The following is a 57,671-nucleotide window of genomic DNA, read 5'->3' as shown; positions in this document are numbered from 1 at the left end:
GGCGACCGTTCAGAGCGTATTCGTACCTACAACTTCCCGCAAAGCCGGATTACCGATCACCGTATCGGTTTGACGTTGCACCGTTTGGAAACTGTGTTAAACGGCGATATGGCGGAAATTGTGTCAGCATTAACGATTGCTGCACAATCCGATGCCTTAGAGGCGATGTAATGACGACTGCGAACATGAGTGTGAGAGAAGCCTTTGTGAAGGCTTCTTCTTTTTTAGGGGAGCAAGGCGTCGCGGAGGCTTCGTCTTGCACGGAGCTATTGCTGCAGCATCTCTTAGGTGGCTGCAGTCGGACCGAGCTGCTGTTCCGATGGTGGCAAGAACCGATGCCTGAAGAGCTGGTCACCACATGGGACCAGCTAGTTGCAAGGAAGGCCGCGGGTGAGCCGGTGCAGTACATCACCGGCGAACAGGATTTCTTCGGCCTTCCTTTTGCGGTGGGGCCAGCCGTGCTCATCCCGCGGCCGGAGACCGAGCTGCTCGTGGAGGCGTTGCTCCACGAGGGCTCGCGTCTGTTCCCGCAAGGCGCTCCGCTGCTTGCGGATGTGGGCACCGGGAGTGGCATCATCCCGGTGACGATCGCGCACGCGCGCCCTGCGTGGCGCGTGGCGGCCAGCGACATCTCCGCGACAGCGCTGGAGATGGCTCGCTTGAATGCGCAGCGCCACGACGTGGCTGCGCGGATCGAGTGGCTCGAGGGTGACCTCCTCGAGCCTTATATTGAGCGCGGGCTCGCGCCGGATATCGTGGTGTCGAATCCACCCTATATCCCAGATGGCGACCTGCCGACGCTGATGCCCGAGGTGCGGCTATTTGAGCCGCACACAGCACTGTTCGGCGGTGTCGAGGGACTCGACCTGTACCGCCGTATGGTTTCGCAGCTGCACCGGCTGCCGCGAATCCCGACCGTGGTCGGGTTCGAGGTGGGCATCGGGCAGGCGGAGGCGGTTGCGGCGTTGCTGCGCGCCGCCGCAGACTGGACGGAGATCCGCTTCGTACAGGATCTCCAGGGGATCGATCGCCATGTAATCGCGATCCGCTCTCCAGAGCTGTAGCCGATGCTCCGAGATCGGCTAGTTCTTTCTATCAGATGCGGAAACTCTATCAACTCTATCATTTTGCAAAAAATCATAGATTACTAGGTTTAGCCCCGCCTACTCTTGTCCATACTGGCTAGTATGAAGACGGGAAAGGGGCTACTCTCCATGGTTAAGAGAACAGAGCGCCAATCATTTAAGAGTTTATTATTCATTTCTTTTGCACTTATTCTTATGATTATGTGTTGGGAATCCAATCGGACGAACGCGGCGGTTATTTCGCCTACAATACCAGAGGAGTCCATTCGTTTGCGTATTCTAGCAAATTCGGATTCTGCGCAGGACCAAGCACTGAAACGCGAGATTCGCGATGCAATTATTGCTCGTATGCAGGAGTGGGTTGTTGGACCACATTCCTTGGACGAGGCAAGAGCCGTCGTGAGCGCGCATTTACCTGAATTCGATAAACTCGTTGGAGAAATGATTGCGTCCCGCGGATATAACTATCCACATAAAGTTGATCTCGGAGTTGTCCCTTTTCCAACCAAAATGTACGGAAATGATGTATACCCAGCAGGGGACTATGAAGCTTTGCGTGTTGTGATTGGTTCTGGTGAAGGCCAGAATTGGTGGTGCGTGCTGTTTCCGCCGCTATGCTTTGTTGATTCCGTATCGGGCGAAGCCGTAGCATCTGCTGCAGTTGTCGTGGCCAAAACGACAGATGAGAATGGCAAGGAAAAAAAGCCAACCAAAGAAACTAAGATTAAAGCTAGCGAAACAGCGCCTGCCAAAAAGAAAGATGATGCTTCAGATAAAGATAAATCAGCCTCCACATCCACGGAGAAATCCGTGAAGAAAGAGAAGGACGCTGAGGTTGTGGTAGCAGCAGCAACGCCTTCCGACGAGCCAACTAAACCGAAAGTGAAATTCTTTATCTGGGAAATGTTTAAGGCGATTTTCTCATGGTTTAGCTAGTAGATTATACCTCTGCAGCTAGTTTAAGGCCGAGAACCATCTACCATGCATGCAAATGTGCATCAATTATTAATGATTCACGAGGATAGAGAGCTAGTTCCTGCGATAGTGCAGTAATTTACATAAATCTTAGGTTTCCATAGTAAATTTCCGCTAAAATCCTGCCTATTTGCAGCATACTCCTCTGGATGAGCGGTAGAGTGAGAAATTGCTGCACTTTTGCAGAATGTAAACGACGGAGTCTATAAGCGGCTTGTCCGCAGTACGAATGAGTGGTGCGAATGGGATATTCCCATTGAATTTCAACGAAGTAAGGATGAGAATGATCGTGACAACGTACTGGAACGTGGACCAAGGCGATGAGAACACCATCGCACAGCAACTCGCACAAGCAGCTCGGCTTCTACAAGAGGGGGAAACGGTCGCTTTTCCAACTGAAACGGTGTACGGGTTAGGTGCGGATGCGACGAATACGAAAGCCGTGGAACATATTTTTACGGCAAAAGGAAGGCCCTCTGACAATCCTTTAATTGTACATATAGCTGATGCGAAGCAGATCCCAAGCCTTGTTCAGCCAGACAGTCTCACCCCCGAGCATCAAGCTCTTATGAAGGCTTTCTGGCCCGGGCCCTTAACCATTGTGCTACCTGTTATTGCAGGTAGCCTTTCGCCGTTAGTCACAGCTGGTTTGCAAACGGTCGGTATCCGCATACCGGATCATCCGGTTGCCTTGCATCTGCTGCGAGAAGCGGGGCTGCCTATAGCAGCGCCAAGTGCCAATAGCTCGGGCAGACCGAGCCCGACACTAGCCTCGCATGTGCGTGATGATTTGGACGGCAAGATTGGCGGTATAGTTGACGGTGGTGCAACGGGTGTTGGCGTGGAGTCCACGGTTATTCAACTTGTAGATAGCGAGTTATATATACTGAGGCCGGGTGGCGTGACGGCTGAGCAGCTGCAAGCGGTTTTGCCAGATATGCGTATTCATGTGTCTGAGTCGATAGAGGTAGAAGCCTCGGACACCCCTCGCGCTCCAGGTATGAAGTACACGCATTATGCGCCGAAGGGCTTTATGCACATCGTTCAAGGAGATAACGAGCAGCAAGTCTCAGCATGGATTCAACGTGATATCGATGCCGCGAAGCTGCGGGGAGAGTCTACGGGAGTTCTCACTTTTGAAGAAAGAGTAGAGCACTATCGGGCGGATCTCGTTCTCGCGTGCGGCTCCTTATCACAGCCAGAAACGATAGCTCGGGAGCTTTATGCCGCTCTGCGGACTTTTGATCATAAAGGCATTAGCTATATTGTCGCAGAAGGTGTTCCGGATTCAGGTATTGGCCGTGCGATTATGAATCGACTGCTGAAAGCAGCGGGTCATGAGCGGATCCGTCTCTAACATATAAGATTTAATAAGTTTCACGCACTAAATTGTCTTATATTTCTGGATAAACGCTACCGACCAAGTAGGACGGAGTAGCCGTTTATTGTGACTAGCATGATTCCCAGTTTGTCCGCATATCTTGAGAAAGAATCGTGGACAAGGGGGATCGTGCTATGCTCGCATCTGGGGTACAAGTTGGGCAACTCATGACAATTGGGATAATGGCGATTGCTTTGGGCCTAGATGCTTTTTCGTTAGGAATTGGCATAGGAATGAAGGGCATTCGTCTGATCGATATTTTGAAAATTAGCATAGTCATCGGACTTTTTCATGTGCTCATGCCGTTGATGGGGATGTTTATGGGGCAGTATGTGTCCCTTCTTCTGGGTAACGTCGCTACGGCTGCAGGGGGCTGTTTACTTATTCTGCTCGGTGCGCATATGGTATACAGCTCGGTACGTGGGGAAGAAGCTACGGCATTCGATCATCGGACGCTTTGGGGACTTATCATTTTTGCCTTAAGTGTTAGTATAGATTCGTTCTCTGTAGGCGTTTCCCTTGGGATGTTTGCCACGGACATTGTACTTACAGTGCTCATTTTTGGTCTGTTTGGCGGATTGCTTTCGATAGCAGGCCTATTGCTAGGCAGACGCGTTAGCGGTTGGGTGGGGGAATACGGCGAGGCATTCGGCGGGCTCATCCTATTAGGGTTTGGGATCAAGTTTTTACTATGATACAATACGGATAATTACGAACGGTGCAGCCGTTCAGCTTATAGGAGGATTTCATGTTGCGAATTCTATTTGTCTGTACAGGAAATACGTGCCGCAGTCCGTTAGCTGAAGGTTTGCTGCGTATGAGGGTGCATCAAGAGGGGCTTGCGGCGGAGGTTCGTTCAGCAGGTGTGTCGGCCATGACAGGTGGTCCGATATCGAGAAACAGCCAATCGCTTCTTCATGAAGCGGGCTTTAAAGAATCTATCAGTTCTCTAGCGATTAGCGCGGCGGACGTCGATTGGGCGGATCTGATCCTGACGATGACGACAGGGCATAAACGTACAGTGATTGGGCGTTTTCCTGAAGCGATCGAGAAGACGTATACGCTCAAAGAATATGTAGAGGACGATGATCGTATTCTCAAGGCGATTGAAGAGCGGGAGCAGCTTGCGACAGAGCTTCAACTGAAACAGGCGCTGTCCCAAATGGTATCGGTCGAGGAAAGAAGTCGCCTGTACGCACTGCAAAATCTCATGCCAGATTACGATATTTCCGACCCGTACGGTGGGTCATTAGCTGATTATCGGTATACAGCCGAAGAAATTAGCCGGAGCTTGGATAAATTGGTGAAAAAACTGAGATAGGTCAATATAGCTTTACACATCGCAGGGAATGCGATAAAATACAAGTAACAAGCAAGACTCAATGTAACTGGCGACGAGTGGGATTAACCACAATGGAGCATTGAGCTATACGGCCGGTCGCCTGGGCAAAAGAGCAACGCGCGTTTTCTAGCGTGTGCGCTCTTTTTTCGTTTTTGGTGAGCTTTGGGATATAATAGGATGGTCGAATTCGAACAAGTCAAAAGGAGCGTTTAAGTTATGAAAATTGCTTTAGGTGCTGATCATGCAGGCTATCGTTTGAAAGATGTTATCATTCCTTTTATTGAATCATTAGGTCATCAAGTGATCGATTTCGGATGCAGCTGCGGCGACTCCGTCGATTATCCAGATTACGCACTTCAGGTTTGCGAAAAAGTTGTTTCAGGAGACGCAGATAAAGGTATCCTACTTTGTGGAACAGGTATTGGGATGTCCATCGCCGCGAATAAGGTTCCAGGGATCCGTTGTGCACTCGTGCATGATCTCTTCTCAGCGAAAGCGACGCGTGAACATAATGATACGAACGTGCTAGCGATGGGTGAGCGAGTTGTTGGGCCTGGCGTAGCGGAAGAAATCGTCAAAATCTGGTTGGAAACCGAGTTTTCGGAAGGTGTCCGCCACAAGAATCGTATTAACAAAGTGCAGAGCATCGAAGATCGTTTCACGGTACATCCCTAGAGATGAGGGATCCACAATGACAGATTCTATGTATGAACCTATAGCAGAAGCTTTGGAAGCAAATTTACGTGAGCTGGTTACAGTGGGTGGCCTGCGTCCTGGCAACATCTTGGTGATCGGCACGAGCACGAGTGAAATTCTCGGGCATCGGATCGGTACATCGGGTACGCTGGATGCGGCGAAGCCGATTTTTGAGACGGTTAAGCGCATATGCAGCGAGTTCGGGCTTCATGCGGCGTATCAATGCTGCGAGCATTTGAATCGTGCGCTGGTCGTGGAGGAAGCGTTGCTGGCGCTAGCGCCGCAGCTTGAGCCCGTCTCCGTGATTCCTGTGCCGAAGGCTGGGGGCTCGATGGCCTCCTACGCGTACAGACACTTCGCGAAGCCGGTCGTTGTCGAGACGATTCAGGCGCATGCGGGCATCGATATTGGCTCAACGCTGATCGGCATGCATCTGCGCAGAGTCGCTGTTCCCGCAAGGCCGCCGGTTCGCCATATTGGCCAGGCTTATGTCACGATGGCATTCGCTCGGCCGAAGCTGATCGGTGGTACTAGAGCTGTATACTCCGCTGATCAGGCGGATCAACTTTATCAACAAGCTGCACCTGATGCAGATTGCTAATTTACTTTTGATAATCATCCTTAGGAGGAATTCACTATGACAAACTTTTTGAGCAAGCAAGATCCGAAAATCGTAGAAGCCATGAACCTTGAGCTAGGCCGCCAACGCGACAAAATTGAATTGATCGCTTCCGAAAACATCGTGAGCGAAGCTGTTCTTGAAGCTATGGGCACTGTACTTACGAACAAATACGCGGAAGGCTACCCAGGCAAAAGATTCTACGGTGGCTGTGAGTACGTCGACATCGTGGAAGACATCGCTCGTGATCGTGCGAAAGAGCTTTTCGGTGCTGAGCACGCGAACGTTCAACCGCATTCCGGTGCACAAGCGAACATGGCTGTTTACTTGGCTGCGCTAAACCCTGGTGACACAGTTCTAGGTATGAACCTTGCGCATGGTGGTCACTTAACACACGGTAGCCCAGTGAATGCTTCAGGTATTCTTTACAACTTCGTGGCTTACGGCGTAAGCGAAAAAGATGCCCGCATCGACTACGACGAGGTTCGTAAAGCAGCTTTCAAACATAAGCCTCGTATGTTGGTTGCTGGCGCAAGTGCTTACCCGCGTACGATCGATTTCGAAGCAATGGCTTCCATTGCGAACGATGTAGGCGCATTGTTCTTCGTCGATATGGCGCATATAGCTGGTCTTGTTGCAGCTGGCTTGCACCCGAACCCAGTGCCTCACGCACATTTCGTAACAACAACAACACACAAAACGCTTCGCGGTCCTCGCGGCGGTATGATTCTTACAAAGAAAGCTTGGGCTGCAGCGATTGATAAAGCTGTATTCCCTGGTTCCCAAGGCGGACCTTTGATGCATACAATTGCAGCTAAAGCTGTTTCCTTCGGTGAAGCACTTCAACCGGATTTCAAAGTTTACGGTCAAAACGTGATCAACAATGCACAAGCATTGGCGACAGCTCTTACAGCTGAAGGCATCAACCTTGTTTCCGGCGGTACGGATAACCACTTGATGCTGGTTGACTTGCGTAACCTGGACATCACAGGTAAAGATGCAGAGCACGTACTTGATGAAATTGGTATTACAGCGAATAAAAACGCGATTCCTTTCGATCCAAAAAGCCCGTTCATCACAAGCGGTATTCGCTTGGGTACACCAGCTGTTACTTCCCGTGGTATGGACGAGGAAGCGATGAGAACAATCGCGAAGGTCATCGGTCTTACACTGAAAAATCCAAAAGACGAAGCTACGCTTGAGAAAGCTCGCGGCATGGTGAAGGATTTGACTGCACAATACCCGCTTTATCAAGGTTTGACTTACTAATCTGGATTAGCAGGGCCAGCTCATTGGAGCTGGTCTTTTTTTTGCACAAAATTCCTTGTTTACTGACCGTTCCAACACATTGTATCTAGCGCCGCTAACCTTGCAAAACGCTATATCCCCAAAACTTCAAACCAACTTACGAAAATATGAAACCTTTCACTCGCGTTGGCCTGAGAAGGCGGGATTTGAGGCCTGGGTCACGCATTCCGAAATCGCTTATGCGGTCGCCGACAATCCGCTGGGCCCTTTCCACCATGTGGCCACGGTTTGGACCTGTAGGGACGGTGCAGCGAGCTGGGACAGTGATGTGGTACACAATCCAGCGATTTTACGCCACGGTAATCGCTATTACCTTTATTACATGGGGACGCGTGGCCCCGATTTTGATCTCGACCAACCTGCCGATGAGGCCACATGGTGGACGTATCGGAATAATCAACGTATCGACGTTGCTATGGCTGATCATCCCGCGGGTCCTTGGACACGCGAAGAGGGTCGTGTTACCGCCGACAAAACCATTACCCTACCGGAGCATGTTCTGAAAAGTACGCGTGATGAAGGCAGCAGGCTCGTCCTACAATGGGATGCCATGCGTTGTCCAGCCTTGAACATCACGGTGAATGACGAATCCACCACTACGATTCTCTGGGGAGCCCACCAGCTTGACCTTATAGATGAAATAAAGGAAGGTCCGTTGCTGCTTCAAATTGAGCTGCTGAAAAGCGGTCGTAATACATTCGGACCTCATCATCATCTAAAAGGTGAAGTGACCTTCTTCGGCCTGACTAGCTTTACCGACAAAATTGGTTGGGTCGACGCCGGTGCCGACGAGATTTGGACCGATCGCTACTGCTTGGTCAGCTGCGGAGTGACGGGGCTGCAACTCGTGCTCGTTCGATGATAGAAACTTCGTTACCCCATTCTCAATGCAGAGTGGCGGTGACGAAGTTTTGTGTTTTATAGTTGTTGGTTCTATAGCAGATAAGTTGGATAACATATGATATAATGGACGAGGTTTGCCTGACCTACAAGCTTATATTAGGGAGGAACATATGGGTAAAGTACATATTTGCGATCATCCGCTTATCCAACATAAGCTTACTTATATTCGGGATGAGAACACGACAACGAAGGATTTCAGAGCACTTGTCGATGAAGTTGCTACATTAATGGTTTATGAAATTACAAGAGATCTTCCACTGCAGCAAGTGCAAGTGAAAACCCCGGTGACAACTGCAGATTGCCAAGTCATCTCAGGCAGAATGCTAGGGCTGATCCCTATTTTGCGTGCAGGATTGGGGATGGTTGACGGCGTGCTAAAGCTGATGCCAGCTGCAAAAGTAGGACATGTAGGTCTTTATCGCGATCCCGATACGCTTCAACCTGTTGAGTACTATGTGAAGCTGCCTACCGATGTATTGGAGCGGGATTTACTTGTTATTGATCCTATGCTCGCTACAGGGGGGTCCGCAAACGCAGCAATTGAAGTACTGAAACGCAGAGGCTGTTCGCGTATTAAGCTAATGTGTCTAATCGCAGCGCCAGAGGGCGTAGCTTCTGTTCAAAAAGAGCATCCTGACGTTGATATCTACGTCGCAGCCGTTGATGATCATTTGAATGATCATGGCTACATCGTACCAGGTCTCGGGGATGCTGGGGATCGTCTATACGGTACGGATTAATTTTTAAGGGGAGAAGAAACCGATGAAACGTCTAAAAGTGATTACGATCTTCGGAACAAGACCTGAAGCCATCAAAATGGCTCCGCTCATTCTCGAGCTGGAGAAGCATCCTGAGCACATTGAGTCCCTGGTTTGCGTAACCGCACAGCATCGTCAGATGTTGGACCAAGTGCTTGATATTTTCAAAATCACACCGAACTTTGATCTCAATGTCATGAAGGATCGCCAAACACTGAATGAAATCACAATGCGCGTGCTGCAAGGCTTGGAGCCTGTGTTCCAAGAAGCGAAGCCAGACTTGATCCTCGTACACGGAGATACATTGACTACATTCCTTGCTAGCTACGCAGCTTTCATGCAGCAGATCCAAGTGGGTCACGTGGAAGCGGGCCTTCGTACGTGGAACAAATTGTCCCCGTATCCAGAAGAGATGAACCGTCAATTAACGGGCGTTATCGCTGATCTTCACTTTGCACCCACACAGCAATCGGCAGATAATCTGCGCAAAGAAAATAAATCAGAGTCACAAATTTATGTGACGGGTAATACGGTGACTGATGTATTCAAATACACGGTACAGCAGAAATTTGATCATCCCGTGCTGGAATGGGCGGCTGGTCGTAAATTAATCCTGATGACAGCGCATCGTCGCGAAGCACAAGGTGAGCCACATCGCCAAATTTTCCGTGCGGTGAAGCGCATTGCCGATGAGTTCGAGGATATTGCTATCGTCTATCCGGTGCATCCAAGTCCAGCTGTCAAAGAACCTGCTCATGAGATTCTTGGTAATCACCCACGTATCAAGCTAGTAGAGCCATTTGATGTGTTTGAGTTCCATAACTTCTATCCGCATGCACATATGATCCTAACCGACTCAGGTGGCTTGCAAGAAGAAGCACCATCCTTCGGTGTGCCGGTTCTGGTTCTACGTGATACAACAGAGCGTCCAGAAGGTATCCAAGCAGGAACGTTGGAGCTAGTTGGAACGGATGAAGAAGTGGTCTATACGCGTGCTCGTGCGTTGCTTACAGATCCAGATTTATACAATAAAATGAGCCGAGCTGCGAACCCTTACGGAGATGGGAAAGCGTCTGAACGCATCGTTCAAGCGATTCTCCATCATTTCGGTAGGACTACTGAACGTCCTGAATCATTCTAACCGTGACAAAATCATGACAAACGCTACAGCGTACAGTTGGACTGTTCGGTTTGAAAATGCGCAAACCCTAGAGCCGCAAGGCTCTAGGGAGTTTTGTGAGATGTGACAAATGAAGTTCCGTCAATTGACAAAGTTAGCATGGCTTCGATACAATGAATGAGGATTCGTAGCAGATGAGCTACGAGACGCGTTTTCCCATGTGGAAAACACCCAGGAGGGTGCAATGAAACGGCCAAATTCCAATGATAATCCTTGGCGGGCAGTAGCGTTAACTAGTGCAATAGGCATAGACCTTGTCGTATGTTTGGCAGCCGGATATTTCTTCGGGGATTGGTTAAGTGGCGTACTAGGTGGACAGATCTGGTTGTTAGTCGGGTTTTTACTTGGGCTTGTAACCGGCATCATTAGCATTTACTTCATGATTAAGCAGTACGGAGGGCTATGATGGACGACTTTTCAGCCACTCTGAAAACGGTTCAAAATGTGTTTCTATTCTTTTTATCCTTTTGTTTGGCTGCATGGGCGCTTCTTGTCGATTACCGCATTTACTTTGCCGGCATTATGCTTGGCTCCATTGCAAGTATGGTGAATGCAAGGTTTTTGGCCTGGAAGATTAACAAGCTGGCAGCAGCTGCGATAGAGCAGTCAGGGCGCAAGGTAACCCTTGGTTTTCTGACAAGGGCAGCAATTGCTGGGTTTGTAGGTTTGGTTGCCGTCAGGTATCCCGAACATGTTGCATTAACCACAACAATTGTTGGATACTTTTTTGCGCAATTGGCAACACTCGTATTGGGTATTCTTTCTATTAGGAAGTCTAAAAAGTAATTCCACGATGTAACTTCAACGGATGAAAGGGGTGAAAATGGAAAATATGGAACATCACGCGCCAATATATACTTGGTTTGGCATTGATTTTGATGCATCAGCACTGATGATGATCGGAATCACAACGCTTGTCGTGCTCATTCTTGCCCTTGCAGGAACTAGCCGAGCATCCGTAACTAATCCTTCGAAATTACAAAACTTCATGGAATGGACCATTGAGTTTGTAGAAGGCATCATTGGAAGCACGATCGGTTCCAAGCATGGAAAAGGATTTATTGCACTTGGTCTTACGCTCATTATGTACATCTTTATCGGCAACATGCTCGGCCTTCCTTTCTCGATCGTGACATCAGATCACGTATCTTGGTGGAAATCACCGACAGCTGATATCGCAGTAACAGGAGCATTAACCGTTATCGTTATCGTACTAAGTCATTATTTAGGGATAACACGTAACACGAAGCATTACTTCGCGCATTACTTTGAGTTCAAAGGGGCAATGTTGATCCTTCATTTAATTGAAGTTGTATCGAAGCCACTTACGCTTGCGTTCCGTCTTTACGGTAACATTTATGCAGGTGAAATCATGATATCTGTCATTATTGGAGCTGGTTGGTTTGGTGTAGCGCCTCTCTTCGTATGGCAGGGCTTCAGCGTGTTCGTTGGTGCAATTCAAGCCTTCGTATTCACGATGCTAACCATGGTTTATATCTCGCAAACATTGATTCACGAAGAAAAGCACTAAGCATTAGACTTACCTCGGGAAGTCTCGAGTCACTTATACAACAACAAAAACTTAAGAGTTTAAGGGAGGATTTTATCAATGGGAGCAATAGCATTAGTAGCAGCAGGTATCGTATTCGGTTTGGGAGCACTAGGTGCAGGTATTGGTAACGGTTTGATCGTAGGTCGCGCTTTGGAAGGTATTTCCCGTCAACCAGAACTTCGTGGTACGCTTCAAACAACAATGTTTATCGGGGTAGGTCTAGTTGAGGCAATGCCGGTCGTAGCATTGGTTCTTGCGTTCATCTTTATGGGAAAAGCTTAAGAAACCGTTTGGCGGGGCTGGCATTAGCTACCACGCCTTCGTTTTGCCCATGTTATCAGAAGGGAGTGACGTTACTTGCATATTGAATGGTCCACATTTTGGATACAACTCGTCTCGTTCTTAATTTTATATTTGTTGCTTTCTAAATTTGCCTTCGGTCCACTGTTCGGCATGATGGAAAAACGCAGACAATTAGTTAAAGATCAAATCCAAACAGCTGAAGCAAGCCGCAAGCAAGCTGATCAACTGTTAGAGGAACAAAAGCAAGCGCTGCAACAAACTCGTAAGGAAGCTTACGATATCATTGAGCAAGCGAAGCATACTGGTTCCAAGCAAGCGGATGATATTATTCATGCTGCTAGTGCAGAAGCGAATCGTCTGAAAGACGAAGCGTTGAAGGATATCGAAAATGAGAAGAACAAAGCGGTTGCCGCTCTTCGCAGCCAAGTTGGCGCGATGTCCGTTCTGATCGCATCCAAAATTATTGAGAAACAAATCGACGAAAAGTCACAAGAAGAACTTGTTGAGCATTACCTCAAAGAGGTAGGAGGCAACGTATGAGTGACATCGTCGTAGCGAAGCGTTATGCCAAAGCTTTATTCGAAGTAGCGAAGGAAAAGAATCTTATTTCCCAAGTTGAAGATGAGCTTAAATCTGTAGCTAGTGCGATTAGGGATAATGCAGACTTGCAGAAGTTCCTGAACCATCCGAACATCGGGAATACCGCTAAAACGGACCTGCTGAAGCAGATTTTCGAAGGCAAAGTTTCCGAACCGGTGTGGAACACGCTGCTGGTCTTGATTGATAAAGGAAGACTATCCATTTTGGATGCCTTAGTGAGTGATTTTACGAAGGTTGCGAATGAAGCTCTTGGACAAGCGAGCGCTATCGTTTACTCAGCATTCGCATTGTCAGATGCACAGCAAGCGGAAATTGCTTCACATTTTAGTAAAGTAACAGGTAAAACGATTCGTGTTTCGTCCGTGGTTGAGCCTAAGCTGCTCGGCGGCGTACAAGTGCGTATCGGTGATCGTTTATATGATGGAAGCTTGGCAGGCAAGTTAGACCGCTTGTCCAAAGCATTAGTTTAACACAAGCACTGTAAGAATAGGGGTGAAGTTCGTTGAGTATCAAACCTGAAGAAATCAGCTCATTGATTAAACAACAGATAGCAAACTATAATTCCGATATCCAAGTGGTTGATGTAGGTACAGTCATTCAAGTTGGTGATGGTATCGCTCGTGCTCACGGCTTGGAAAGCGTAATGGCAGGCGAGCTGCTTGAGTTTCCAAGTGGCGTTCTAGGTTACGCGTTTAACCTGGAAGAAAGCAACGTAGGTATCGTTATTCTCGGACCTTACAAAGATATTCGTGAAGGCGACCAAGTTAAACGTACTGGCCGTATCATGGAAATCCCTGTAGGTGATGCTCTACTAGGCCGTGTTGTTAACCCATTGGGTCAACCAGTCGATGGTAGAGGTCCTATCGAAACAACTGGATTCCGTCCAATCGAATCCCCAGCACCAGGCGTTATGGCCCGTAAATCGGTACATGAGCCAATGCAAACAGGGATCAAAGCGATTGACGCGATGGTACCAGTTGGCCGTGGACAACGTGAGTTGCTCATCGGTGACCGTCAAACAGGTAAAACAGCGATCGCAATCGATTCGATCATCAACCAAAAAGGCAACGGCGTTAAATGTATCTACGTTGCTATCGGTCAAAAGCAATCAACTGTCGTAGGTGTTGTTGAAACACTTCGTCACGCTGGCGCTTTGGACTACACAATCGTTGTAACAGCTTCTGCTTCTGAGCCTTCACCAATGCTTTGGTTGGCTCCGTACGCAGGTTGCGCAATGGGTGAGTACTTCATGTACAAAGGCGAGCACGTGTTGATCGTCTATGATGACTTGTCCAAACAAGCAGCTGCTTACCGTGAGTTGTCCCTCTTGCTTCGTCGTCCACCGGGTCGTGAAGCTTATCCAGGGGATGTTTTCTACTTGCACTCCCGTCTTCTAGAGCGTGCTGCGAAATTGAATGATGAGCTAGGTGGCGGTTCCATGACGGCACTTCCATTCATTGAAACACAAGCAGGCGATATCTCGGCATATATTCCTACGAACGTAATTTCGATTACGGACGGACAAATCTTCTTAGAATCCGACTTGTTCTACTCAGGTCAGCGTCCAGCGGTTAACGTTGGTAACTCTGTATCCCGTGTAGGGGGCTCTGCACAAACGAAAGCGATGAAAAAAGTTGCCGGTACACTTCGTGTTGACTTGGCACAATATCGTGAGCTTGCTGCATTTGCTGCATTCGGATCTGACTTGGATAAAGCAACACAATCGCGTTTGGACCGTGGTGTTCGTACGCTTGAAATTTTGAAACAAGGTGTTCACCAACCGATGTCATTGGAGAAGCAAGTTGCTTCCCTTTACACAGTTGTTAAAGGACATGTGGATGATCTTCCAGTTCAAGACGTTACACGTTTTGAAGGTCAATTCTTGGCTTTCTTGGAATCGAACCGTCCAGAAATTCTACACAGCATTCGCGATACGAAGGACATCACTCCGGATAACGATAAAGCGCTAGTAGAAGCCATTGTTCAATTCAAAAAGAGCTTCGCAGCTTCTGTATAAATCATGATGGCAGAGCTTCATGTTGAAGTGAAGCTCTGCCTACCGTGTTAATCCTGGGCAGGCTGATCGCCTGAATTCAGGTCTTCGAATGAAGGCTTTTCTAAGCCTCAAAAGAGAGGTGAGCAGGTATGGCAAAAGGAATGCGCGAGATTAAGCGCCAAATCAAGTCCACACAAAGCACGAAACAAATTACGAGAGCGATGGAAATGGTCTCTGCAGCAAATTTGAGACGAGCACAACGTTCTGCGGAAGCAGCGCGTCCTTACTCAGACAAGTTGAAAGAAGTCGTTCAAAGCATCGCAGCTGGAAGCAAAGGGATCAAACACCCGATGCTACAGACACGCGAAGTGAAGAAGACAGGCTATTTAGTAATCACCTCGGATCGTGGATTGGCCGGAGGTTACAACGCTAACGTGTTGCGGAAGGTCATGACCGAGATTCGTGAAAACCATAAATCAACAGCTGAATATTCGATTTTTGTAATCGGACGTAAGGGCAGTAACTTCTTTCGCAAGCGCAACATGCCAATTGTAGAAGAAGTAACAGGTGTTCCGGATTCACCGAAATTCGCGGATATCAAGTCAGTCGCTTCAGCAGCAGTGAAGAACTTCGAAAATGGAACGTATGACCAGTTGTTCTTGGTATACAACCAATTCAAAAATGCGATTACCCAAGTTCCAACCATGATCCGCCTGCTTCCTATGGAAGAAGTTACTGGCGTGGCTGCTGCTAGTTATGAGTATGAGCCATCACCAGAAGGTGTTCTGGAAGTATTGCTGCCTAAATATGCAGAAACGCTTATTTACAGTGCTGTACTGGAAGGTAAAGCAAGTGAGTTTGGTGCGAGAATGACAGCGATGAACTCCGCTACGAAGAATGCAACGAAAATGATCAGCGGCTACACACTAGCTTACAACCGTGCGCGTCAAGCCTCGATTACCCAGGAAATATCGGAAATCGTTGCTGGAGCGAACGCGAACGCATAACAATAAAGCTTCTACGGAAGCAAAGCTTTTCTTAGGAGGGAAACCATGAGCAAAGGGCGCGTTGTAACAATTACAGGGCCAGTCGTCGACATTGAGTTCGAACGCGGACAACTCCCTGAAATCTTGAATGCCATCAAGATTGAAAGAAATGAAAATGGCGTACTATCCACAATGACAGTCGAAGCAGCTGTTCACCTTGGTGACAACCTGGTTCGTTGTATCGCAATGTCCTCAACTGACGGACTTGTGCGTGGAGCAGTAGCTGAAGATACAAAAGCTGCAATTACCGTTCCGGTTGGAGCAGCAACACTAGGTCGCGTGTTTAACGTATTGGGAGAGCCAATCGATGGTATCGAAGGCGTTGACCGTACATTTACAAGCGGCATCCACAAAGAAGCTCCAGCTTTCGACAACTTGTCGACAAAAGCAGAGATTCTTGAAACAGGAATCAAAGTTATTGACCTTATGGCTCCTTATGTTAAGGGTGGTAAAATTGGTCTCTTCGGCGGCGCGGGTGTAGGTAAAACCGTAACGATGCAAGAGTTGATTCACAACATTGCACAAGAGCATGGCGGTATCTCCGTTTTCGCAGGCGTTGGAGAGCGTACTCGTGAAGGTAATGACCTTTACCACGAGATGAAAGACTCCGGCGTTATCGCGAAAACAGCGATGGTATTCGGTCAAATGAACGAGCCTCCAGGCGCGCGTCTTCGCGTAGCATTGTCCGGTTTGACAATGGCTGAGTATTTCCGTGATGAAGAAGGTAAAGACGTTCTTCTTTTCATCGATAACATCTTCCGTTTCACACAAGCAGGTTCCGAGGTTTCCGCTTTGTTAGGCCGTATGCCTTCCGCGGTAGGTTACCAACCAACCCTAGCTACAGAAATGGGTCAATTGCAAGAGCGTATTACCTCCACGAAAAAAGGTTCCGTTACTTCCATTCAAGCGATTTACGTTCCTGCCGATGACTATACGGATCCGGCTCCTGCAACGGCTTTCGCTCACTTGGATGCAACAACGAACTTGGAGCGTAGTATTGCTGCAGCAGGTATCTTCCCTGCGGTAGATCCACTTGCTTCTTCTTCCCGTATCTTGACGCCAGAAACACTTGGCGAAGATCACTATAGAACAGCACAAGGCGTTAAAAAAATTCTTCAACGTTACAAAGAGCTTCTGGATATTATCGCGATCTTGGGTATGGATGAGTTGTCCGATGAGGACAAATTGACTGTACACCGTGCGCGTCGCCTCCGCTTGTTCTTGTCTCAGCCGCTTCACGTTGCTGAGCCGTTCAACGGTTTCCCAGGTCTTTATGTACCATTGAAAGAAACTGTGCGCAGCTTCAAAGAAATCCTTGAAGGTAAGCACGACAACCTTCCTGAAGTAGCTTTCCACAACGTTGGAACGATCGAGGACGCTATCGAGAAAGCAAAAACACTGTAAGCTTGGCATCTAGCCAACGACGGTTTTTGTTAAACTCTAAGGAAGGAGAATCCAAGTGAGTACATTCCTACTGGAAATTGTTACACCGGAGCGCAAAGTGTACGCTGAACAAGTGAACATGGTTAGCGTGAAGGGGTCTGAAGGGGAGCTTGGAATTCTGCCGAATCACATTCCATTGGTCACTCCACTGAGAATTGCACCGATTACTGTGAAGAAAACGGGCTCTAAAGACGAAGTCATTGCAGTGAACGGCGGTTTCATGGAAGTGCGCAAGGATAAGGTGGTTATTTTGGCGGAAAGCGCCGAGCTACCTGAACAAATTGATATTGATCGTGCGAAGGCAGCGAAAGACCGTGCGGAGAAACGTCTTGCGGATAACAAGCAAGATAACGTGGATTTCAAACGTGCTGAAGCTTCTTTACAAAGAGCAGTGACTCGTATCGAAGTGTCCGGGAAATAAATACATGGTTAAAAGCGGGGGGACTTCGGTTCTTCCGCTTTTTTTGCGTTTATGTGATAGAGAAAAAGCTGCCCCTCTCGAAGGAGAGGAGCAGCATAGGAGAATGCTTGATTTTAAGCGTGATGCCAAATGGTGGATTCTCCTGTTTTCGGGCAAGGAGGGAAGGATTCGCCTGCTGTCAGTTCAATGCTTTGTCCGTCGGCATCGCGATAACGCCCCGTTTCCGTAACTTTGTCATTTGTTCTATGTTGGTGGTTAGCATTGGATCCAGTTGCCATATGAATAATCAGTCCTTTCTTGTATCAAAATAGGGAATGTGGTAAGAACCGCATGTCCAATGAATAGTATTACCCATCTACGTGGTATGCTACTCTTAACGCAAAAGAATTAGTGTCGACGCCTAAACCCCTTTTTGTTATACTGATATAGGTGATTATTACCAAAATTCCTTATGAGGGTAAGGAACGCAAAAAAGAAATGGAGGCGGTTACATTCACATGATGTATACAAATAACTATGTAATCGTAGCGATCTTCCTTGGGTTGGGCATTGTTCTACCCATTGTAGCGCTGACGATTGGCAAATGGTTAAGACCGAGTAAACCCGTCGATGAGAAGTACACGACGTATGAGAGTGGTAATGAGCCTGTAGGTGAGGGGCAAATCCGGTTTAACATTCGTTATTATTTGTACGCTTTGATGTTTGTCATCTTTGATGTGGAGACCGTATTCCTCTATCCTTGGGCTGTTGCTTTCGATCAGCTTGGATTGTTTGCTTTAATCGAAATGTGTATTTTTGTAGCCTTGCTTGCCATAGGATTAATATACGCTTGGAAGAAGAAGGTGCTGCGATGGACTTCAGTTTAGAATCGATCTCTCCCGAGGAACGGGAAGAAATAAACCGTAATGTATTTATGACAACACTGGAGCAGGTAAAGGCATGGGCTCGCAGTAATTCGCTTTGGCCATTAACCTTTGGCTTGGCTTGTTGCGCGATCGAAATGATGGGAACAGGCGGATCTCACTATGATTTAGACCGATTCGGAGTCATCTTCCGTACATCACCTAGGCAATCAGATGTCATGATTGTTGCAGGTACAGTAACGAAGAAAATGGCTCCTTTGCTGCGCCGTCTTTACGAACAAATGCCTGAGCCGAAGTGGGTTATCGCGATGGGCTCCTGCGCGACAGCAGGCGGACCTTATGTGAAATCGTACTCGGTTGTTAAAGGTGTCGACCAAATCGTACCTGTGGACGTGTATATCCCAGGTTGCCCACCTAATCCGGCTGCACTTATCTATGGGATTAACAAGCTTCAGGAGAAGATTCGCTATGAAGCGAAGACTGGGAAGCAGGTGACCAATCGATGAGTGAGGAGAAAAAGCCGGAAGAAATGGTAGACAAGACTCCTGATGAAGATGATAAGAAAGTGAATGAATCGCCGTTAGAAGAGGCGATTGCAGAAATTGGCAAGCTTACACCGGAAGCGCGCATGAGTAAGACGCCGCTTAGCGCGGACGTACAAGCAGCCGTGGATCGCGCTGCGGAGATTCAGGCTGCGGATCCGGCGGTTCAGACGACGAGCGAACCGAGCGACGCGCCTGCGGCTGAACTCGCAGAGCGCGCACCGATCGCCGATGCAGGAGCATCGATGCCAGCTACGGACGCGGCGGCTGAGCGCGCCGCGGCAAGAGCCGCGCGGCTCGCAGCGCGCGCGGCCACAGAGACGGGCGAGCCTGCGCCCGCCGGGGCAACAACGCCAGCGTCAGCAGACGCTGGCAGCGAAGATCAGGCGGCCAAAGCCCAGGCCGCCGCAGAAGCCCGCGCCGCGCGTGCCGCAGCACGCGGCGCGAAGACCGAATCGGCGGAGCCAGCCGCGCCGAAGGAGCCTTCACCGAACCAGCCGCTGCTGGACCGGTTGGTGACAATCTTGAAAGCCGAGGCAGGCGAAGACGCCGTCGTCGACGCATTCATCAACGAAAGGGACGCGCATCGCCCTTACGTGGTCATTCACAGCTCGCGCTGGCCGCAGGCCGCGCTAACGCTCAGGGATCACCAGGAGCTGCGATGCGATTACATGCGCAATCTCTCCGGTGTGGACCAAGAAACGCACCTCGAGGTGGCGTATCATCTGCTTTCCCTCACATACAAGCATGAGTATTGTGTGAAAGTGAAGACAGATCGCGAGCAAGCAAGCATACCTTCGGTAGCTGATGTTTGGCCGACGGCCAACTGGAACGAGCGTGAAGCCTTTGACCTTTTTGGCATCGATTTCCCTGGCCACCCGAATTTAGTACGGATCATGATGCCTGATGATTGGGTGGGTCATCCACTGCGCAAAGACTACGAACCGCTTGACCCGGAGGTGTAGCACGTGTTACGGACAGAAGAACTCCTGTTAAATGTTGGTCCTCAGCATCCAAGTACGCACGGCGTTTTCCGCGTGATCGTCAAGCTGGATGGTGAAATCATTCGAGAAGCAATACCCGTTATGGGCTACTTACATAGAGGAACAGAGAAATTGGCTGAAAACCTCAGCTATACCCAAATCATCCCGTACACCGACCGAATGGACTATGTTTCGGCGATGACGACCAACTACGCACTAGTAAACGCCGTAGAGAGAATGATGGGGCTAGAAATTCCTGAACGGGCGGAATTCCTACGATTAATCGTGATGGAGCTGCAGCGCATTGCGTCCCACATGGTGTGGTGGGGAACATATCTGCTGGACATCGGAGCGATGAGTCCTTTCTTGTATGCGTTCCGTGACCGCGAAATTATTATCGATCTATTCAACGAATTGTGCGGTGCCCGTTTGACGTACAACTACATGCGTGTAGGCGGCGTGAAATGGGATGCACCAGAAGGTTGGATCGAGAAAGTGCGGAAATTCGTGCCGTATATGTATGGCAAATTAGAAGATTATCACACGCTTGTCACCGGAAATGAGATTTTCCTTTCACGGATTAAGGGTGTTGGTAAATATGACGCAGAGACAGCCATTGCATATGGCCTTAGCGGGGCGAACCTGCGTTGTACCGGTGTAGACTGGGATATTCGCAAAACGCAGCCCTACAGCCTGTACAGCCGCTTCCAGTTCGATGTGCCTGTGCGTAATGGCGGGGATTGCTATGACCGTTATTTGATCCGTATGGAAGAAATCAAACAGTCGCTTCGCATCCTGGAGCAAGCGCTAGACGTGTTCCCTGAGGGTGGCGAAACGATGGGCAAAGTACCAAGAGTCATTCGCCCGCCAGAAGGCGAAATCTATGCAGCAATTGAGTCTCCGCGCGGGGAAATTGGTTGTCATATTATTTCCCGAGGTAAGCAAGAGCCCTATCGCTTGAAATTCCGCAGACCGTCCTTCGTGAATCTGCAAATATTGCCCAAGCTGTTAGTTGGGGAGTCGATGACCAATCTCATTACGATTCTGGGCGGCATCGATATTGTCGTTGGGGAGGTGGATGCCTAATGGTCAATCTGTTGGAAGAGAGTCTGACGTGGACGAACTTCTTCGTATTCCTTTTTTGGGGCATCGTGATGCTAATGCTCGTATTGGGGTTCGTTACCTATGCGATCTACTTTGAACGTAAAGTCATTGGCTGGATGCAGCTGCGTATCGGGCCGAATCGGACGGGGCCTTTCGGGCTGCTGCAGAGCGTCGCTGACGTATTCAAGCTTCTCATTAAGGAAGATACGATTCCCAAAAAAGCCGAGCGTGAGCTTTTCATTCTCGCACCCATCATTACCTTTATCCCATCCTTTACGATCATTGCGACTATCCCGTTCTCGGATCGGATGTTCAACGCGAATTTGAATGTGGGTTTGCTCTACTACGTAGCACTAACAGGGATCTCAACGATCGGGATTATTCTTGGCGGTTGGGCGTCCAACAATAAATATGCGTTGCTGGGCGGCATGCGTTCCGCAGCCCAAATGATCAGCTATGAAGTTCCGCTCGTTATCTCGGTCGTTGGTGTAGTCATGATGACAGGCAGCTTGAATTTGCATACGATTGTCGATCATCAATCAGGCGGCTTCTGGCAATGGAATTTCATACCTCAGATCCTCGGTTTCATTATTTTCGTGATTGCGGGTGTGTCAGAGCTTAATCGAACGCCTTTCGACTTACCGGAAGCTGAATCCGAGCTCGTTGCGGGCTATCACGTGGAATACAGCGGTTTCCGCTTCGCGTTTTTCATGCTATCCGAGTATGTGTATGTCTTCGTCATCGCTTCACTCATCTCTCTGATTTTCCTAGGTGGGTGGCATGCGCCATTCGGATTCCTTGATTTCGTTCCAGGCGTCATCTGGTTCCTGTTGAAATTCTCGTCAGTCGTTTTCTTCCTCTTCTGGTTGCGGGCGACACTGCCACGGGTTCGAATTGATCAGTTGATGGGGTTTGGCTGGAAAGTGCTGCTTCCATTGGCACTGGTCAACATGCTGCTGACAGCGATCATCATGACCATCTTTTAAGAGAAACGAAGTCAGTTTTGCTATCGCAAAACTTTAAGGAGTTGAAACACATGAAGGGCATTATGAAAGGTTTAGGCTTCACGTTTAAGCACTTGACTGAGAAGAAAGTAACGTACGCATACCCAGAAGTTCCGATTAAAATGCCGGATCGCTTTCGTGGTATTCAATATTTTGATCCAGAGAAATGCATTGTGTGTAATCAATGTGCGCGCGTGTGTCCGACGGAGTGTATTACGTTAACTGGAAAAGCGAACCCAGACCCTGAGAAAAAGGGGAAGGTCATTGATACATATGACATCAACTTCGAAATTTGTATTCTGTGCGACCTTTGCACAGAGGTATGTCCGACAGAAGCGATCGTGATGACAAACAATTTTGAGTTGAGCAGCTACAGCCGTGACGATTTGTTCAAAAATATGGAGTGGCTGAGCAGCAATACGCAAAATATTCGCCAAGAGAACAATTCTGCGATGCCTAAAGGGGGCGCGAAGAAAGATGTTTAGTGGACTCGGTGATTTCCTATCTAGCGGTACGAGCTGGGCCTTCTTCATCTTCGCACTGCTCGCAATCGGCGGGGCGATTTTTATGATCTCTTTTACAAAAGTCGTTCATATGGTGATTGCGGTTGCCCTTACGTTTATTAGCTTGGCTGGCCTGTATGTCATCCTCGAAGCTGAGTTTGTCGCTTTCGTGCAAGTCCTGATTTATGCGGGTGCCATCTCGATTCTGATGATTTTCGGCATTATGATGACGAAGCATAGACCTAATGAAGATGATGGACCTAAGCGTCCATGGCACGAGGGATTGGCTATTTTAGGCGCGGTGGGCTTGTTCGGAATCTTGTTCTATGCCATTCAAAAGTCGACCTTCGTCTCTTCGGGAGCATTGGATGCTGGCAAGGATAATACCCTCGAAATTGGGAAGCTGCTCTATAATGTGCATGTCATTCCCTTCGAAATCATGTCCGTGCTGCTGACGGTAGCGTTCATCGGTGCTATCGTAGTCGCGAAGAGAGAGGAGGATTAGCGTTGGGTAACTTAATTACTCCTTATCTTACATTGGCGGCGATCCTATTCTGCATTGGACTATACGGTGCATTAACAAAGAAAAATGGGGTTATCGTGCTTCTCTCCATCGAGCTTATGCTCAATGCGGTGAACTTGAATTTGATTGCCTTCTCGAAGCTTGGGGATCATCCCGCATTGACAGGGCAGATCTTCTCCCTCTTTAACATTACGATCGCAGCTGCTGAGGCGGCTGTGGGGATTGCGATATTGATCACGATTTACCGAAATAAAGGTACAGTCGAAGTTACAGATTTGGATTCTATGAAGCGCTAGGAGGCTAACAAGGCTATGGTATCGGACTATTCACAGTACGCCTGGCTCATTCCATTGTTTCCGTTGCTTGCTTTTCTAGCGCTCACGGCGATGGGACGTCAACTCAAGGACTTAGGGATTTACATTAGTATTTTCGCGATGCTGCTTTCATTTATTGTGGCTTTGCTCATATTCGTAGAGCGTATTGGCGGCAAGGTTGAGGACTTCACGTGGGATAAAATGAACTGGCTGCAGGTCGGCGATTTTACGCTGAAAATGGGCTTTGAGGTTACCAATCTTAATTCCCTCATGCTTGTCATCGTCACACTTGTTTCGTTGCTGGTGAACATTTATTCCAAAGGCTACATGAAAGGCGACGAGCGCATTCACGTGTTTTTTGGCTATATCGAGCTGTTCTCTTTCTCTATGCTAGGGCTTGTCATCTCCGAAAATATGCTTGAACTCTACATCTTCTGGGAGCTCGTAGGGGTATGCTCCTTCTTGCTCGTTGGATTCTGGTACTTCAAGCCAGAGGCGAAGGCTGCCGCTAAAAAGGCATTCATCGTCACTCGTATCGGGGATGTGGGCTTGTTTATCGCGATCCTGCTGTTGTATCTATACATGCCAGGGCATGCGCTTGATTTCACATCCATACATAATGCCTTCACAACGGGCAAAATCGACCCAACGATCGTCACGTGGATCGCTGTCATGATTTTCATCGGGGCGATGGGTAAATCCGGTCAATTCCCGCTGCACACATGGTTACCTGATGCGATGGAAGGACCAACGCCGATCTCGGCGCTGATCCACGCCGCAACGATGGTTGCTGCTGGGGTGTACCTCGTGGCACGGACGTTTGATATTTTCCACGCTTCGCCGGATGCGTTGATGGTTGTTGCTTATGTCGGTGGATTTACCGCCATATTTGCAGCTACGATCGGAATCGCACAGAATGATATTAAGCGGATTCTCGCTTACTCGACCGTGAGTCAACTCGGCTACATGATGATGGCGCTGGGGATTGGCGTTTCATTTACGTCAGGCATGTTCCACTTGTTCACACACGCCTTCTTCAAAGCTCTGCTTTTCTTGGGCGCAGGTAGTGTCATTCACGCGGTTCATACGCAAAATATCAACGAAATGGGCGGCTTATCCCGCAAAATGAAAATCACGACCTGGACCTTCGCGATTGGAACGCTGGCCTTAGCTGGTATCTTCCCATTCGCAGGCTTCTGGTCGAAGGATATGATTCTAACGGAAGCGTACGAGCATAATCAGCTTCTGTTCTGGGTCGGTGTGATTGCGGCGTTCTTCACCGCTTTCTATATGTCACGCCTGTTCTTCCTTGTGTTTATGGGCTCGTCTAGAGCGAAAGCACATGCTTCGGAGGATCACGATGATCACGAGCACAACCACACTCATGAGCCGCATGAATCTCCGGCATCTATGACGACACCGCTTATTATTTTAGCAGCGCTTGCTGTCGTAGCAGGTTTTGTGAATACGCCATTCAATGAATGGCTGGGTCACTGGCTGACAGGACAAGAACACGAAGAAACAGTGAACTGGACCGTTATTATTTTGTCCACGCTAGCTGGATTGCTAGGTATTGGTCTTGGGTACCTGATCTATCTCAAACGCACCATTCCTCGGGACATCGTTTCGGGTAAAATGCCTTGGTTATATACTTTGCTTAATCGCAAATATTTCATCGATGAAATCTATGATGTTATTGTTGTCAAACCGCTTCGCGGTCTAGGCTCCATCCTAGAATGGATTGATATCTACATCATAGACGGGATTGTACGCTTGGTTGCTTTCACCGTGGTCAGTCTTGGACGCTTAGGCTCCCGACTTCAAAATGGTCAACTGCAGTCCTACGGGGTCATCATGCTACTAGGGATGTTGATTCTGGCACTTGCCATTGCAGGAAGGAGGTTCATACATGCTGGATAATCTACCCATTTTAAGTATGATCGCCTTCTCACCTTTGCTAGGTGTTCTCGTCCTGCTCTTCCTACGGGGAGATCGTGGACGTTTAATCAAAACGGTAGGTATCGTCACGACGCTCATTCCGCTTATTTTGGCGGCATGGCTGTATGTGGACTATAACTATCAAGGGGATCCGCTACAGTACAAAGAACAGCTTGATTGGATCAAAGTTCCCTTAAATCACGAGGGAATTCAGCAAATTACACAATTCTTCTTCGAGTTTAAATATTCATTGGCTGTCGATGGCATTTCGTTGCCACTCGTCTTTCTAACGGCGCTGATCTCGTCCATGGCGGCATTAGCATCGGTTTACATTAAGAAACGTTGGAAAACGTATTTCATTCTGTTCCTTTTGCTGGAAACGGGCATGTTCGGTGTATTCATGGCACAGGATCTCTTCTTGTTCTTCCTGTTCTTCGAAATTACACTCGTGCCGATGTTCTTCCTGATCGGAATTTGGGGGTATATGAACCGTGAGCAAGCGGCAAACCGCTTCTTGCTGTATAACGGTCTCGGCTCAGCGATCATGCTGATTGCGTTCTTAATTCTGGTTACGACTGCTGGTTTTAACCAAGACCCGTCGCAGACAGAAGCTATCATTTACTACAGCGGCGACATCCATACGATTGCGCACAACCTATTGCAGGCCCCTGAAGCTTACGTGAATCAGACGGGCACGCCGTTCTTCATGAGTCAAGCTATGAAATGGACTGTGTTCATCATGCTATTGGTCGCTTTCGGGATCAAGCTGCCGATCTTCCCGTTCCATACGTGGATGCTGAAAGTACATACAGAGGCTCCGCCTGCTGTTGTTATGATTCACTCCGGGATTTTGCTCAAAATGGGGGCCTACGGCCTTATCCGTTTCGGTATCATGTTCTTCCCGGCGGAAGCCCAGCAATGGGCGTGGGTGCTCGCGCTCCTCGGCGTCATTAACATCGTGTACGGCGCACTTCTCGCGATGGTCCAAAAAGACTTCAAACTCGTGCTCGCTTACTCGAGTATCAGCCACATGGGCATCGTCTTGTTGGGACTTGCTGCTTTCAACATTGCAGGTCTGCAAGGCGCCGTGTTCCAGTTGATCTCACACGGTCTGATCTCAGCCCTGATGTTCTTGCTCGTCGGCAGTATCTACGAGCGAACCGAAACCACGCAGCTCGATCGCTTGGGCGGTCTCGCGAAGAACATTCCTTTCATCAGCGGTATTCTGCTGATCGGGGGCATGGCCTCGCTCGGATTGCCAGGCTTATCCGGCTTCATCAGTGAGTTCCTCGCGTTCGTTGGACTCTTCGAAACACACCGTGTGTACGCGATTGTCGGTACACTGGGTATTATCTTCGCAGCGGTTTACGTGCTGCGCGGGGTGTTAAACATCACGTTCGGCCCTAAGCAGCCGAGCTTACTGCAGCAAGGGATGCGCGACGCGCGTCTCATCGAGGCTGTGCCGATGATTACTTTGGTCGCGTTCATTCTCTTGCTGGGCGTGTACCCAAGCGTGCTGAGTCAGCCGCTTCAACAAACCATTGGCAGCTTGGATCAATTGATCCATAGCGTAGCCGGGAAGATAGGAGGTTAGTCCAGTGGAACAGATTAGACTCCATGCTGCTGATTTGATGCATCTGCTCCCTGAGCTTGCGCTGGTTGCAACCGCGATCATCCTATCTCTCTTGGATTTGGTTCTGCCGAACCGTTTCAGCCGTTCGATTATCGGATGGTTAACATTAGTCGGCATCGCGATTTCCGCCGTGTTCGTTGTCCTGCAACTGAATCCGGACGAGGCGATTCAGCTTCTGAATCAAAGCTATCGCGTCGACGATTTCTCGAACTTGCTTAAATTATGTACCCTTGTCGGTACGGGACTTATCGTCTTTATGAGCTTAGGCTTCGTAAAAGAGGATAGCATCCCGCATGTCGGGGAGTATTATTACTTCTATTTGCCTGCTGCGTTAGGGGCCATGATCATGTCATCCTCAGGTGATTTGATTACCCTCTACGTAGGATTGGAGCTACTCAGTATCACCTCTTACTTAATGGTTGCCATGAAGAAGAGAGACAGCAAGTCCAATGAGGGAGCATTCAAGTACTTGGTGATGGGCGGTATTTCATCCGCGATCATTTTGTACGGTATGTCCTTCCTGTATGGGATGGTCGGTTCTGCGAATCTACAAGAGATTGGCGCAGCCCTTCCGACATTGGTCACATCGTATGAGCCGTTGCTCTACGTCGCCTTCTTCCTGCTGCTGACAGGCTTCGGCTTTAAGATCGCGGCAGCGCCATTCCACAGCTGGGCGCCGGATGTGTATGAAGGAGCGCCAACACCGGTTACGGCATTTTTGGCTGTCGTGTCCAAAGCGGCCGGCTTTGCCATCTTGTTCCGTGTCTTCTACGTATTGTTCGGATTTAGCAGCTTCGAAGAAAGTAAATTGCAGTCCGATGTGTTCCTAGCGATATCTGTTATGGCAGCCATCGCGATGGTGGTGGGGAATTTCATTGCATTGAAGCAGACGAATATGAAAAGGCTACTCGCCTATTCGGGAATTGCAAATGCCGGCTACTTGCTTGTTCCAATCGGTACGTACTTTTCGGCCACGCATTATGCCAACTTCTCGGAATTCATTTTCTACTTAATCGCGTATATGTTTATGAACATTGGCGCTTTCGCGGTGTTGATGATTATCGAACAGGCTGAGGGACATACCGAGGCCAAAGGCCTCGCAGGTTTGTACTATCGCGCACCTTTAACGGCTGTAGCCATGGTGTTGCTCGTACTTTCCTTAGCTGGTATCCCCATATCAGGTGGATTCTTCGGTAAGCTCTACATTATCTTAGGCACGATGCAGACGCAGCAATACTGGCTGGGGTCCCTAATGATCGCAACCAGCGTTGTTTCGTTCTACTATTATTTCAGCATTGTGCGCCAAATGTTCATGCGCAGCGATTATGAGCCTGCCGCTATCAAAGTATCCGTACCATTAGGCATTACGGTTTGGTTATGTGTCCTGATCAGCGTGGCCCTTGGCGTGGTTCCGCACTTGGTGCTGAAAGCCATTGAGAGCATCTTTACCTTGACGAAGGATTTTATCATCATGTAAATGCGTTGCAACAAGGCCTTTCCTACTCAAAAAGTAGGGAGGGTTTTTTCTGTTTTATAGAAATGGCGTGAATTTCAAATCGTGAACTGTCTCGGAGCTACGGAACTTCGTACTAAGAGTCCCGCGACCAGCTCCAGACCATAGAAAATGAGCCGCATGGTTTAAGTCGGACAACTCCCAGAAAATACTTGAAAAATATTTCGTAAGATCCGAACTTTTTGCGAAGATAAACCGTTATAGGTATCGAGAAGATGTTTATTGTGGTATAGATATATAAGTAAATGACAGAAGAGATTCAATTTGGGATAAAGGACCTGATGTGATGAAATATATTCGATACGTAGGCCCCATGATACTGATGATGTTGCTTGTCCTAGGACTAACAGGGTTTGTGACCAACGTAGAGGCAGCTTATGCGGTGTCATCGGATCCCATGAGGGTGAAACAAACCTATTTGGATATGATTCGCGTTGATCAAGCGTGGGCGGCGGCAGGAGACTCTCGTTCGCCAATCGTAGTCGCTGTAGTTGACACAGGGGTTGACCTTGGACATCCAGATTTAATTGGTAATTTAGTGGATGGTGTGAACCTGTTGCAGGCTTCTAAGAAGCCTTTTGATGATAATGGACATGGAACCAACGTAGCCGGCTTGATTGCCGCTGCGATTAATAACGATAAAGGTATTGCGGGAATCGCTCCCAATGCCAAGATTATGCCAATTAAGGCGCTAGAAGCAGATGGAACTGGCGGCGAAGCCAAGCTGGGTGAAGGCATTAAATACGCAGTCGATCACGGAGCGAAAATCGTTGTGCTTTCCTTAGGGTTAAACAAATATTCGGATTACCTGGCAGGTGTTGTGCAGTATGCCGAGGATCATAATGTATTGCTCGTCGCTGCTGTTGGTAATGAAAGTACGAGTGTGAAATACCCCGCGGCGTATCCAACGGTGCTTTCTGTGGGTGGTGTAAGTATAAATAAGCTGGCTGATCCACGATCAAATTATGGCCCAGAGCTCGATGTTATGGCGCCTTGGGACGTATACACGACAGCACTTGGCGGGGGTTATCAGTACCAAGATGGCAGCTCAATGGCTGCGCCTCAAGTGGCAGCAGCAGCAGCATTGGTCTGGGGGAAATACCCGGCGATGACGGCGTATCAGTTGCGGTCGCAGATCGAACAATCGGCGCAGGACTTGATGACCAAAGGGTGGGACACCAAGACAGGTTACGGCTTATTGAACATCGAGAAGGCTCTGACCGAACCGTATAAGCAAGATCGTTTCGAGCCGAATGATCTAGCGAGTCAGGCAGCATCACTACCGAGTCATACGATGGTTAAAGTGAATCTCAGCTCGGGGCAGGATCAGGACTGGTATGCGATTGATGCCGCATATGACGGGTACATTCAATTAGAGGTACAGCCCGAAGATGGTGCCGGTATCCGCGTGAATTTCGATTCTGGGCAAAGTTTTCTTGCGGCCAGTGGTACTTCTGACGGAAATCAGCCGTTCACAGTTGCTGTGACCAAAGGGCGCACCTATGTCCAGTTGGAGAACGTAGATCGCGCACGCAAGACACTATTGAATTACACGGTGCAGACGGACTTTGTGATTTATACGGATCCTTTTGAGGATAATGATAAGCAGTACAAAGCGTATACGTTGCCAGAGCGCAGTCAGACCCTGCGAGGTACTTTTCATGAAAAAGGTGACCTCGATTGGTTCGCACTAACGCTTGAACACTCTGGCACGATGCGCCTCAGACTTTCCACCGATACGGGGCGGATCGATCCCATGCTTCTTTTCCAGAAAGAAGGGGAGAAGGGGGCGACGATTGATCAAGCTGGCGATGGCGGTATAGAAGTTAGCTCGCAGATGGAATTGCTTCCTGGGCAATATTATATTCGCGTTAGTAATGTGAAGGATTATGCCGGACCGATTACGGGTGAATATACCTTAGAGATTGAGTATACGCCCAAATTAATTGACCCTAACGAGCCGAATGATAAATCGTATCAAGCTACATTTGCAGCAATGAATGCTGGGTATGAGGGTGTTTTTAACAAAAATGAAGACGTCGATTGGTTTGAATTCCGATTGACATCAGATAGCTTGGCCCAAGTGAGATTAACGAATATTCCAACTTCACGTACCTTATATGCCACCTTGTATAATAATTCCTTGCAGGAGCAAGGCACCTATCGTAGTGAGAGTGGCTCGAGTCAGCTCAATTTCGAAAAACCTTTGCCCGAAGGAACGTATTATATTAAGCTCCAGGCGAACCAGTGGTTCATGAGTCAGATGTATCGCTTGCAGTTGAATAGTTATGAGCTTGTCAGCGGGTACGTTGACATTGCAGGACATTGGGCACAGGATGCCATTAGCCAACTCACCGAGCAAGGCATGATTAGCGGATATGGGAACTATCGTTTTGCTCCGAATCAGTCGATTACAAGGGCCGAAGCGGCTACCGTGCTGTCACATGCTTTGCATTTAACGAAACGCAAGGATTTACGATTTAGTGATTTGAATGCTTCACACTGGGCTTACGCGGACATTGCCAAAACGGTTCAAGCGTCGATCGTAGACGGTTACCCGGATGGTACCTTTGACCCCGATGGCAAGCTGACCCGTATGGAAATGGCACAAATGCTCGCGCGCAGCATGAATATGACGGGGAAGCTACGAGGAAATACACCTTTTAGCGATGTGAGTGAATCCTACTGGGGTGTGGGTATTCTGAAGCAGATGTCGGCAGATGGTTGGATCAGCGGGTTCCCCGACGGGACCTTTCATCCGGAAGATCAGGCAACACGGGCTGAATTTGTGACATTGCTGGTCAAAGTCGTAAATCGATAATATCGAAGAGGAGTGACCTATGAGCGAGACGGACAAATGGAGTGAAGTGGCGCAATATGCGTCGTTGATGAATATGGCCAGTATAGCTGTCTATATTCTTTGCATCGGTTTAGCCTGGTGGTCGCTGCAAGCGTTCCGCTTTGATGTTTTGCTGCGGAGGCCCAAAGGCGCACAAGCGATTATGCTGCAAATTTTACTTTCGATCGGACTCGGGCAGTTGGTTGCGGGCTTTTTTATTCAGTATTTAGGCCTCTCCATGAGCTTCAGTAAGATGTTTTAATGACATTTCCCGAATAATGCTGAAGTTTGTTGTCAACAATGGATAATAGCACGGAATGAAAATCGCAATAGGCTTCGAACTCTATGTGGGGCAATCTCTGACTGCCAAAAGAACACAGTTGTATCAATGCAGCTTCAAATGATAAACTTAAGAAATGTGCGAAACCTGTCTTTTAAAATAAGTGCGCGGAGGGACCATGATGAGCAAAATTATCGTCCGCGGTGGCCGAAAGCTAGCTGGCAATGTGAAAATCAACGGAGCAAAGAATGCGGTACTGCCGATTATTGCGGCTTCCATTTTGGGGTCGGAAGGTGAAAGCGTCATCCATGATGCGCCTCCCCTTGACGATGTACTAGTCATTAATAAAGTGTTGCAAAGTTTGGGGATTGAAGTCGAATATAATCGTCAAACGATTCGAGTGAAGGCTGCGCAAATTAATACTTGTGAAGCTTCCTATGATCTAGTCCGTAAAATGAGAGCCTCTTTCCTCGTAATGGGTCCTTTGTTAGCTAGGCTGGGTCAAGCGAGAATATCGCTTCCAGGCGGTTGTGCGATTGGCACAAGACCGATTGACCAGCATCTCAAAGGCTTTGAAGCGATGGGTGCCGATATTGAACTGGGTCAAGGCTATATCGAAGCGAAAGTGAAAGGGCGCCTGAAGGGTGCCAAAATTTATTTGGATGTCGCCAGCGTAGGCGCAACCGAGAACATTATGATGGCCGCAACGCTTGCGGAAGGTACAACAACAATTGAAAATGCGGCTAAAGAGCCGGAAATTGTTGATTTGGCCAATTATCTGAATGCGATGGGCGCTGTGATCCGCGGTGCGGGAACGGGTGTTATTCGCATTGAGGGCGTCGAGAAGCTTCGCGGCTGCGTACATACGGTGATCCCAGATCGCGTAGAAGCCGGTACGTACATGATCGCTGCAGCGATTACGGGCAGTGAGCTGTATATGGAAGGCGCGATCGGTGACCACCTTCGCCCTATCATTTCCAAAATGCAGGAAATGGGCGTTACGATCGAAGAAGATGAGAACGGCATTCGCGTTCGGGCTACAGGTCCGCTGCGCGCGGTAGATGTGAAAACATTGCCGTATCCCGGCTTCCCAACCGACATGCAGTCGCAAATGATGGCGCTGCTAATGGTGGCTGACGGAACGAGTCTTGTAACTGAGACCGTGTTCGAGAACCGGTTTATGCACGTGGATGAATTCGCGAATATGAACGCAAACATTAAAGTGGACGGACGGACGGCTATCGTCAGTGGTAACTCGAAGCTGCGCGGTGCGAAGGTGTGCGCAACAGACCTTCGTGCTGGTGCGGCGCTCATTCTCGCGGCATTAGCGGCTGACGGTGAAACCGAGATCTCGGGTGTTCACCATATCGATCGTGGATATGTCGACATTACAGACGTTCTGCGCGAACTAGGTGCCGATATTTATCGCTCGGTCCCACAAGAAATCGAGCAGGAAGTAGCGGAGCTTGGGTTTTTCAATATCCAGCCAACGCTAGCATAATACAAGAGGAACCATCAGGGAGTTGCCCTGGTGGTTCTTTTTTTTCGCCGTCTCACGCATCCTCGAGAATACATCATTCTCATCCTCTCTGCATCGATTCCAACGGGTTAATGCAGCAAATATCCGAAAACACGAGAGAAGTCATGCACTTTCGCATCATTTTTCCAGCCATTGGGGGTAAGGGATACGGCGGGAGTCACTGGAACGATGGGGAGCCACGGAACTAAGTCCCTTCTATTGTGCTGGGTGCATTCCTCATATTTTCACACAGCCTATCAACACCTAACCGACCTCCTCCAAGTTCTATTCTAGCAACCCCTCTCATAAGCTAAGACATACCAAAATTCCTGCTAGTAAACGCGCTTATGGAGGCTGCTCAGACATATGTTCAAAAAGAAGCGAGTACTCGTACTCAGAAAAGGGGTCATCCTGTGGATGACTGTTTGCTTATCTTCCATGTTGAGTGTCACTATCATTGTGCCTGGGTTGCTAGTCAAGAAGATTCCGACCGACGAGGTGTACCCCATCCCAATTGCAGGCTCAACCTTGCAAGAGACTAGTGCCGAACAAGGGCTGATGATCCCGGTGTATTTGACGAAACAGGCGACTGTTCAAACTGTTCCACTAGAGCAATATGTGAGAGGGGTGCTAGCCGCCGAAATGCCCGTCGATTTCGAGCTAGAGGCCCTCAAGGCGCAAGCGATGGCAGCCAGAACGTATGTCGTACGTAGAGTCATAGAGAAGGATTATAGCAATATGCCGGTGAATGACGCACTTGTGACGGATACGACAGCTCATCAGGCCTATTTAACGGATCAAGAGCTCAGAGCAAGGTGGGACAGGTCCAAGTATGAAACGAATATGGCCAAGATTGATAGAGCTGTCAATGAGACCAAGGATAAAATACTGACCTATGGACATGAACCGATCAACGCGACTTTTTTCTCAACAAGTAATGGCTTTACCGAGAATTCAGAAGAGTACTGGCCTTTCAAAAGCCCTTATCTACGCAGCGTGCCTAGTCCGTGGGATATCAAGCTTTCCTCTCGCTATCAAGAAAGTGTCACGATCAGCTACAAGACGATGCTTCAGAAGCTAGGTTTGACAAGCATTGCGACGACGGATACGAGCGCCAAAGGCATGAAGGTACTCTCTTGGTCTACTGGACATCGGATAAAAAGTATGACGATAGGCGGCAAGGTTTTCTCAGGACGCGAGGTGAGAGAGAAGCTAGGTCTAGCATCCTCTCAATTTGCTTGGAAATGGGCAGGCTCTCAAATTACGATTACCACGTACGGCTTCGGCCACGGTGTAGGTCTCAGTCAATGGGGCGCCAACGGTATGGCGATGGAAGGGAAAACGGCGGAAGAGATCGTAACCTACTATTACACGGGGATCTCTATTGAAAATGCAGCCTCTTTTCTCCACAAATCTTAAACTCGTATCGTTTCTATAAAAATATCTTTCTGCAAGTATAAAACCTTGGAAACTGTCAAGAATGGTTGATGAGGTGATAACCATGAGTGATAATAACAAAGGTTTTCAGAAAGAAGAAGCTCCTAAAACTGTTCAAGGAGCACAAGGTCCAACATCTGCATGGAAGAGGTTGCTTGCTAAGAAATGGGTATTCCCAGCGACGTATGTGGCAGCAGCAGCAATTATCTTAACCTTAATGTGGGTGTACCAGGGAGCAGGAACGAAAACAGTCAGCGAAGCAGAACTGGGTCTTAAGGTTAGCAGTACAGAACAAACCGATAATCCGAGAGCACCACATGATGGGGCTGTCGCGGTTAACGGAACAGCAGAAGCAATGCAATGGCCTGTCAAAGACAGAGCAGCTGTCGAAGTGGCGATTCCTTTCTATGACACGAATGCATCCAATGATGTGAAGGCGGCGGCCATGATCGAATATATCGATCAACTGACTCCGCACACTGCAATTGACTTGAAAGCTAAAGATGGTGCAGCTTTCGATGTGCTAGCGGCACTGGGTGGAAAAGTAACGCAAGTAGAGAAGAATCCTGTTGTGGGCGATCTGGTTGAAATCACACACAGCAACGGCTTGATTAGTATTTACCAAAGCTTATCTGAAGTGAAGGTAACCAAAGGTGCAGAAGTGAAGAAAGGCGACATCATCGCCAAAGCAGGCCGCAACGATTTCGAGAAGGAAGATGGCGTCCACTTACACTTTGAAGTGCGCCAAGTTAGCGACAATGCAGCCGTTAATCCGGAAAGCCTCCTGAACGTGAAACAATAAGATATAAGTGAAAGGCAGCGGGTACATTCCTGCTGCTTTTTCCTATTTTTCATCCGATTTGTACCCGTATAAGCGGCTAAAGCCCGAATTGCTCCATTATTTTGAAAATAAATATGGGAAATGGGCTTGTCAGGCTTGGTTACGTAGAATATCTAGTCATGCCCCTCATATACTTTACCAAACTATCTCGAGTAGGGAGGCGAGGGGAGTGCACGATTACATCAAAGAGCGAACCATTAAGATTGGTACCTGTATCGTCGAGACCAAGAATACGGTTCGCACCATTGCTAAGGAATTCGGCGTTTCCAAAAGCACGGTGCATAAGGATTTGACGGAAAGACTACCGGAAATCAACCCAGACCTGGCCAATCAGGTGAAGCACATTTTGGAGTATCACAAGTCCATTCGACACCTTAGGGGAGGAGAAGCGACAAAAATTAAGTATCGTAAGACCCGTAATCCTAAGCTTTCCGAAGTTCTGGTAACGGTTAAGTCCTAAGATACCCTTCATCCCGAGATGTTTCCTGTGTTTCCTATAACTGGGCGTGTCGAAATTTCACGGAAAAAGAGGAAAACATGCATTTATAGCGAATTTAGCTTATAATTAGAACTGTATATACGAGCGCCGATTCTTCACGGGATGGACGGTAGGTTTAGGGAGGATTAATTAGAAATGTTCAGCAAGGATATAGGAATAGATCTCGGCACGGCAAATGTGCTTATTCATGTAAAAGGTCGCGGAGTTGTGCTTGATGAGCCATCTGTAGTTGCGATTGAAAGCGATACGAAACGCGTGTTGGCTGTTGGTGAAGAAGCCTTCCGCATGGTAGGTAGAACACCTGGTAACATCATTGCGATTCGTCCGCTTAAGGATGGCGTTATTGCGGATTTTGATATTACGGAAATGATGTTGAAGCATTTCATCGCGAAAATTGGGGGCAAGAATTGGTATTCTCACCCGAGAATACTGATCTGCGCCCCTACCAACATTACCTCAGTTGAGCAGAAAGCGATTCGCGAAGCAGCTGAGCGCAGCGGTGCCCGAGAGGTATTCATGGAAGAAGAACCGAAGGCGGCAGCAATTGGTGCCGGTATGGATATCTTCCAGCCTAGCGGTAACATGGTTGTTGATATTGGTGGAGGGACGACGGATGTTGCCGTGTTATCCATGGGCGACATCGTCACCTCCTCTTCTATTAAGATTGCTGGCGACAAGTTCGATACAGCGATCATGAAGTACATCAAAAATAAGTACAAGCTGCTTATCGGTGAACGGACAAGCGAAGATATTAAGTTGAAAATTGGAACGGTATATCCACATGGGCGAGATCAAGAGATGGATATTCGCGGAAGAGATATGGTATCCGGACTTCCATTGACCATTACGATCCACTCCAGCGAGGTACAAGAAGCGCTATGGGATCCGGTTTCCTCCATCGTCACAGCGGCGAAGAGCGTACTTGAGCGGACACCTCCTGAGTTATCTGCGGATATTATTGACCGTGGTGTCATTCTGACAGGCGGCGGCGCATTGCTGCATGGTCTTGACCAATTGCTTGCAGATGAGTTGAAAGTGCCTGTATTAATTGCAGAAGATCCAATGTCCTGTGTTGTTAAAGGCACGGGGATTATGCTGGATAATTTAGATAAAGTATCCAAACGTAAGTTTTAGTTAATACACGACCTAAGAGGTGACTAGATGTTAAGAGGACTGTATACCGCGGCGGCAGGGATGATTTCTGAGCAACGCAGACACGATACCATAACGAATAACATTGCCAACTTGAATTCCCCTGGCTTTAAACAGGGGAATGCCTTATCGCGTTCGTTTCCAGAAATGCTCATCTCTACGATTCGCGGTGGACAAGGTGCCTCTCCAGCGCCGCTTGGGAAGATGAGCTTAGGTGTGTTCTCCGAGGAGAGTATCTCTGTTCATTCACAGGGCGATCTACAAGAGACGAACAACCCCTTCGACTTCGCGCTTGTATCGAACATTCAACTGCCTGGCGTGACGTTTGATGCTACAGGGAAGTACGTGAATGAAGACGGAGAGCGTACGTTTCAGCCTCAGGCTTTATTTACGGTGCTGAATCCGAATGGCGAGCAGCGGTACTCCTTGAACGGGAAGTTCACTGTCGATGCAGCAGGTCAGCTTGTAAATGCCAATGGTGAACAAGTGTTGGGCCGAGATGGACAACCCATGGTGCTGTTGGATGGGACAGGTCAACCGATCACGTCCTTTAAAGTAACAAATAAAGGCGAGTTCATGGACAGCGACGGTCGTCCGATCGTGGATGCGGCAGGTGCGCCGATCGGTTTGATGCTTTCACGTGCAGAGAATCCGAATCTGTTACTACGTGAGGGAAATGGGTTACTACGCATTAATCCGGGGGATGAAGCGACGATCACACAAGTAGCGCCAGGCGACCAAGTTGAAGTACGTCAGGGCTTTATTGAGCGTTCGAACGTGGATTCCGCGCAATCAATGGTCGATATGATGTCGGCGCTGCGCGCTTATGAAGCGAATCAGAAGGTCATCCAGTCGTATGATAAAAGTATGGACAAAGCAGTAAACGAAGTAGGACGCGTCTAAATCTAGCTTGCGAAGGGGCCAGCCATGAACAATTCCATGATTAACTCATCGGTATCCATGCACAGCTTACAGCAAAAGCTGGATATTCTCTCCAATAACATAGCGAATGTGAATACCAACGGCTTCAAGAAGAAAGAAGCCTCCTTCGAGGACGTATTGACGAATGTTCAAACACAGCCCGAAGGGTTCCGTCAGCAAGGGCGTTTCTCACCATTAGGCTTTAACCAAGGGTGGGGTTCGAGGCTTGTGCAAATTCAGACGAATTTGGCACAGGGACCGATCCAACCGACGGGGCTGCTAACCGACTTCGCCATTCAAGGTGATGGCTTATTTGAAGTTTCCGTTAGCAAAGTGGACGAGAACGGGAATCAAGTCTTTCAGCCGGCATGGACCCGTAACGGGGCATTCAGCTTAACGCCAGATAGTCAAGGCGGGACGGTACTAACGACCAAAGAAGGCCACTTCATTTCTGGAACGGACGGCAATCCCATTCATGTACCAGTTGGCTTCCGGCCAGCTGTAGGGAAAGATGGTTTGATTCAGGGCTATAATGAACAGGATCCAGCAGCTGCCCCTGTGACATTAGGGCAAATCAAGCTCGTTCGTGTGGTACGTCCGCAGTTGCTTCAAGATGTAGGGGATAACCTTTATACACTTCCAGCGGGTATTACAGCGGGGGAGAAGGCCAACATCTTGCAAGATGTGAATGGCGTAGCCGCGACAGAGGCAACTCGCGTTAGCTTGATGCAGGGCTTTCTGGAGCAATCGAATGTGACACTCTCGGATGAAATGACAGACCTGGTTATTGTGCAACGAGCGCTTCAGCTGAATTCCCGGGCTATCACATCTTCCGACCAGATGATGAACATAGCCAACAATTTACGTGGTTGATCGTAGAAAGGAAGGGTAGGCTCGATGGCAGATAACCCTGCACCAGTTAAGAAGAAGCAGCCAAGGCCGAAATGGCAGAGAATCACTTGGCTTATTTTCAAAATTATACGAATTCCCGTACTCGCTGTATTAGCTATCTATATTGGTTTATGGGTGGGCTATACGAAGCTTGGGGATCAGCCATCATCAGAAATCTTACATATCAGCACGTGGAAGCATTTATACGATCTCGTTTTTGCTAATTAATTCGAACTCCCGCATGGGAGTTTTATTTTTGCGTTCGCAGCGGTATAATGTAGAAAGGCTTTATCTACCATTTATCGATATATCGGATCGGATCCTAGGCACAGGAGGAGTACCTTGAATATACCGAACATGCTCACGATCAGCAGGTTTGTACTAATCCCCGTGTACCTCGTGCTTTTTTTTAACGGCCATATCCGAACCTCTTTCATCATTCTACTCGTAGCTGGATTAACGGATATCTTAGATGGCTATATCGCTAGAACACGTAAGTTGATCACCCCCATGGGTGTCATGCTAGACCCGCTGGCAGACAAGTGTATGATGATTGCGGTCATCCTCTCCCTACTCATCTCAGAGATGATTCCTTGGCAGGCCGCAGTGGCCATGTTTATACGGGACGCAAGTATGATTATTGGCTCCGCCTTCTTTCATTTCAGAGGCAAGTTGACCGTTCCAGCGAATGTTATGGGCAAGCTAACGACCGTTCTCTATTATTTCGCCATCCTCTTCATTGTGTTTGAATTTACCTTCGCTATCTCGTATTTATGGTATGTTATTGGGGTTTCCTTCTTAACATCATTTATTTATATTTTCCAGTTCCTGCTACTAAATCGAGGGGCCCGAGCGAAATAACCATCACAGGCAAAATGAAAAAAGAGCCTATGTAGGGGTCTGTGATACAGACCTTTACATAAGCTCCCCTTATATGAACCTTCACTTCTGCAGGATATGAAGGGACCTCCCTATTGTAAGTAATTCCCTTGTATTTTATACAAGTATTCGAAAGGAGCACGAACGCACGATGCTAGATATTAATCAAATTCAAGAGATCATTCCTCACCGCCCGCCTTTTCTGCTCGTTGACCGCATTTTGGAAGTAGAAGAAGGGGTTAGAGCTGTAGGAATCAAAAATGTTACGATCAATGAACCCTTCTTCGCAGGGCACTTTCCTGGTTATCCCGTTATGCCAGGCGTTTTAATCGTTGAAGCGTTAGCACAAGTTGGTGCTGTAGCTGTATTGTCGATGCCTGAATATAAAGGTAAAATTGGTTTGTTTGCTGGCGCAGACGGCATTCGCTGGCGTCAACAGGTTGTGCCTGGAGATACACTTACGCTAGAAATGACCATCACACGGGTTAAAGGCACGATTGTTAAAGGTCAAGCTATCGCAAAGGTTGGCGACAAAGTGGTAGTCGAAGGTGAGCTCATGTTCGCCCTTGCTAATAAATAGCCCATACATATAAAGGAGATGAACCTAACGACGATGACGCGTGTACAAACAGAGTATCAATTATGGCTCCAAGATCCAGCTGTCGATGAGCAAACGAAGAAAGAACTTCAAGCTATTCGGGAAGATGAGAGAGAAATCGAGGATCGCTTTTATAAAGATCTTGAATTTGGGACAGGCGGTCTACGTGGGGTCATTGGCGCGGGAACGAATCGTATCAATGTGTACACCGTGGGACGTGCTAGCCAAGGCTTAGCGCAATACGTGAATGGAACAGGTGCAGCTAACCCTGCCATTGTTCTGGCGTATGATTCCCGTCATATGTCACCTGAGTTCGCGCTAGAATCCGCGCTTGTTTTTGCAGGTAACGGGATTAAAGCGTATCTGTTCAAGACGCTGCATGCGACACCTGAACTTTCTTTTGCCGTCAGATACTTAGGTGCGACTGCGGGCGTTGTTGTCACCGCGAGCCACAATCCACCTGAATATAACGGATATAAAGTATACGGTGCAGACGGCGGACAGCTTGTCCCTGAGTTTGCAGAGCAAGTCATTGCTCACGTACAAAGCATCGATACCTTTGATAAAGTGAAGAGGCTGTCTCAGCGAGAAGCGGAAGCGCAAGGGCTGCTAGCTTGGTTAGGTGAAGATGTCGATCAGGCGTACATCCAAGCGGTTACAGCTGTTAGTCAAAATCCAGACATCATTAAGGAAATCAGCGATGATTTCCGCGTGATTTTTACGCCGCTGCACGGCGCAGGGAATATACCTGTACGCAAGGTCTTGCAAGCCGTAGGCTTCGAGCAAGTGCGCGTTGTTGCTGAGCAAGAGCTGCCGGATGCACAGTTTTCCACAGTAAAATCGCCTAATCCAGAAGAGCGTGAAGCATTCACGCTAGCAATCGCACAAGCGAAGGAATGGGATGCCGATATTATTATCGGTACCGATCCGGATGCAGACCGCATGGGTGCTGTCGTGAAGGATGCAAATGGTGAATATGTCGTATTAACGGGTAATCAATCCGGTGCAATTATTGTGAACTATTTATTGGGGAGTATGAAAGAGCGTGGAACACTTCCTGCGAACGGCGTTGTGATTAAAACGATTGTGACCAGCGAGATGGGAGCAGTTATAGCTAACCATTACGGCATCCCAACACTGAATACGTTAACGGGCTTTAAGTATATCGGTGAAAAGATGTCGCAATTCGAACAAACGGGCGAGTATACGTACCTGTTTGGGTATGAAGAGAGCTACGGCTACCTAGCTGGCAGCTATGCAAGAGACAAGGATGCGGTCATCGCAGCCATGTTAATCGCGGAAGCTGCGGCTTATTATAAGAAGCAAGGCAAGACCCTTTATGAAGTCCTGCAAGAGCTGTACGAATCCTTTGGTTTCTTTTTGGAAAAACTGGAATCAAGAACACTCAAAGGGAAAGACGGCGTGGAACAAATTGGCCGCATGATGGAAGCTTGGAGAACGAATCCGCCAGCAGAGATCAGCGGTACACGTGTTAGCTCTGCCCTGGACTACGCACAAGGGATTCAGGGCTTACCTCGCGAGAACGTACTGAAGTTCATATTAGAGGACGGTTCATGGTTCTGCTTGCGCCCATCGGGTACGGAGCCGAAAATTAAATTTTATTTTGCCGTGCAAGGGTCAACAGGGCCTGAAGCCGTGAAGCAGCTAGATGGTATCATTCAATACGTACTTAATCGTGTAGACGGATAGTGTAATAGGTATACCAAACCTCTTCAGAACCTAAGTAAGGGATAGATCGTCTAATGAATGGCTGGATATGATGTCTACCATGCATTGGGCGGTTTTCCCACGTTTGGGGGCGGAGAGGTTTTCGAGTGTATATGGGCCCCGGAAAGTTTATCAAAAGTAGATGCTCTAAGGAGTGGAAGAATTTGAATTTGTATCAAACCTGGAATAACCCGCTAAGAAATATGTTGTGGTGGATCGTGATTGTAGGGATGTTGTGCTCTTTGCCGCTTGCCTACACACGTCACCAAACCGAAACTTCGGCGAACCAAGTCGAATTTGTTTTTGACTATCGAGATTTATTGGATATTGCTGATGTGCAGACGAACCCCCAGAACTTTGTGAACACAGAGTTGAAGAACATGAAAGCCGCGGGCATAAACTCCATGGCTGTTTATGAGAGCACATTAGGGGAGTTCAAAGCGAGTCGTCGCATTGAGATGTATAGCTCGCGTGACGCGGCCATGCTGACCCAAACACTGGGAGATCCGAGTGAGAATTTCACCTATGTGCTGTTTGCGGATAGCCAGACTCAGCAGAAGCTTGAACCTCTGATCCAGAAAACGTTCGCAGATCTTAAAGTAGGCGTGAAGCCGTGGAGCTTCAAGAACCGAAATGGTCTCATCATTCAGATGAGTTTGGATGACGCCTCCATTAAAGCGATGGATCCGGACCCGATCGCGCTGCAAATGCTCAAAGATCAAGGCTTCCAAATCGTCGTACGGTTATCGAATCGTAGACCGTTCAACACCAATGAGATGGATGCTATGTTGAAGCAGTTCCATGATACTGGCGTGAAGCGAATTATCGTGGACGGCAATGAAGTGCCTGGTTATACCGAGGAAAATACGGAAGTTAATTTGAATAAAATGGCCAATTTGCTGAATAAGAACGGCATCGGGCTTGCGGCGATTGAATTATTGAAGGAGCCGCAAAAAGGCTTCAGCACATTAGCCAAACAAACGAATTACAACGTCGTGCGTCTGCACTCTTTTACAGAGAAAGATGGCGAGAAGCTGACAGAGCCGCTGAAGAAATCGGAGCTTGCTGACCGTGTTCAAGGTGTGTCGGACCGACTTGTTTTGGCTGTGAAGGATCGGAATATCCGCATGGTGTTCTTAAATGCCAAACCGGTGAAAAGCCTAGATAAAGGCAAGGTTGTTGACCCGCTTTCGTCCTTTTATGCTGCCTTGCAGGGCAAAGATGGCGCGATTCCACGTATCCAAGACGTAGGCTTTACGTTGGGGCCAGCAGAGGCTTTCGATGTACATACCACAGGTTGGCAGAAGATTGCTCGCTTTTTCTTACTATTAGGCGGACTTAGTCTGATTGTATGGATGATTTCCTTCTTCTTGCCGGAATTGACGATCGTTTTCTTCATCCTAGGATTGCTTGGTTTAGTTGCACTGCATACACTTTCAGCTAATATGTATGCGCAAGGACTTGCTTTGGCGACGGCCGTTAGTGCTCCTAGTGTTGCTGTTATGCTGGCGATTCGGTCAGTTCGATCAGGCGTTGCAGCTAAGTGGAAATCAGGTCTTGCTTATGGGCTGTGGCAGCTGTTTCGGACTTCGCTAATCTCATGTTTCGGTATTATTTATGTTGTAGCCCTTCTGAATCATGTTACCTATTCACTTGTGCTACAGCAGTTTAGAGGCGTTGGGATGCTGCATTTGCTTCCAATTGGCATTGTTGGGCTGTATCTCTTGTTCTTTAGTGAGAATAATACGTATAAGGAAAAGATCGCGAATATTCGAAGATTGCTTTCTTCCTATATAAGTGTGCTGTGGATCGTAATAGCAGGCGTAGCGCTTGCAGCTGTCTTCTACTACTTGTCTCGTACAGGGAATGAAGGACAAGCTTCCTCTGTCGAGAAGTTATTCCGTTCTTTCTTGGAAAATACATTAGGCGTGCGTCCACGAACAAAAGAATTCTTGGTGGCTCATCCGGTTTTCTTACTGGGTGCATACTTGTCCGTTCGTTATCGTCATGCGGTGTACCTGCTCTTCATCGGTGTCGTTGGTCAGCTCTCCTTAGTGGATACATTTGCTCACCTGCATACGCCGCTGCACATTTCCTTGATCCGTATTTTCTACGGACTTGTTCTAGGTGCTCTGATCGGATTAGTTCTTATTGCAGCTTGGGAAATACTCACAAGGAGTTGGAAACGATGGGTACAGCCCCAATTGTCAAAATAGCGTTATCCGGCTACTACGGTTTCGATAATAGCGGAGATGAGGCTGTGCTGCAGTCGATTTTGTTCGCTTTGCAGGAGCAAGGTCAGACGCAGGGCATTCAGATTGAACCTATCGTGCTCTCGGCCAATCCAGAGAAGACCACAGAGATGTACGGGGTGAAAGCTTATCATCGAATGAAGCCGGGTTCGCTCTTGCGGGCTTTGCGCGAGTCTGATGGACTGATCAGCGGAGGCGGCAGCTTATTGCAGGATGCCACAAGCTCGAAGACAATCCCGTATTACTTGGCTGTATTAAAAATAGCGCAATGGCTCGGGAAGCCGACATTTATTTATTCGCAAGGTATTGGGCCGGTTAGCCGCCCGATGTTCTATGGTTGGATCCGCAGCGTGTTTAAGCGCTGCGCCTTCGTATCGGTCCGCGATACGGAGTCCGCGGATTTACTTGGTGTGATGCGCCTCCCGCGGGAGCGCATCACGGTCGTGCCTGACCCCGTGATGGGCTTGCCCCTCCGGGAAGGTGGTATGGACGCGCCTCGCGGTGGCGCGTCAGATGGGGCGGTGCGGACGATCGGTGTGTCCGTCCGCTTCTGGAACGAAGACCGCTCGGAGCTGGAGGCTCTCGCGCGGTCCCTGCAAGAGCTGCTCGCAGCACGCACGGATGTGCAGCTGCGGTTCTTGCCCTTCCACCTTCCCTCGGATGAGGTGGCGTCGCAGTTCGTGATCGACCGCTTGGGCGATTACGCGGGGCGTGCTGCGATGGTGCATGGCATAACGCATCCGCAGGATATGCTCGCGCAGGTCGCGGGATGCGACCTGCTGATCGGGATGAGGCTGCATTCTTTGATTTATGCAGCCTCGCAGTACGTGCCTATGGTGGGGATCTCGTACGATCCGAAGATCGACCAGTTCCTCCATAGGCTTGGTATGAAGGCCGCCGCATCGACGAGTCAGTTCGATGCGCATCGGTTTGCCGAGGAGGCGCTGGGCCTCCTCGATGCTCGCGAGCAGTGGGCGGCGTCCAGCCGCGCCGCCATCGAAGAGCTGAAGGCGCAGGCGCAGCTGCCTGCGCAGCGGATCATTTCCTTTTACAAACGGAAATAAATGAGAATTGCATGATTCTAGCAACCAAAACGTAACCTACAACGTCAATAATAAGGAAGAGATATAATGAGCTCGACATCTGTAACGAATGAGCCAGCAGCACTGGCGTTATTGCAAGCTATACCTAAGGTGCGAATCTATGGCGTGCCGATCTCCAAAATGAGCATGAAACAAACGGTCGATTACTTAACGAAAGTTATCGAATTAAAACAGCCGCATCAGGTCATTACAGCCAATCCCATTATGGTGATGGCCGCACAGGATGATCCTTCTTATCTGAGCATGATGCAACGCGCGGAGCTGATCGTTCCGGATGGAACCGGCGTCGTTTGGGCGGCTAATCACGTCGGCCAACCTGTCGCGGAGAGAGTACCGGGATACGATTTAATCCACGAACTCATGAAAGTCGGAGAGAAGAAGAGTTGGAAGGTGTATCTGCTAGGTGCTTCCGATGAAGTCATCCAAGCTGCTGCTGAAAAAATTCGCACGACATATCCGAAGATCAACCTCGTCGGAGTACGAGATGGTTATTTCGGTGATGCAGAGGATGTGGAAGTGATCCGGGCCATCAAAGATGCTGCACCAGACCTGCTTCTAGTAGGAAGAGCTGCGGCGAATCAAGAACCTTGGATCGGGAAGTACAAAGAGCAGCTAGGCGTTCCCGTAATGATGGGGGTCGGCGGAAGTTTCGATGTACTTTCGGGCAAACTAAAAAGAGCACCAGTATTTTTCCAAAAACTACGTTTAGAGTGGTTCTACCGCCTTCTTCAGGAGCCGTGGCGCTATAAAAGAATGCTTCTACTCCCGAAATTCGCAGTGAAAGTGATGCGCGACAAAGAGAACGTCACAAAACCATGATAATATCTATGAAAATTGGCTGAAAACGGTCATTTCAGATGAATTTAGCAGTAGTATTTGTGACGGAATGGGAGTATAATTCATTTCGGCGGCTAGCCTGCCACCCATGACAAGAGGAGCTGTGAAGAAGACATGTATGGATTATATGCGATAGGGTTTATTGCTGCGTGCGTTATGGCGTTGTTGCTGACACCCCTGGTCAAAAAATTTGCCTTCTGGGTTGGAGCTGTTGATGCCCCGAACCATCGGAAGGTGCATACGCGAATTATGCCGCGTTTAGGGGGATTAGCCATATTCCTTGCTTTCGTCGGAGCTTATTTCGTAGTCTCTCCAGCACTTGATGACGTGAACTCAGATGCTGCTTTTGGACTTCTGCTCGGAGGCTTTGTGATAGTTGTCACAGGGGCTCTAGATGATCGCTTTCAATTATCCCCCAAATGGAAACTGCTAGGCCAGCTCATCGCTGCCTGTATCGTCGTATCCTTTGGACTCAAAATAGACTTGGTCAACATCCCTTTCGGGGAAACCAACCTACCGATTGGCTGGTTGAGTATCCCGATTACTATATTGTGGATTGTTGGTGTATCCAATGCGATTAACTTGATTGACGGCCTTGATGGCTTATCAGCAGGTGTATCGGGGATTGCTACAACAACCATTCTCGTTCTTGCTCTTATGATGGGTAATGTCACTGTTATCCTTCTATGTGTGATTTTACTAGGAAGTATCTCAGGCTTTATGTTCTTTAACTTCCATCCGGCCAAAATATTTATGGGCGACTCCGGCGCCTTGTTCCTGGGCTTCGCCCTTGCAACGCTTTCGATTCTCGGATTTAAGCAGGCTGCTGTTGTTTCACTTTTGATTCCGATTATGATTCTAGGTGTGCCATTATCTGATACTTTCTTCGCAATGCTTCGTCGTTATGTGAATAAACTGCCGATCTCGGCACCGGACAAAAGCCACTTGCATCACTGCTTACTGCAAATGGGCTTTAGCCATCGTACAAGCGTCCTGATTATCTATGGAATTGCCGCTATCTTCGGTGGTAGCGCGGTAGTCTGCTCGGTATTCATTTCCCAAGATTCCACTTGGGGACTTATCATGATCATTGTTGCTCTGTTCCTAGTAATGCTGGTTGGTGCAGAGGCTATCGGTATTATTAGTAAAAGTCGCAAGCCCGTGATCAACTTCTTGCAAAGACTTGTTGGCAAGCAAGTGCAGAGCGATCGCATGGGTAAATAAATCACTTTTTAATCAGAGAGATCTCCATCTAATCGATGGGGATCTTTTTTTTGCTGAAATTTCCGCGGGGTTTCACTAAACTATAGGGCCTTATTTGCCGATATAAGGTTATAAAACTAACTACAGCTACGACAGCTTAGGAAAAGGAGAGGTACAAGCATGTTTAAAATGCGTTTTTTAGCATGGACAATGATTGCGGCGTTATTAATTTCGCTAATACCATTCGCCAGTCCAGTTCAAGCAGCTGCGACGTTCTTTATTCCGGATGATACGAATATTTCTCGAACAGCATCAAGTGTAGATGAGACAGATTTAACTGGTCTCAAGAAATTAAGTCGAGGGAATGTATTTGTTACGACAAACAAAGAAATCACGATTAATGGTTCCTACCAATTCGTTTCCAAAGATACGATGACTGTGAAGATCGAGCAACTATTATTCACCCAAGGAGCTTGGAAAACAGATACGAATCGTACGACGACCAAAGGTGTTACAGCAAGCACTTCCAACCGTTTTACAGCACAAGCACTTCCTTTGTATGCAGGCTATAACAGAGTTACGTTTACAGGGATACAAGGCGGTGTAAATAAAACGGATACGTTTTATATTCTGTATGATGAAGTCCCTTATCTTAGCAATTTAAAAGTGACTTCTGGATCCAACCCATCTGCTAACCTGAACCAAGGCACTAGTATGGTTGTGGATACAGAGGAAATTATTCTTGAAGGTAAAGCCTTGAACGCAACCAATGTTTCCGTAAATGGGTATCAGGCATCTATATTGGATGATGGCACGTTCTTCGCCCCAGCGATTAGATTAAAACCAGGAACGAATACGTTAAACATTATTATTACGAATCCTGCTAATGAACTCAAAGTAACAAGGACGATTTATTACTTTGATGATGAGAATCCTTTTAATAAAATAGATGTTGTACATAATAATGACTGGAACAGCTCTATTTTAAATGCAGTGCCAATCCTGACAGCAGATAATCTGCTTACCGCTCCTGCATTGGAATCTGGGAAACTTAATGTAGAAATGCTTGTTCCCTATAGTGCTCAGGATTTCGCTAATGCATCTATTCAGATTAATACAAAGAATATTGGGGTTGAATCTGTCACGCAAACTCTAGTTGTTCCTGGGAGTGATGGAGTTACACCAGCCTACAAAATTGTTGATTTTACTACGAAAGCATTTGACTTCCAACTAGGGGCTTCTAGTGGTTATGCGCAAACGCAAACTGTATTCTTAGATGTTTATTACGATAAGTTTAGAGGAGTCGCTAATAATTCATTTAAATATTATCCGAATGATGTTGTTATCAATAATGTTTATATGATCACTGATAGTAGAGCTGTTCCTCCTGCAGTTGGTGATATAGTTAATATTGATTCAACATACAGCAAGCAACCACTTGATCAAAGTGAGATTCAGAAGCCTGACTTCTATATCATGGTAGAAACTAATCGTAATATTGAAGTAAGCAAAACGCCTGGTACGGACACTTCCGAACTTACAGGTAAGCTGCTTCCGATCGGCATTACGCCGCTATCCATTGAATATGTGGGTGATTATACCGATCTTACAGTGTCACCTTCTGTTGTAGCTCTCAATAAAAAGGTCTATAAGGTTACAGGATTTCCAACTGGTAGCCAGTCTGTATCTCTCCAATTTAAAGGTGCCGTTTCGGATTACAGGGCATCATTGTCGTATGTTTCCAAGAACTTTATCTCTGTTGACAACTTAGTTGATGGGCAAACGATTGAGATTGATTCCCGAATTCCATATCCAACTGGTGTAGATTTACCTATTACGGGTGCATATGTTGGCTTTGACAATTTGGCTAGTCATGAGCTATTTCTCAATGGTCAATTAATCGCGAATACTACGTTCTCGCTTAATGCAAACAATTCGTTTAACAACCTACATCTCAAAATAGGAGACCCGAGACTTCCGGGATCTACGGATAACACTACAACTCCTGCTTCAATCGTTCAACCTTCCCTGTCTGTAGGGGAAAATAGACTCGTCTTCACAGGAACCTATACCAATGGGACAAGCATAAGCGACATATCGAAAGAAATCCGTATTTACGTTGTAGACAAGAATGTACCTGTTATTGAAAGATTCCAGCCATCTGCGCTTCCTATTGGCGGCCGTGTTGGATTTCAGGCGATGCCGATGTCGGACAGTCTTCTTTCACAGATTTTCTTTACTAGCCCTGATATGCAATTCGCAAAAGATAAATATGTAACAAGTAGAAAGACCTATGATGTTTCTTTCAAGGTCGGCGGCATTGATAGCTTAGTTGTTAAAAGAGGGACCGACGAGATACTCCGCCTATCTCCTGGTGAAATTAAACCTAATGCAGAGATTAGGAGTGTAGCTGCAGTAGGTACGACACCAGCCTATGATTACAGCGGAAGCAAAGATAATCTCGTTATCCGTTTAAATAACTTGATATTTGATGCTCCGGGAAGTCATGTGTACACATTGGAGTTAACTAATGCAACCGGTGCTAAAGTCAACCAACGATTAGAAGTAGAACGCGTATTGGAACCATTCCGTATTCTCTCTCCTGTCGCTTCCGTTGGAGACCGGATTATTGTAAATAAGAACTTTGTACACTTTGACGTAGAAGCCGAGGGTGCTATAACTGTAGCCATTAATGGTGTTAATGCGACGCAAAGGCCGGATATGAATGATCGTTTCATTTATGATTTTGTTGGTTTAAAACCGGATAAAGAAACTGTGCTTAATTTAGTTATTACGCGTCCTGGCGGTTCACTCAAGCAAACCTTAACGGTGTTCTATACGAGTGCGATTCAAAAAGATTCTGAGTTCATGGAACAAATCAAAACGAAGCACACTATTTTCGATAAAAACTTGGAGCTTTCCTTCCCTAAAGGGACAATTCTAAAGTCTGCTAACCCTGCAAATGGTATAACGCAATTTTATGATAAAACGAATGTATTGTTTGGAATTGCAGACCCGACCGATGGTGTTGTTGAGAGAAGAAATGATTACGGGAATATTATCAACCGAGATATTGATGCTCGGACCGATGCTAGAGCGCCATTAGGGCAATCCGTCATTCGAATTCCTGACATTTTAGTACAACGCTATGTATCTGAAATTAATAGAAGAAACTTTAGCCGCGTATCTCCTGTCTACTGGATTTCGGGTGGTGTTGGAGAAGAAGGCGTTGTTGGCGCAGCTAACTATAAACCAGCAACAGACGGGCTTGCTCCGTATTCAACGGAAGGAACATTTACTTTGTTCCCGGCTACCCGCAAAGTCGTTCCTACGAACAGAGGCACACTTAAATTGACGTATGACAAAAGTGTTGTTGAAGCAGTAGGTACAACCATTACCGTATTCTTCTTTAACGATAAAGGAGAATGGATTAATCTTGGCGGGGAAGTAGATGCCAAAAATAATACGATCACAGTTCCTTTCGATGATTTCGGTTACTATATGGTTACGAAATTAAAGTATGGGTTCCCTGATTTAACGAATCATCCGTGGGCACGGAATGTGCTTGAGGCACTTTTCTCGAAAGGTTTAATGCCTAACCTGCGTTTCGACACGTTTGGTACAGATGATTTAACAACACGTGGAGAGTTCGCATCTATGCTTGTGAAATCATTAAACATTCCACTGAACTATGATAACAACCAAACATTCTTTGAAATTGGTCCTGGTGCACGTTCTTTGACTTGGGATTATGCTCATATTGAGACCGCAGCGCGAACAGGTATTATCGCAGGTCTTGATAATCGATTCTTCGGGGCGGATCTTAAGGTGACTCGTGAGCAGGCTGCTACGATGATTGCGCGAGCGCTAGAGTTCAAGCTTGCCATTAATGATGCAAAGCTCGCGGCTAGCTTGTCCAAGCTGTATACAGACTCATCTCAATTCTCCTACTACGCGCTTCCTGCGATCGATGCAGTGAGTAAAGCAGGCGTCATGCTAGGTAAGCCTAATGATCTAGTAGTTGGCGAGAAGAAGCAAACCGTACGGTTTGATGCAACTGCCAACTTAACGCGCGCAGAGGCGGGCCAAATTGCCGTGAGATTGCTGCAGAAGTATTCGAAAGTATTCCCGACGAACCTTAACTAAGGCAACGTCAAAGAAGCCCATCTCTTCGGAGATGGGCTCTTTTGTGCTGATACTATCAAATTCATTCAGGGAACATTCAGTTATCTTTTAGCTTATATTAAGCTTCTATACTTATTTTCTTTACAATTCACCTTTACAATTCTACTTATCGGGTAATGAAAGATGAGATGAACACAATGATAGTTGGAGAGAAACTCATTTGGAAATTACTTTGCATAGTTGGTTATAAGTTTTATTACAAAAAACTTTTCAATATTAGGAGGAAGCACACCTTATGAAAAAAACATTTAAAGTACTAGTAACTACTACTCTAGCATTATCCATGTTCGCATCAGTAGCAATGGCGGATACTACGACAGCTACAAACTCAACGGATACAATTACTTCCGCGACAACAACAGCAGCTGTTAAAACAACTAAAGATTTCACAGACCTTGCAGGCCTAGATGCAATAATGGCTGCTAAAGTTGACGCTTTGCTTGCTAAAGGTTACATGGAAGGTAAAACAGATACAACATTTGATATCATGGGTAACATGACTCGTGCAGAAGCTGCTAAGCTCGTTTCAAAAGTACTTGGTTTGACTGTTGGAACAGAAACAACTTCTTCCTTTGACGATGTTGACGCAACAGACGCTTCCATCGCTTGGTCCATTCCTTTCATCGAAGCAGCTAAAAAAGTTGGCATCATCGATGGTATGACTGACACAACTTTCGCTCCTAAAGACAACGTAACAATCGGTCAATTGGCTACAATGTTCGTTAAAGGTCTAGGTAAAGTAGCTGACGTTAAAGTAACAACTCCTTGGTACCAAGATTACATGGATGTAGCAAAAGCAAATGGCGTAGATCTTGGAACTGATGGTTCCGCAATGGCAACTCGTGCTGATCTAGTAAGTGGATCTTATGCTGCTGACGTAGCGTTCAATGCTACAAAAAAACTTACTATTTCTGATGTAAAGCAAACTGGATCCAAGAAAATTGCTGTTACGTTCGGAAGAGCGGTTACTGCTGATGAGTTAAAAACATTAACTTTAACAGTTAAAAACGGTTTTGTACCTTACAACACAACTTCCACTTTGAGTGAAGATAAAAAGACGATTGTTCTGGAATCCACTTTCGCATTCCCAGCTGGTGAGTATACAGTTGAAACAACTGGATTTGAAGCACAAAAAGTTACTGTTGCTGCTGAAGTAGCATCCAAAGTTGAAATTGGCGCTCTTACATTGCAGAACACAACATCACAGAATCTAAAAGTTGTAACAACTAACCAATTCGGTGAAGTAATTGCATCTGCTATTCCTGATACTAATATCTCCGTATTTGATGCAACTTATGCTGCAGCAAATCCAATGACAGTTAGCGGCGGTAAAGTAGATTTGACTAACACTAAAGTAGATGACACACTTATTGTAACAGCAACTGATGTTGCAACTGGTTTGTCTGCTACAAAAACATTTAAAATTGTTTCAATTAGTTCTGCAATTAATATGACATTTGGTCCTGCAACACCACTTACAGATAAAACTAAAATTACTATCAACGAAACAGGCCTAGTTGTTCCTTATTCTTTAAAAGATCAATACGGCACCGCTTTGATCTTGCCTACAACAGGCACAGTAGCAGGAGATACTAAATCATTTGGAGATATTACTTTTAGCACAAGTGCTCCGACAGTTGTAAACCCAAATACTTTTGCTGTTGATGCTGATGGGAAATTAACTTTCACAGCAGGTACTGCTGCTGGAACGGCTATTATTACAGCTGTAAATGCAAAAACTGGTGCAGCTACAAACTTCAGTGTTAAGGTTGAGGATGTAGCGAAAGTTAAAATATTCCAAATAAGCCACCCAGGTATTCTAGTGGCAGCTTCTGAAGACGTAAAAATTCCATTCATGGCTGTTGATTCCTTCGGTGCAGCAATTGCAACTAAAGATTTCGCAAATACAGCGACAAACAGCCAAGTTGTAATCACATCATCAAATCCTGCAGTAACATTTGCGTCGGCTCCAAAATATGATGCAATTACTGGTGAACTTGTTGTGAATTTCACTGGAACTGGTTCTACTACTGTTTATGCTTGGATTGGTGGAGCAATTGTAGGTCAAGTAACTCTTGATGTTAAACCAGCTGCAGCCCCAGTAAAAGTAGCAGGATTAAAAGGTCTTAAAGCTATTGAAGCAATTGGCGGTTCCGTAACAGTTGATATTGACCATGTAAATGTAGTCGACACTTATGGTAGACCAGTAACTGTATTGCCATCAGGTTATACTTTGACGCTTGCGAAAAAAGCAACTGAGACGACTCCAACTGTTAACTTAACTGGGTTAGTAATCAACGCAGCTTCTGAAGGTACTACAACACTAGTAATTGGTTTAGACAATGGGGGAGCAGTAGCAAATTCAACATTTGAGTACACTAACACGGTAGTAGCTGATACTGTGATTACTTCATACAGCATTGCTGCTGTAGGAGATAGTGTTTACGGATATGCTGCAAATAATGATTCTGACGTTCATGCTAAGGCATTAACATTGGTTGGAAAAGATGCAAGTGGAAATGAAATTGCACTTTTACAATCAAATTATGTTACATCAATTACAAGCTCTGACCCAACAGTCGCAACAACTGTTAATGGTAAAATTGTGGGCCTTAAAGCTGGTAACACTACAGTTGCTGCTTGGAAGGGTGGCGTGAAACTAGCAGAACTTGCAGTTAAAGTAAGTGATGTTGCTCCTGTAACAGCTACAGCCGCATTTGCTAAAGCAACTTATTCTGTTGCTGCAGGAGACACACTTGCACTAGGAACTATTTCAACTGACTATTTGACTGTAAATGACCAATATGGCGCAGCGATTATTCCATCGGTGATCTGGACATCATCAGATAACGCTATAGCAACTGTAGATGCATCCGGTACTGTTACTGGTAAAGTAGCTGGAACAGTAACGATCTCTTATGTAACTTCAAATGGTGTTGTTGCAACGACTCAAGTTATTGTAACTCCATAAATATTAGAGTGAGATCTAACAAGCAAGCCCACCTCTTCGTAGGTGGGCTTTTTTGCACCTGGGCACACCTCGCATTACTAATCCAATTCATTCTACTTGGAAAATACTTATCAATGAAATGTAGTATAGAATGTCGTATACTCAATTTGTAGCCGAGGTGATATACGAAAAGCTACACGAATTATAAGATAGCAGCAATTAGCATTATGTCGTTCCATTGGGTTATAAAGTTTTGTTAAAAAAACTTAAAATATTAGGAGGAAATACCCCTTATGAAAAAAACTTTTAAAGTAATCGCATCTGCAACGCTTGCATTATCTATGTTCGCATCTGTCGCAATGGCTGAAACAACAACAGTTACACCTGTTTCCGCGACAACAGCAGCAMCTGTAAAAACAACGAAAGATTTYACTGACCTTGCTGGTCTAGATGCAACATTGGCAGTGAAAGTTGATGCTTTGCTTGCTAAAGGTTACATGGAAGGTAAAACAGATACAACTTTTGATATTACAGGCAACATGACTCGTGCTGAAGCAGCTAAGCTTGTTGCAAAAGTACTAGGCTTGACTGTCGGAACAGAAACAGCTTCATCTTTCAATGATGTTAGCTCGACTGATGGATCCATCAACTGGTCCATTCCTTTCGTCGAAGCAGCTAAAAAAGCTGGAATTATTGATGGTATGACGGATACAACGTTTGCACCGAAAGACAAAGTAACATTGGGTCAATTGGCTACGATGTTCGTTAAGGGTCTTGGTAAAGTGGCTGATGTTAAAGTAACAACTCCTTGGTACCAAGGTTATATGGATGTAGCAAAAGCAAACGGTGTTGACCTTGGAGCTGACGGTTCCGTAGCGGCAACTCGCGCTGACCTAGTAAGTGGTTCTTATGCTGCTGACGTAGCTGTCCAAGCTTCTAAGAAACTTGCAATTTCTTCCGTAAAACAAGTTGGAGCTAAGAAAATCGCTGTAACTTTTGAAAGAGCAGTAACAGCTGACGAGCTAACAAAGTTAACTACAACAGTAAAAAATGGCTTTGTTCCTTACAACACAACTGCAACTCTAAGTGCAGATAAATTGTCCGTAGTTCTTGAGTCCACTTTCGCATTCCCAGCTGGTGAATATACAGTTGAGGTAACTGGATTTGAAGCACAAAAAGTTACTGTTGCTGCTGAAGTAGCATCCAAAGTTGAAATTGGCGCTCTTACATTGCAGAACACAACATCACAGAATCTAAAAGTTGTAACAACTAACCAATTCGGTGAAGAAATTGCATCTGCTATTCCTGATACTAATATCTCCGTATTTGATGCAACTTATGCTGCAGCAAATCCAATGACAGTTAGCGGCGGTAAAGTAGATTTGACTAACACTAAAGTAGATGACACACTTATTGTAACAGCAACTCATGTTGCAACTGGTTTGTCTGCAACTAAGTCATTCAAAGTCGTTTCTATTAGTTCTGCAACTACTATGACATTTGGTCCCGCAACTCCACTTAAGGATAAAACTAAAATTACAGTTGGCGAATTAGCTTTAGCTATTCCTTACTCATTGAAAGATCAATACGGCACTGCTTTGAACTTGCCAACATCAGGCACTGTATTAGGAGATACTAAATCATTTGGAGATATTACGTTTAGCACAAGTGCTCCTACAGTTGTAAACCCAAATACATTTGCYGTTGATGCTGATGGGAAATTAACTTTCACAGCAGGTGCTGCTGCTGGAACGGCTATTATCACAGCTGTTAATGCTAAAACTGGTGCAGCTACAAGCTTCAGCATTAAAGTTGAAGATGTGGCTAAAGTTAAAACATTCCAACTTAACAACCCAGGAGTCYTGGTTGCAGCTTCAGAGGATGTGAAAATTCCATTCGTGGCAGTTGATTCATTCGATAAGGCAATTGCGACTAAAGATTTTGCAAATGCAGCAACAAATGGCCAAGTATTACTCACATCATCAAACCCGGCAGTAACATTTGTAACGGCTCCAAAATATGATGCAATTACTGGTGAACTTGTTGTTAAATTTGCTGGTACTGGCTCAACTACGGTATATGCTTGGATTAACGGTGCAATTGTAGGCCAAGTTACTCTTGATGTTAAAGCTGCTGCTGCTCCTGTAAAAGTAACTGGACTTAAAGGACTACAGTCAATTGAAGCAGTTAACGGTATTGTGACAGTTGATCTTGCTCACGTGAATGTAGTTGATACGTATGGTAGAGCAGTAACTACTTTGCCTACGGGATATACGTTGACACTTGCTAAGAAGGATTCAGCTAATACTACTGTAATAGTTGATGGCTCTGCTCTTACTGTAACTGGTGTAGCTGCAGGAACTTCAACACTTGTTACTGGTCTAGCAAATGGTGGTACTGCGGTTTCTAATTCAACATTTGAATATACGAATACTGTTGTTGCTGACACGGCGATTGCTTCATACAGTATCGCAGCTGTAGGTGACAGCATATATGGTTATGCTGCAAACACATCTGCTGATGTACATGCGAAAGCAATAACATTGGTGGGTAAAGATGCAGGTGGTAATGCAATTGCAATTAATCAAGGGTCTGTAATTACTTCAATCACAAGCTCAGATCCAACAATTGCAGTAATTAGCAATGGGAAAGTAGTAGGGCTTAAAGCTGGTACTACGACAGTTACAGCTTGGAAGGGTGGCACTAAACTAGCAGAACTTGCAGTTAAGGTTAGTGATGTTGCTCCTGTAACAGCTACAGCTGCATTTGCTAAAGCAACTTATTCTGTTGCTAAAGGAAGCACACTTGCACTAGGAACTATTTCGACTGACTATTTGACTGTAAATGACCAATATGGCGCAGCGATTATTCCATCGGTGATCTGGACATCATCAGATAACGCTATAGCAACTGTAGATGCATCCGGTACTGTTACTGGTAAAGTAGCTGGAACAGTAACGATCTCTTATGTAACTTCAAATGGTGTTGTTGCAACGAATCAAGTTATTGTAACTCCATAAATATTAGAG

54 protein-coding genes and 1 riboswitch (1 of these 55 running past the window's edge) are annotated in these 57,671 nt (G+C 47.0%); of the genes, 53 read left to right on the top strand and 1 reads right to left on the bottom strand.

All coding sequences use genetic code 11. From position 1 onward, the window contains the following. The 22 genes from prfA to AC1DVJ_RS17255 form a co-directional block, all read left to right on the top strand. Nucleotides 1–171 carry the 3' end of a peptide chain release factor 1 gene (gene prfA, locus AC1DVJ_RS17360; protein WP_477592490.1) on the top strand. 894 nt of this gene lie to the left of the window's left edge, so the window shows 171 of its 1,065 coding nt (coding positions 895–1,065); the start codon falls outside the window, past its left edge; the stop codon is at nt 169–171. Then, nucleotides 171–1,064, top strand: a complete 894-nt coding sequence (gene prmC, locus AC1DVJ_RS17355; protein ID WP_477592489.1) for a peptide chain release factor N(5)-glutamine methyltransferase — start codon at nt 171–173, stop codon at nt 1,062–1,064. Before prfA ends, prmC begins: the two co-directional genes overlap by 1 nt. Nucleotides 1,065–1,214: 150 nt before the next feature. Continuing rightward, nucleotides 1,215–2,021, top strand: a complete 807-nt coding sequence (gene spoIIR / locus AC1DVJ_RS17350; protein ID WP_477592488.1) for a stage II sporulation protein R — start codon at nt 1,215–1,217, stop codon at nt 2,019–2,021. A 316-nt stretch (nt 2,022–2,337) separates the two neighbouring features. Beyond that, nucleotides 2,338–3,417 carry an L-threonylcarbamoyladenylate synthase gene (locus tag AC1DVJ_RS17345; protein WP_477592487.1) on the top strand — a complete coding sequence of 360 codons (1,080 nt, stop codon included), beginning with the start codon at nt 2,338–2,340 and terminating at the stop codon, nt 3,415–3,417. Between the two features lie 158 nt (nt 3,418–3,575). Beyond that, nucleotides 3,576–4,136: a manganese efflux pump MntP gene (locus AC1DVJ_RS17340; RefSeq protein WP_477592486.1), complete on the top strand. Its 561-nt coding sequence runs from the start codon at nt 3,576–3,578 to the stop codon at nt 4,134–4,136. A 53-nt stretch (nt 4,137–4,189) separates the two neighbouring features. Continuing rightward, nucleotides 4,190–4,762, top strand: coding sequence for a low molecular weight protein arginine phosphatase (locus AC1DVJ_RS17335; protein ID WP_477592485.1), 573 nt, complete (start codon nt 4,190–4,192; stop codon nt 4,760–4,762). 53 nt (nt 4,763–4,815) lie between these two features. Next, nucleotides 4,816–4,896, top strand: a riboswitch (ZMP/ZTP riboswitch). Nucleotides 4,897–4,999: 103 nt separating this feature from the next. Continuing rightward, nucleotides 5,000–5,458 (top strand): ribose 5-phosphate isomerase B, encoded by a 459-nt coding sequence (gene rpiB / locus AC1DVJ_RS17330; RefSeq protein WP_436233390.1) that lies wholly within the window; start codon nt 5,000–5,002, stop codon nt 5,456–5,458. 16 nt (nt 5,459–5,474) lie between these two features. Then, nucleotides 5,475–6,080, top strand: a complete 606-nt coding sequence (locus tag AC1DVJ_RS17325; protein ID WP_477592484.1) for a TIGR01440 family protein — start codon at nt 5,475–5,477, stop codon at nt 6,078–6,080. A gap of 36 nt (nt 6,081–6,116) precedes the next feature. Beyond that, the gene (glyA, locus tag AC1DVJ_RS17320; protein WP_477592483.1) at nt 6,117–7,367 is read left to right on the top strand and encodes a serine hydroxymethyltransferase; all 1,251 of its coding nucleotides are present in this window, start codon (nt 6,117–6,119) and stop codon (nt 7,365–7,367) included. 55 nt (nt 7,368–7,422) lie between these two features. Next, nucleotides 7,423–8,268, top strand: coding sequence for a glycoside hydrolase family protein (locus tag AC1DVJ_RS17315; protein WP_477592482.1), 846 nt, complete (start codon nt 7,423–7,425; stop codon nt 8,266–8,268). A gap of 151 nt (nt 8,269–8,419) precedes the next feature. Next, nucleotides 8,420–9,049: a uracil phosphoribosyltransferase gene (gene upp, locus AC1DVJ_RS17310; protein ID WP_171633368.1), complete on the top strand. Its 630-nt coding sequence runs from the start codon at nt 8,420–8,422 to the stop codon at nt 9,047–9,049. A 22-nt stretch (nt 9,050–9,071) separates the two neighbouring features. Then, entirely contained in the window at nt 9,072–10,208 is a 1,137-nt protein-coding gene (gene wecB / locus AC1DVJ_RS17305) for a non-hydrolyzing UDP-N-acetylglucosamine 2-epimerase (RefSeq protein ID WP_477592481.1), read from the top strand. Between the two features lie 223 nt (nt 10,209–10,431). After that, entirely contained in the window at nt 10,432–10,653 is a 222-nt protein-coding gene (locus AC1DVJ_RS17300) for an AtpZ/AtpI family protein (RefSeq protein WP_477592480.1), read from the top strand. Further along, complete coding sequence (locus tag AC1DVJ_RS17295; RefSeq protein WP_477592479.1) at nt 10,653–11,033, top strand: ATP synthase subunit I; 381 nt, start codon at nt 10,653–10,655, stop codon at nt 11,031–11,033. Before AC1DVJ_RS17300 ends, AC1DVJ_RS17295 begins: the two co-directional genes overlap by 1 nt. Nucleotides 11,034–11,070: 37 nt before the next feature. Continuing rightward, on the top strand, nt 11,071–11,778 hold the full coding sequence (atpB, locus tag AC1DVJ_RS17290) for a F0F1 ATP synthase subunit A (protein ID WP_477592478.1): 708 nt from the start codon (nt 11,071–11,073) through the stop codon (nt 11,776–11,778). Between the two features lie 78 nt (nt 11,779–11,856). Then, the gene (gene atpE / locus AC1DVJ_RS17285; RefSeq protein WP_028556930.1) at nt 11,857–12,081 is read left to right on the top strand and encodes a F0F1 ATP synthase subunit C; all 225 of its coding nucleotides are present in this window, start codon (nt 11,857–11,859) and stop codon (nt 12,079–12,081) included. A 75-nt stretch (nt 12,082–12,156) separates the two neighbouring features. Next, nucleotides 12,157–12,642, top strand: coding sequence for a F0F1 ATP synthase subunit B (gene atpF, locus AC1DVJ_RS17280; RefSeq protein WP_477592477.1), 486 nt, complete (start codon nt 12,157–12,159; stop codon nt 12,640–12,642). Further along, nucleotides 12,639–13,172 (top strand): F0F1 ATP synthase subunit delta, encoded by a 534-nt coding sequence (locus tag AC1DVJ_RS17275; RefSeq protein ID WP_477592476.1) that lies wholly within the window; start codon nt 12,639–12,641, stop codon nt 13,170–13,172. The genes atpF and AC1DVJ_RS17275 overlap by 4 nt, the downstream gene beginning before the upstream one ends. 32 nt (nt 13,173–13,204) lie before the next feature. Beyond that, nucleotides 13,205–14,719, top strand: coding sequence for a F0F1 ATP synthase subunit alpha (gene atpA, locus AC1DVJ_RS17270; protein WP_028556933.1), 1,515 nt, complete (start codon nt 13,205–13,207; stop codon nt 14,717–14,719). 128 nt (nt 14,720–14,847) lie between these two features. Further along, nucleotides 14,848–15,705, top strand: coding sequence for an ATP synthase F1 subunit gamma (gene atpG, locus AC1DVJ_RS17265; RefSeq protein WP_477592475.1), 858 nt, complete (start codon nt 14,848–14,850; stop codon nt 15,703–15,705). 45 nt (nt 15,706–15,750) lie between these two features. After that, nucleotides 15,751–17,148: a F0F1 ATP synthase subunit beta gene (gene atpD, locus AC1DVJ_RS17260; protein ID WP_477592474.1), complete on the top strand. Its 1,398-nt coding sequence runs from the start codon at nt 15,751–15,753 to the stop codon at nt 17,146–17,148. 55 nt (nt 17,149–17,203) lie between these two features. Next, entirely contained in the window at nt 17,204–17,608 is a 405-nt protein-coding gene (locus tag AC1DVJ_RS17255; protein WP_477592473.1) for a F0F1 ATP synthase subunit epsilon, read from the top strand. Between the two features lie 113 nt (nt 17,609–17,721). Here the strand turns inward: AC1DVJ_RS17255 and AC1DVJ_RS17250 are convergent, their stop codons facing one another. Continuing rightward, nucleotides 17,722–17,886, bottom strand: coding sequence for a hypothetical protein (locus AC1DVJ_RS17250; RefSeq protein WP_477592472.1), 165 nt, complete (start codon nt 17,884–17,886; stop codon nt 17,722–17,724). A gap of 222 nt (nt 17,887–18,108) precedes the next feature. On the opposite strand from AC1DVJ_RS17250, the gene AC1DVJ_RS17245 reads away from it, so the two are divergent. From AC1DVJ_RS17245 to AC1DVJ_RS17095, 31 genes are all read left to right on the top strand, one after another. Next, nucleotides 18,109–18,474, top strand: coding sequence for an NADH-quinone oxidoreductase subunit A (locus AC1DVJ_RS17245; protein WP_477592471.1), 366 nt, complete (start codon nt 18,109–18,111; stop codon nt 18,472–18,474). After that, complete coding sequence (locus AC1DVJ_RS17240; RefSeq protein ID WP_028556938.1) at nt 18,459–18,977, top strand: NuoB/complex I 20 kDa subunit family protein; 519 nt, start codon at nt 18,459–18,461, stop codon at nt 18,975–18,977. The genes AC1DVJ_RS17245 and AC1DVJ_RS17240 overlap by 16 nt, the downstream gene beginning before the upstream one ends. Further along, a complete protein-coding gene (locus AC1DVJ_RS17235; RefSeq protein ID WP_477592470.1) occupies nt 18,974–19,978 on the top strand; it encodes an NADH-quinone oxidoreductase subunit C in 1,005 nt (334 codons plus the stop codon). The genes AC1DVJ_RS17240 and AC1DVJ_RS17235 overlap by 4 nt, the downstream gene beginning before the upstream one ends. A gap of 3 nt (nt 19,979–19,981) precedes the next feature. After that, a complete protein-coding gene (locus tag AC1DVJ_RS17230) occupies nt 19,982–21,082 on the top strand; it encodes an NADH-quinone oxidoreductase subunit D (RefSeq protein WP_477592469.1) in 1,101 nt (366 codons plus the stop codon). After that, nucleotides 21,082–22,086 (top strand): NADH-quinone oxidoreductase subunit NuoH, encoded by a 1,005-nt coding sequence (nuoH, locus tag AC1DVJ_RS17225; RefSeq protein WP_477592468.1) that lies wholly within the window; start codon nt 21,082–21,084, stop codon nt 22,084–22,086. The genes AC1DVJ_RS17230 and nuoH overlap by 1 nt, the downstream gene beginning before the upstream one ends. A gap of 50 nt (nt 22,087–22,136) precedes the next feature. Next, the gene (nuoI, locus tag AC1DVJ_RS17220; RefSeq protein ID WP_477592467.1) at nt 22,137–22,589 is read left to right on the top strand and encodes an NADH-quinone oxidoreductase subunit NuoI; all 453 of its coding nucleotides are present in this window, start codon (nt 22,137–22,139) and stop codon (nt 22,587–22,589) included. Beyond that, on the top strand, nt 22,582–23,112 hold the full coding sequence (locus AC1DVJ_RS17215; RefSeq protein ID WP_477592466.1) for an NADH-quinone oxidoreductase subunit J: 531 nt from the start codon (nt 22,582–22,584) through the stop codon (nt 23,110–23,112). The genes nuoI and AC1DVJ_RS17215 overlap by 8 nt, the downstream gene beginning before the upstream one ends. Before the next feature lie 2 nt (nt 23,113–23,114). Then, a complete protein-coding gene (nuoK, locus tag AC1DVJ_RS17210; protein WP_436240115.1) occupies nt 23,115–23,426 on the top strand; it encodes an NADH-quinone oxidoreductase subunit NuoK in 312 nt (103 codons plus the stop codon). Between the two features lie 15 nt (nt 23,427–23,441). Further along, a complete protein-coding gene (gene nuoL / locus AC1DVJ_RS17205) occupies nt 23,442–25,364 on the top strand; it encodes an NADH-quinone oxidoreductase subunit L (protein ID WP_477592465.1) in 1,923 nt (640 codons plus the stop codon). After that, complete coding sequence (locus tag AC1DVJ_RS17200) at nt 25,354–26,976, top strand: complex I subunit 4 family protein (RefSeq protein ID WP_477592464.1); 1,623 nt, start codon at nt 25,354–25,356, stop codon at nt 26,974–26,976. Before nuoL ends, AC1DVJ_RS17200 begins: the two co-directional genes overlap by 11 nt. Before the next feature lie 37 nt (nt 26,977–27,013). Then, a complete protein-coding gene (locus AC1DVJ_RS17195; protein WP_477592506.1) occupies nt 27,014–28,492 on the top strand; it encodes an NADH-quinone oxidoreductase subunit N in 1,479 nt (492 codons plus the stop codon). Nucleotides 28,493–28,814: 322 nt separating this feature from the next. Beyond that, entirely contained in the window at nt 28,815–31,349 is a 2,535-nt protein-coding gene (locus AC1DVJ_RS17190; protein ID WP_477592463.1) for a S8 family serine peptidase, read from the top strand. 19 nt (nt 31,350–31,368) lie between these two features. Next, nucleotides 31,369–31,629, top strand: coding sequence for a DUF1146 domain-containing protein (locus tag AC1DVJ_RS17185; protein WP_477592462.1), 261 nt, complete (start codon nt 31,369–31,371; stop codon nt 31,627–31,629). Between the two features lie 199 nt (nt 31,630–31,828). Then, on the top strand, nt 31,829–33,148 hold the full coding sequence (gene murA, locus AC1DVJ_RS17180; RefSeq protein WP_477592461.1) for a UDP-N-acetylglucosamine 1-carboxyvinyltransferase: 1,320 nt from the start codon (nt 31,829–31,831) through the stop codon (nt 33,146–33,148). A 384-nt stretch (nt 33,149–33,532) separates the two neighbouring features. Continuing rightward, nucleotides 33,533–34,585: a stage II sporulation protein D gene (gene spoIID / locus AC1DVJ_RS17175; protein ID WP_477592460.1), complete on the top strand. Its 1,053-nt coding sequence runs from the start codon at nt 33,533–33,535 to the stop codon at nt 34,583–34,585. An 82-nt stretch (nt 34,586–34,667) separates the two neighbouring features. After that, nucleotides 34,668–35,405, top strand: coding sequence for a peptidoglycan DD-metalloendopeptidase family protein (locus AC1DVJ_RS17170; RefSeq protein ID WP_477592459.1), 738 nt, complete (start codon nt 34,668–34,670; stop codon nt 35,403–35,405). Nucleotides 35,406–35,613: 208 nt separating this feature from the next. After that, a complete protein-coding gene (gene spoIIID, locus AC1DVJ_RS17165) occupies nt 35,614–35,904 on the top strand; it encodes a sporulation transcriptional regulator SpoIIID (RefSeq protein ID WP_057313422.1) in 291 nt (96 codons plus the stop codon). 174 nt (nt 35,905–36,078) lie between these two features. After that, entirely contained in the window at nt 36,079–37,077 is a 999-nt protein-coding gene (gene mreB, locus AC1DVJ_RS17160) for a rod shape-determining protein (RefSeq protein WP_028556954.1), read from the top strand. A gap of 27 nt (nt 37,078–37,104) precedes the next feature. Further along, nucleotides 37,105–37,998 carry a flagellar hook-basal body protein gene (locus tag AC1DVJ_RS17155; protein WP_477592458.1) on the top strand — a complete coding sequence of 298 codons (894 nt, stop codon included), beginning with the start codon at nt 37,105–37,107 and terminating at the stop codon, nt 37,996–37,998. Between the two features lie 24 nt (nt 37,999–38,022). Continuing rightward, complete coding sequence (locus tag AC1DVJ_RS17150; protein ID WP_477592457.1) at nt 38,023–38,889, top strand: flagellar hook-basal body protein; 867 nt, start codon at nt 38,023–38,025, stop codon at nt 38,887–38,889. A gap of 24 nt (nt 38,890–38,913) precedes the next feature. Beyond that, nucleotides 38,914–39,135, top strand: coding sequence for a DNA-directed RNA polymerase subunit beta (locus tag AC1DVJ_RS17145; RefSeq protein ID WP_477592456.1), 222 nt, complete (start codon nt 38,914–38,916; stop codon nt 39,133–39,135). Between the two features lie 114 nt (nt 39,136–39,249). Further along, nucleotides 39,250–39,768, top strand: coding sequence for a CDP-alcohol phosphatidyltransferase family protein (locus AC1DVJ_RS17140; protein ID WP_477592455.1), 519 nt, complete (start codon nt 39,250–39,252; stop codon nt 39,766–39,768). A 169-nt stretch (nt 39,769–39,937) separates the two neighbouring features. Continuing rightward, entirely contained in the window at nt 39,938–40,366 is a 429-nt protein-coding gene (gene fabZ / locus AC1DVJ_RS17135; RefSeq protein ID WP_477592454.1) for a 3-hydroxyacyl-ACP dehydratase FabZ, read from the top strand. Between the two features lie 33 nt (nt 40,367–40,399). After that, nucleotides 40,400–42,094 carry a phospho-sugar mutase gene (locus AC1DVJ_RS17130; RefSeq protein WP_477592453.1) on the top strand — a complete coding sequence of 565 codons (1,695 nt, stop codon included), beginning with the start codon at nt 40,400–40,402 and terminating at the stop codon, nt 42,092–42,094. 182 nt (nt 42,095–42,276) lie between these two features. Further along, the gene (locus tag AC1DVJ_RS17125; protein WP_477592452.1) at nt 42,277–44,328 is read left to right on the top strand and encodes a DUF5693 family protein; all 2,052 of its coding nucleotides are present in this window, start codon (nt 42,277–42,279) and stop codon (nt 44,326–44,328) included. Next, nucleotides 44,301–45,428: a polysaccharide pyruvyl transferase CsaB gene (gene csaB, locus AC1DVJ_RS17120; protein ID WP_477592451.1), complete on the top strand. Its 1,128-nt coding sequence runs from the start codon at nt 44,301–44,303 to the stop codon at nt 45,426–45,428. The genes AC1DVJ_RS17125 and csaB overlap by 28 nt, the downstream gene beginning before the upstream one ends. Before the next feature lie 66 nt (nt 45,429–45,494). Beyond that, nucleotides 45,495–46,286, top strand: a complete 792-nt coding sequence (locus tag AC1DVJ_RS17115; RefSeq protein WP_477592450.1) for a WecB/TagA/CpsF family glycosyltransferase — start codon at nt 45,495–45,497, stop codon at nt 46,284–46,286. Between the two features lie 132 nt (nt 46,287–46,418). Next, nucleotides 46,419–47,528, top strand: a complete 1,110-nt coding sequence (locus AC1DVJ_RS17110; protein WP_477592449.1) for a glycosyltransferase family 4 protein — start codon at nt 46,419–46,421, stop codon at nt 47,526–47,528. 159 nt (nt 47,529–47,687) lie between these two features. Then, on the top strand, nt 47,688–51,653 hold the full coding sequence (locus AC1DVJ_RS17105; protein ID WP_477592448.1) for an S-layer homology domain-containing protein: 3,966 nt from the start codon (nt 47,688–47,690) through the stop codon (nt 51,651–51,653). A 274-nt stretch (nt 51,654–51,927) separates the two neighbouring features. Next, the gene (locus AC1DVJ_RS17100; RefSeq protein WP_477592447.1) at nt 51,928–54,663 is read left to right on the top strand and encodes an S-layer homology domain-containing protein; all 2,736 of its coding nucleotides are present in this window, start codon (nt 51,928–51,930) and stop codon (nt 54,661–54,663) included. A 272-nt stretch (nt 54,664–54,935) separates the two neighbouring features. Then, nucleotides 54,936–57,662, top strand: a complete 2,727-nt coding sequence (locus tag AC1DVJ_RS17095; RefSeq protein ID WP_477592446.1) for an S-layer homology domain-containing protein — start codon at nt 54,936–54,938, stop codon at nt 57,660–57,662. Nucleotides 57,663–57,671 lie beyond the last annotated feature (9 nt).

It is taken from the genome of Paenibacillus sp. P4_A9, assembly GCF_056402415.1.
Note: the sequence above shows the minus strand (reverse complement) of the source record. Positions and strands in the feature narration are given on the sequence as shown.

What these genes read in the sequence shown, in the direction of transcription:
- prmC (WP_477592489.1), top strand. Translation starts at nt 171, where the DNA reads ATGACGACTGCGAACATGAGTGTGAGAGAAGCCTTTGTGAAGGCTTCT.
- spoIIR (WP_477592488.1), top strand. Translation starts at nt 1,215, where the DNA reads ATGGTTAAGAGAACAGAGCGCCAATCATTTAAGAGTTTATTATTCATT.
- AC1DVJ_RS17345 (WP_477592487.1), top strand. Translation starts at nt 2,338, where the DNA reads ATGAGAATGATCGTGACAACGTACTGGAACGTGGACCAAGGCGATGAG.
- AC1DVJ_RS17340 (WP_477592486.1), top strand. Translation starts at nt 3,576, where the DNA reads ATGCTCGCATCTGGGGTACAAGTTGGGCAACTCATGACAATTGGGATA.
- AC1DVJ_RS17335 (WP_477592485.1), top strand. Translation starts at nt 4,190, where the DNA reads ATGTTGCGAATTCTATTTGTCTGTACAGGAAATACGTGCCGCAGTCCG.
- rpiB (WP_436233390.1), top strand. Translation starts at nt 5,000, where the DNA reads ATGAAAATTGCTTTAGGTGCTGATCATGCAGGCTATCGTTTGAAAGAT.
- AC1DVJ_RS17325 (WP_477592484.1), top strand. Translation starts at nt 5,475, where the DNA reads ATGACAGATTCTATGTATGAACCTATAGCAGAAGCTTTGGAAGCAAAT.
- glyA (WP_477592483.1), top strand. Translation starts at nt 6,117, where the DNA reads ATGACAAACTTTTTGAGCAAGCAAGATCCGAAAATCGTAGAAGCCATG.
- upp (WP_171633368.1), top strand. Translation starts at nt 8,420, where the DNA reads ATGGGTAAAGTACATATTTGCGATCATCCGCTTATCCAACATAAGCTT.
- wecB (WP_477592481.1), top strand. Translation starts at nt 9,072, where the DNA reads ATGAAACGTCTAAAAGTGATTACGATCTTCGGAACAAGACCTGAAGCC.
- AC1DVJ_RS17300 (WP_477592480.1), top strand. Translation starts at nt 10,432, where the DNA reads ATGAAACGGCCAAATTCCAATGATAATCCTTGGCGGGCAGTAGCGTTA.
- AC1DVJ_RS17295 (WP_477592479.1), top strand. Translation starts at nt 10,653, where the DNA reads ATGGACGACTTTTCAGCCACTCTGAAAACGGTTCAAAATGTGTTTCTA.
- atpB (WP_477592478.1), top strand. Translation starts at nt 11,071, where the DNA reads ATGGAAAATATGGAACATCACGCGCCAATATATACTTGGTTTGGCATT.
- atpE (WP_028556930.1), top strand. Translation starts at nt 11,857, where the DNA reads ATGGGAGCAATAGCATTAGTAGCAGCAGGTATCGTATTCGGTTTGGGA.
- AC1DVJ_RS17275 (WP_477592476.1), top strand. Translation starts at nt 12,639, where the DNA reads ATGAGTGACATCGTCGTAGCGAAGCGTTATGCCAAAGCTTTATTCGAA.
- atpG (WP_477592475.1), top strand. Translation starts at nt 14,848, where the DNA reads ATGGCAAAAGGAATGCGCGAGATTAAGCGCCAAATCAAGTCCACACAA.
- atpD (WP_477592474.1), top strand. Translation starts at nt 15,751, where the DNA reads ATGAGCAAAGGGCGCGTTGTAACAATTACAGGGCCAGTCGTCGACATT.
- AC1DVJ_RS17250 (WP_477592472.1), bottom strand. Translation starts at nt 17,886, where the DNA reads ATGGCAACTGGATCCAATGCTAACCACCAACATAGAACAAATGACAAA.
- AC1DVJ_RS17245 (WP_477592471.1), top strand. Translation starts at nt 18,109, where the DNA reads ATGTATACAAATAACTATGTAATCGTAGCGATCTTCCTTGGGTTGGGC.
- AC1DVJ_RS17240 (WP_028556938.1), top strand. Translation starts at nt 18,459, where the DNA reads ATGGACTTCAGTTTAGAATCGATCTCTCCCGAGGAACGGGAAGAAATA.
- AC1DVJ_RS17235 (WP_477592470.1), top strand. Translation starts at nt 18,974, where the DNA reads ATGAGTGAGGAGAAAAAGCCGGAAGAAATGGTAGACAAGACTCCTGAT.
- nuoH (WP_477592468.1), top strand. Translation starts at nt 21,082, where the DNA reads ATGGTCAATCTGTTGGAAGAGAGTCTGACGTGGACGAACTTCTTCGTA.
- nuoI (WP_477592467.1), top strand. Translation starts at nt 22,137, where the DNA reads ATGAAGGGCATTATGAAAGGTTTAGGCTTCACGTTTAAGCACTTGACT.
- AC1DVJ_RS17215 (WP_477592466.1), top strand. Translation starts at nt 22,582, where the DNA reads ATGTTTAGTGGACTCGGTGATTTCCTATCTAGCGGTACGAGCTGGGCC.
- nuoL (WP_477592465.1), top strand. Translation starts at nt 23,442, where the DNA reads ATGGTATCGGACTATTCACAGTACGCCTGGCTCATTCCATTGTTTCCG.
- AC1DVJ_RS17200 (WP_477592464.1), top strand. Translation starts at nt 25,354, where the DNA reads ATGCTGGATAATCTACCCATTTTAAGTATGATCGCCTTCTCACCTTTG.
- AC1DVJ_RS17195 (WP_477592506.1), top strand. Translation starts at nt 27,014, where the DNA reads ATGCATCTGCTCCCTGAGCTTGCGCTGGTTGCAACCGCGATCATCCTA.
- AC1DVJ_RS17190 (WP_477592463.1), top strand. Translation starts at nt 28,815, where the DNA reads ATGAAATATATTCGATACGTAGGCCCCATGATACTGATGATGTTGCTT.
- AC1DVJ_RS17185 (WP_477592462.1), top strand. Translation starts at nt 31,369, where the DNA reads ATGAGCGAGACGGACAAATGGAGTGAAGTGGCGCAATATGCGTCGTTG.
- murA (WP_477592461.1), top strand. Translation starts at nt 31,829, where the DNA reads ATGAGCAAAATTATCGTCCGCGGTGGCCGAAAGCTAGCTGGCAATGTG.
- spoIID (WP_477592460.1), top strand. Translation starts at nt 33,533, where the DNA reads ATGTTCAAAAAGAAGCGAGTACTCGTACTCAGAAAAGGGGTCATCCTG.
- AC1DVJ_RS17170 (WP_477592459.1), top strand. Translation starts at nt 34,668, where the DNA reads ATGAGTGATAATAACAAAGGTTTTCAGAAAGAAGAAGCTCCTAAAACT.
- mreB (WP_028556954.1), top strand. Translation starts at nt 36,079, where the DNA reads ATGTTCAGCAAGGATATAGGAATAGATCTCGGCACGGCAAATGTGCTT.
- AC1DVJ_RS17155 (WP_477592458.1), top strand. Translation starts at nt 37,105, where the DNA reads ATGTTAAGAGGACTGTATACCGCGGCGGCAGGGATGATTTCTGAGCAA.
- AC1DVJ_RS17150 (WP_477592457.1), top strand. Translation starts at nt 38,023, where the DNA reads ATGAACAATTCCATGATTAACTCATCGGTATCCATGCACAGCTTACAG.
- AC1DVJ_RS17145 (WP_477592456.1), top strand. Translation starts at nt 38,914, where the DNA reads ATGGCAGATAACCCTGCACCAGTTAAGAAGAAGCAGCCAAGGCCGAAA.
- fabZ (WP_477592454.1), top strand. Translation starts at nt 39,938, where the DNA reads ATGCTAGATATTAATCAAATTCAAGAGATCATTCCTCACCGCCCGCCT.
- AC1DVJ_RS17130 (WP_477592453.1), top strand. Translation starts at nt 40,400, where the DNA reads ATGACGCGTGTACAAACAGAGTATCAATTATGGCTCCAAGATCCAGCT.
- csaB (WP_477592451.1), top strand. Translation starts at nt 44,301, where the DNA reads ATGGGTACAGCCCCAATTGTCAAAATAGCGTTATCCGGCTACTACGGT.
- AC1DVJ_RS17115 (WP_477592450.1), top strand. Translation starts at nt 45,495, where the DNA reads ATGAGCTCGACATCTGTAACGAATGAGCCAGCAGCACTGGCGTTATTG.
- AC1DVJ_RS17110 (WP_477592449.1), top strand. Translation starts at nt 46,419, where the DNA reads ATGTATGGATTATATGCGATAGGGTTTATTGCTGCGTGCGTTATGGCG.
- AC1DVJ_RS17105 (WP_477592448.1), top strand. Translation starts at nt 47,688, where the DNA reads ATGTTTAAAATGCGTTTTTTAGCATGGACAATGATTGCGGCGTTATTA.
- AC1DVJ_RS17100 (WP_477592447.1), top strand. Translation starts at nt 51,928, where the DNA reads ATGAAAAAAACATTTAAAGTACTAGTAACTACTACTCTAGCATTATCC.